The organism is Irregularibacter muris, assembly GCF_024622505.1.
In the GTDB taxonomy this organism is placed as follows: domain Bacteria; phylum Bacillota; class Clostridia; order Eubacteriales; family Garciellaceae; genus Irregularibacter; species Irregularibacter muris.
Window position 1 is genome coordinate 57,672 of the sequence record NZ_JANKAS010000002.1, and the last position, 57,671, is coordinate 115,342.

A 57,671-nucleotide genomic window follows, 5' to 3' on the forward strand; every position below is an offset into this window, starting at 1 on the left:
GGGAAAGAGTAAGGAGGAGAGAAAATGGAGCAAAAAGAATATACCACAATATACGTGGTATCAGACTCCCTTGGTGAAACAGCGGAGTTGGTGGCTAAAGCAGCTTCTGTTCAATTTAATTCCTATGTAGGAGAGATAAAAAAGTTTCCTTTTATTATAGATGAGGAACAAATTGACGAAATCATAGAAGAGGCTTTCAAACAAAAATGTGTTATAGCCTTTACCATTGTTACCCCTGAACTTAGAGACTATCTGGTTAAGACAGCTGAGAGATGGGATATACCTGTGGTAGATATTATGAGTCCCTTATTGGCAGCCATGGAAAAGACAACCCACAAACAACCAAGAGGAGAAGCTGGATTAAATAGAAAACTAGATGAAGATTATTTTAAAAAAGTAGAAGCTATAGAATTTGCTGTAAAATACGATGATGGGAAAGATCCTAGGGGAGTAAAAAAAGCTGACGTTGTATTAGTAGGCGTATCCAGAACCTCTAAAACTCCTCTCAGCATGTATCTCGCCAATCGAAATCTAAAAGTGGCCAATATCCCCATCGTACCAGAAGTAGAACCACCAAAAGAGCTTTATGAAGTGCCTACTAAAAAGTTAATTGGGTTAACCACTGATCCACTAAAACTAAATCAAATCCGACAAGAAAGATTAAGAGCCTTAGGATTAGATGAAAATGCCAACTATGCCAATATGGAAAGGATATTATCTGAATTAGATTATGCCGAAGCAATCATGAAAAAGTTGGGCTGTCCAGTTATTGATGTATCTTCTAGGGCAGTTGAAGAAACTGCAGCCATTATATTTGAAATCATAAGAGGAGGCAAATAGGCCAATGAAAAAGTATGTATATATGTTTCAAGAGGGTAATTCAAAGATGAAGGACTTATTAGGTGGGAAAGGTGCCAATCTGGCGGAAATGACTAGAATAGGTTTACCAGTGCCCCAAGGTTTCACCATATCTACTCAAGCATGTAATCTTTTTTACGAAAAAGGAGAAAAGCTTACTGAGGAGATAAAAGAAGAAATATATACTTACCTATCCCAACTAGAACAAGAAACAGGAAAGACATTTGGATCAAAGGAGAATCCTCTGTTGGTTTCGGTTAGATCCGGTGCAGCGATCTCTATGCCCGGCATGATGGATACTATCCTAAATCTAGGTTTAAATGACGATACTGTATTGGCTTTAGCAGAAAAAACCCAAAACGAAAGATTTGCCTATGATAGTTATAGAAGATTTATTCAAATGTTTTCTGATGTTGTTCTTAGCATTCCAAAATATAAATTTGACCATATCTTAGAAAGAGTCAAAGAAGAAAATAACTTTATGGAAGACACTCAGCTGACAGCAGAACATTTAAAAGAGATTGTAAAAGAATATAAAAAAATAGTAAAGAGCGAAGTGCGTAGAGCCTTTCCTCAAGAGCCAAGGGAACAGTTATTAATGGCCGTGGAAGCAGTATTTGCCTCATGGAATAACCCTAGAGCTATAGCCTATAGAAGATATAATGAAATTCCCCATGAGATAGGGACAGCAGTAAACGTTCAATCCATGGTTTTTGGAAATATGGGAAATGATTGTGGCACTGGAGTTGCCTTTACACGTAATCCTTCTACAGGAGAAAAGAAACTCTTTGGAGAATTCTTATTAAACGCTCAAGGAGAAGATGTTGTAGCGGGTATCAGAACGCCTAAAACCATAAGTCAATTACAACAATTGATGCCAGAAGTTTATGACCAATTTATAAAGACCACTGAAATTCTTGAAAAGCACTATAGAGATATGCAAGATATAGAGTTTACTATAGAAGAATCAAAATTATTTATTCTCCAAACCCGTTCTGGTAAAAGAACAGCTGAGGCAGCCATGCGTGTAGCCGTAGAACTTGTGGAAGAAGGACTGATTTCAAAGGAAGAGGCTATTTTGCGTATAGACGCAAAACAATTGGATCAACTACTACACCCTACCTTTGAACCAAGAGCATTAGAAGCTGCCCAAATGTTAGCCCAAGGTTTACCTGCATCACCAGGAGCAGCCAGAGGAAAAATTTATTTTACCGCTGAAAAAATTATAGAAGCAGCCAATAACGGTGAAAAAACTATCTTAGTTAGACAGGAAACCTCCCCTGAAGACATTGAAGGGATGTATGCTGCTCAAGGTATATTAACCGCCAGGGGAGGTATGACCTCTCATGCAGCAGTAGTTGCAAGAGGAATGGGCAAATGCTGTGTTGCTGGCTGTGAGACCATAAAAGTAAATGAACAAAAAAGAGAATTTGTAATAGAAGGTAGAGTATTTACAGAGGGGGATTTTATATCCTTAGATGGTAGCACAGGTAAGGTCTATAGGGGAGATATTGCTACTATAGAGCCTACACTATCAGGGTCCTTTGGTGAGCTTATGCAATGGGCTGATGAAATTAGGTCCCTATTGGTCAGAACAAACGCCGATACACCAGCGGATGCTAGAACCGCTGTTAAATTTGGAGCTCAAGGAATAGGACTATGTAGGACTGAGCACATGTTCTTTGACGAATCCAGAATTCTATCAGTACGTAAAATGATATTTGCCAAGACAACAGAGCAAAGAGAAAAGGCCTTGGAAGAATTACTCCCTGTGCAAAGAGAAGATTTTGAAGGGATCTATGAAGCTATGGGTGAAAGGCCAGTAACTATTCGTCTACTGGATCCACCACTACATGAATTCTTGCCCCATAGTGGAAAAGAAATGCAGGACTTGGCGAATAACCTAGAAATCTCCTTGGAGGAAGTAAAGGAAATTGCCGAATCCTTAAAAGAATTTAATCCAATGCTAGGGCATAGGGGATGCAGACTAGCCATAACCTATCCTGAAATTACAATCATGCAGACCAAAGCTATCATTCAAGCTGCGATTGCAGTTTCCAAGAAAAACAATATAACAATAAAGCCTGAGATCATGGTTCCCTTGATAGGGACAGTAAAAGAATTAAAATACCTAAAAGATGTAATTCATGAAACGGCTAGGGAAATCATCAAAGAGGCGGAAGTGGATCTAGACTATCTAGTAGGTACAATGATAGAAGTACCTAGAGCAACCTTGACAGCCGATGAGATTGCTCAAGAGGCTGACTTCTTCTCCTTTGGTACAAATGACTTAACCCAGATGACCTTTGGTTTCTCCAGAGATGATGCTGGAAAGTTTTTGAAGGAATATGTAGAAAAAGACATATTAGAACAAGACCCCTTCCAAAGTATTGATCAAGAGGGAGTAGGTAAACTTGTAGAAATGGCTGTAGAATTAGGTAGAAAAGTGAAACCCGATTTAAAAATTGGTATCTGTGGTGAGCATGGAGGAGACCCAGAATCTATAAAGTTCTTTCATAAAACAGGATTAAGCTACGTATCCTGTTCACCCTATAGAGTTCCCATTGCAAGACTTTCAGCTGCACAGGCACAAATTCTTAATAAAAGATAAAAGGGCTTAAGGCCCTTTTTTTCTGTGTAAAACATCCTCCTATCTTCCAATGAATGAACTTAATAAATGTAGGATATAATTCTAAAGAGTTTCATTCTCAAAAAAGAGGATTATGAATAAAGATAGGGTATATATATAAATAAGAAGAAAAATGGGAGGGGGATGCTATGAATATTAGAGAGAGAAGAGAACTATTGGAGAAAAAAACTTTATCACCCTTTGCTACCTTGAGCGTAAATAGCAAAGGAAGAACCCGGCCCTATGAACTATGCACCATAAGGACAATATTCCAACAGGACCGTGATAGAATTATACATTCTAAGGCTTTTAGAAGATTAAAACATAAAACTCAAGTATTTATAGCACCTGAGGGCGATCATTATCGTACACGCTTGACCCATACTTTAGAAGTGGCACAAATAGCTCGCACAATAGCCAGGGCCTTACTGCTAAATGAAGATTTGACAGAGGCCATTGCCCTGGGGCATGATTTGGGGCATACTCCTTTTGGTCATGCTGGGGAAGATACATTAAATGAAATATGCTCCTTTGGTTTTAACCACAATGAACAAAGCCTAAGAGTAGTAGATTATCTAGAAAAAAGTAACGGGCTTAATTTAAGCTGGGAGGTAAGAGACGGTATATTGCACCACTCTGGGGAAGGGCAACCAGAGACTTTAGAAGCAAGGGTTGTTCACTTATCTGACCGTATAGCTTATATTAATCATGATATTGACGATGCCCTAAGGGCAAAGGTATTAAAAAAGGAACAATTGCCCTTTGATGTATTGAGTCAATTGGGCTTTAGCCATGGAGACCGTATAAATCATATGATTCAAGACATTATCAACAATAGCATGGATTCTGGTGATGTTTATATGTCCCCAGTGGTAGAAAAGGCAACAAATCAATTAAGAGATTTTTTATTTGAAAATATATATATAGATTCCATAGCCAAAAAAGAGGAAAAAAAGGCGCAACATATTTTAAAAGAACTATATAATTATTTTCAAAAAAATGTAGAACATCTACCTGAAGAATTTACATCTAGATTGGATATAGATTCCAAAGAAAGAGTTATTATAGACTACATTGCAGGCATGACAGATCGCTATGCCATTAACAAATTTTATGAACTTTTTATTCCTGCCCCTTGGAAAGTTTAAAAAATATTTATAAAAAGAAGGAATTATGTATAGATATGTCGAATAATGAAAACTCATGGGCATTTATAGGGGGAAAAATGAAAATATTAATTGATGGAGATGCATGTCCTGTAAAAAAAGAAATTGCAGAGATTGGATTAAAATATAATATCCAAACTTTTTATTTTTGTAGCCTTAGTCATTACTCTGATTATAGTATATTCTCTAAATGGATTTTAGTAGATAATGAGGATCAAGCAGTAGACATGGCGATATTAAATAAAATATGCTCTGGAGATATATTAATTACCCAGGATTATGGGTTAGCTTCTTTGGCACTAAATAAAAAAGCCTATGTGTTATCCAATAGTGGGAAAAGATTTACTGAAAATAATATAGATCATTATTTGCTTCAAAGATACCTGTCTTTGCAACAAAGGAAAATGAAGGTAAAGACAACTAAACAAAGAAAAAGAACAAAAGAAGAGGATGTAGATTTTAAAAGATCCCTGGAAAAGCTTATTCACATAATAATAAAAGATCCTCAACAAAGAAAAAATTGAGGATTTTCTATTTTTGAAAAGTAAGAAGGAAAAACAACATCAATGGCGAAATAATATAATAAATCAGGATAAAAGGTGATATAGATGTCTATTGTATACCCAGAAGAATTAATAGAAGAGTTACGCTCTCGCAATGATATAGTAGATATTGTCTCTGGATATGTCTCCCTTAGAAAAAGTGGATCCAGCTTTAAAGGTAAATGTCCCTTTCATACTGAAAACACACCCTCTTTTACAGTATCAGGAGATAAACAGCTTTATCATTGTTTTGGTTGTGGAGTGGGTGGCAATGTTATAAACTTCATCATGGATATAGAAAATTTAAGTTTTGTAGATGCATTAAAATTTCTTGCCAATCGTGTAGGGATGATTTTACCAGAAAAAGATGGACATGCTGACAAAAAAAAGTATGAGGAAAAACAAATCCAATATAATCTTCACATTGATGCTGCAAGATATTTTCATAAAAATTTAATAAGCAATAAAGAAGCCCTAGTATATTTGAATAAGAGAAATATATCTACGAAAACAATCACGAAATTTGGCCTAGGATATGCCAAGGATGAATGGGAAGGTCTATATAAACACCTATTATCCAAAAAATATTCTGTAGAAGATATTGCCAAATCTGGTTTGGTTCTCCCCAAAAAAAACCAACAAAATCAATTCTATGATCGCTTCAGACACAGAATTATTTTCCCAGTATTTAATCTTACTAATAAAGTGATAGGGTTTGGTGGCAGAGTTCTGGATCAGCAGCTTCCGAAATATCTAAATTCTCCCGAAACCATAATATTTTCAAAAGGTCAACACCTATATGGCTTAAATAATGCCAAAAACCATGCAAAAGATGGACAACTCATTATTGTAGAGGGATATATGGACGTTATTTCATTATACCAATATGGATTGAAAAATGTTGTGGCCTCCTTAGGTACTGCTTTGACCACCGAGCAAGCAAAATTATTGAATCGCTATACCAATGAAGTCATTATTGCCTATGATGGAGATGAAGCCGGACAAAAAGCCACATTAAGAGCCTTAGAAGTTCTTGCCTCAGTGGGATGTAAAGTAAAAGTATTACAATTACCCAAGGGAATGGATCCAGATGAATATATTAAAAAACATAAAATGGAGGGATTTATTCATAAAATAAAAAAGGGTATTTCCCTAGTAGAATATAAAATTCTGTTATTAAGGGAAAAGTATAATATAAATACCACAGAGGGAAGAATAGATTTTACGAGGGATGTGGCAGAAATTTTAAAAAGTCTTCAAAGTGAGATTGAAATAGACGCCTATATCCAGAAAGTCTCAAAGGAAACAGGGATTAATGAAGCTGCCATTAAAGCAGAAGTATTTAGAAATAAGAAAATCCGTACTGATAGCCTTGAGAATAAAACTGGAAAAATTAGGAACACTATTCCATATAAAAAAGATCAACCCATAAAAAGGGAAAATAAAGCCATAGTCTTGGCAGAGGAAAATCTTTTAAATGCTCTTTCGCAAGATTTGGTTTTATTCCAAAAAATAAGCCAACATATTCAATGGGAAGACTTTACAGAAGAAATTCATAGGAAATTAGCAAGAATAATATTTGAAAAGATGGATAATAAAGAAACAGTTATACCCGGACAAATATTGGATATATTTAAAAGAGAAGAGGAAAGTAGAAGGGTAGCAGCAATATTTACAAAGGAATTAGATAGAGAGCTTATAGGGAAAAATATTATGGAGTATATTAATACTATACAAACATATAAAATTCAAAGCGAGATTGATGAACTAAATCAAAAACTAAAAAGTTTAAATGGAGAGAAAGACACTGAAACTTCTAATAAAATTTATATAGAGATTATTGGCCTGAAGAAAAGACTAGAAGACCTTAAAGGGAACTAGAAGGGAGGGAGTACATTTGGGTAAAGAAAATTTGGAACTGAAAAAGAAAAAAGTTAAAGAATTGATGGAAAAGGGTAAGAAGGATGGTTCCTTGACATATAAAGAAGTTATGGATTCTTTAGAAGAAGTAGATATGAGTCCTGAACAAATCGAAAAAGTATATGAATCATTAGAAGAGATAGGAATAGATGTATTGGAAGATACAACAGCTGAAGGCAGTAATGAGACAGAAAAAGAAGCATTGGACATTAGTGTACCGGAAGGAATTAATATCGATGACCCTGTACGTATGTACTTGAAGGAGATAGGTAAGGTGCCCCTGTTGTCAGCGGAAGAAGAAATTGAGTTAGCCCTAAAAATGGAAAATGGCGATGAGATGGCAAAAAGGAAATTAGCAGAAGCCAATCTTAGATTGGTGGTAAGTATAGCCAAACGATATGTGGGCAGAGGTATGCTATTCTTAGATCTTATCCAAGAAGGAAATCTAGGCTTAATTAAAGCAGTAGAGAAGTTTGATTATAGAAAAGGGTTTAAATTCAGCACCTATGCAACTTGGTGGATAAGGCAAGCCATCACTAGGGCTATTGCAGACCAAGCGAGAACCATTAGAATCCCGGTTCACATGGTAGAAACCATCAACAAATTAATCCGTGTATCACGACAATTATTACAGGAATTAGGTAGAGAGCCTACCCCTGAAGAAATTGCAGAGGAAATGGGACTTACTGAAGAAAAAGTAAGAGAGATACTAAAGATTGCTCAAGAACCAGTATCCTTAGAAACACCCATAGGAGAAGAAGAGGATAGTCATCTGGGGGATTTTATCCCTGATGAGGACGCTCCAGCGCCAGCTGAGGCAGCTGCCTTTACCCTTCTAAAGGAACAATTATTAGAGGTACTAGACACTTTGACACCTAGAGAAGAAAAAGTCTTAAGACTAAGATTTGGGCTAGATGATGGGAAGGCTAGAACCCTTGAAGAAGTAGGAAAGGAATTTAATGTTACTAGAGAAAGAATTCGACAAATTGAAGCCAAAGCCCTAAGAAAGCTAAGACACCCTAGCAGAAGTAAAAAATTAAAAGATTATTTAGATTAATAAGGCAGCCCAGGGCTGCTTTACCAATGCGTGTCCAAGGGCACGCATTTTTATTTTGATATAGAAAAGCCCGTCATATATTATGTTTCCTTGGTATAAATTTTGATAGAAATACACATAATAGAAAAGAACCCTATAACTTGTTGAGAAATATATAAGTTAATAGAAAAAAATAGAAATATATATTGACATATTTCTAAAAAGTAGTATAATAATCATTGTGATTATTGTTCCTCAGTAGCTCAACGGTGGAGCACTCGGCTGTTAACCGATAGGTTGCTGGTTCGAATCCAGCCTGGGGAGCCATTTTCTTTTTTGGGCCTTTAGCTCAGTTGGTTAGAGCAACCGGCTCATAACCGGTCGGTCCGGGGTTCGAGTCCCTGAAGGCCCACCATTCCCAAAAAAGTAAATCAATAGAATAAACCAATACAAAAGATAGTGATTCCACTATTTTTTTTATTCTTCTTTTATCTCATCCTTATTGATACTATCCACTAGCTCTTCCGCTTCCTCTTGCCATTGGGGAGTAGTACCACCCCAGGAAAATTCATTTTTTATAGGAGCAATATTTGTGGTATGCAAAACCTTTTTTCCATCTTTACTGTTTTTCTTCTTTTTCATAAGCCATCCTCCTTTATCAGTATTTTTCCCATTGAAAACATATATATTTCATAAACTTTTTCCAACTATGGTATAATTACCATAAAAGAGGTTATGAATAAAATACCAAGGAGTGTAAATATGATTAATACATTTTTATTTGACTTAGATGGGACACTATTACCACTAGATATGGATCACTTTATCAAAATTTATTTTGGAGAAATGGCAAAAAAATTATCTCAACATATTCCTTCTGATAAAATAGCCAATTATATATGGCAAGCCACTAATCATATGGTAAAAAATACTGATCCTAAGATGACCAACATGGAGGTTTTTGCCCATCATTTTACTCAATCTACAGGGAAAAATTTTGAAGAATTAAGTCCCATATTTGAAGAATTTTACCTCAATGAATTTATGAAAACCAAAATAGCCTGCACATCCCATCCCTTAGTGAAAGAAATTATAGAATTGCTAAAAGAAAAAGGCTATACCTTGGTGTTAGCTACAAATCCACTATTTCCTAAAAGAGCTGTACTTCATCGTCTAGAATGGGCGGGATTAAAGGAAGAAGATTTCACCCTAATTACGAGCTATGAAACAATGCATGCTTGCAAACCAAATATAGAATATTATCAAGAAATATTAGAAAAAACACATAAAACTTCCCAAGAGTGTATGATGATTGGTAATGATGTAGAAGAGGACTTAGTGGCTGAAAAATTAGGCATAACCACCTTTCTATTAGAAGATCAATTGATTCATCGGGGACCTAAAGAACCGGTTTTTGACTACAAAGGTTCTTATGGGGATTTAAAAGATTTAATTGAAAAAGAATTTTAATAAAGGAGACAAAATGAATCTTACACCTAGATTACAAGTTGTTGCAAAACACGTACCTAAAAATACCATCTGTGGAGATATAGGAACAGACCATGCTTATATTCCTTTATATCTAATAAAAAATGGAATCTGTCCTAAGGTTATTGCCACTGATGTAAATAAAGGACCCATAAACATAGCCCAGGAGCAAATAAATAGCGCTGGCTATAGTAAATACATAGAAACCAGATTAGGAGACGGACTACAGCCTATAAAGCCCAGGGAAATCAATAGTGTTGTCATAGCAGGTATGGGTGGTCTACTCATTAGAAACATATTGGAGGCTTCGCCGGAGGTAACTAGAGGCATTAAAACCTTCATATTACAACCCATGGTAGCACAAAGAGAACTAAAGGAATACTTATTAAAAAACAATTACACCATTATAGAAGAAGATTTAGCTCAGGAAGATAGGCGAATTTATGAAATCATTATTGCTACCCATGGCAAACAAGATTTAGAACATCCAATATTTTTAGATGTAGGGAAATCTTTGATAGATAAGAAACATCCCTTATTAAAACCCCTAATTCATCGGAAAAAAGCAAAATTACAAAAAATTGTTCATCAATGTGAAGGAAAAAGGACGATAAATGCCGAAGAAAGAATAAAGGAATGTTTAGATAAAATCCAAAGCTTAGAGGAGGTGGGAAAATGGCTGTAAAATGTCAGACCATTATAGAAGTAATGGAACAATTGGCACCGAAAAGTCTAGCAGAACAGTGGGACAATGTGGGATTGCAAATAGGTCATCCTCGAGCAGATATCCAAAAAGTTTTGGTATCTCTGGATTTGACAGAAGAAGTAATACAAGAGGCCATTGCCCATGGAGCCAACATGATTATTACCCATCACCCCTTCATTTTTCAACCTCTAAAACATATTCGATGGGATTTACCCACAGGAAGGCTGATAAAGGAGCTTATTCAGCATGAAATTGTACTATATGCAGCCCATACCAATCTAGATATCGCCCAGCAAGGGTTAAATGATATGTTAGCTCAAAAACTATCTCTACAAAATATAGAAATTCTTTCTCAAACAGGGCAAGAAAAATTATATAAAATCGTTGTTTTTGTACCCAAGGGCCATGAAGAACAAATAAGAGATGTTTTAAGTAACAAAGGGGCTGGATGGATTGGCAATTATAGTCATTGTACTTTTCAAACACCAGGTACCGGGACATTTAAGCCCCTAGAAGGAACCAATCCTTTTATAGGCAATATAGGAAAGATAGAGTATACACAAGAATATAGATTGGAAACCATAGTTCCTCAATCAGATCTGTCTAAGGTCATCAAAGCCATGATAAAGGCTCATCCCTATGAAGAAGTTGCCTATGACATTTATCCTTTGGAAAACCAGGGAAAAGTCTTTGGTATTGGAAGAATAGGAAATTTACAACAGCCTATTTCCTATGAGGATTTTTTGCAGAGTATAAAAAACATATTAAATATAAACAGGCTAAGATTATCAGGGCCTATCCCCTCATCTATTAAAAGAGTAGCTTTATGTACGGGAAGCGGAGCCCAATTTATGCATCAAGCTGCTAGACAAGGGGGAGATGTATATATTACAGGAGATGTGAAATATCACGAAGCACAACAGGCAAAGGACCTAGGGATCTGCCTTATTGACGCAGGGCATTTTGCCACTGAAGTTATTGTCATCGAGGGATTGAAAAACTATTTAGATGCAGCTTTTATTAGAGATAAAAGGGATGTACAAGTGATAAGTTCAAAAGTAAATAAAGATTTTTTTGAATGGAAATGAGAGTAGGTTATTTTTTGCCTATTCTCATTTTTGTTTTGATATAGGAAATTTCATCTTGCTAGCAAGAGACAAAACTTTTCTATATCACTGGATAGACGATAGCTGTTTTCTTGTGAAATAGTAAAAGAGATTTTGCTTACGATTAGATTGTAAAAATAAAACTTATTAGGGGAGTGATGATAATGGATCAAATGCTATTGCTATGGAAATTGCAAAGTTGTGAAACAAGCCTAGAGGAAGTAAATGAAAAAAAGAATCTAGCTACCATGGAAAGAAAAATAAAAAAAATGAAAATTGATCATTGTAATCTCAGAAATAATCTGAAGAAGCTAATCCGAGAATATAAAGACATAGAAAACATTCTCATGAAAAACAATCACCAATGCAAAAATCTCTATTTCCAATTAAAAGAAATAGAGAAGGAAATATACGACGGTAGCGTTAATGACTTAAAGATTTATCAAAAAAGAGAAAAGGAAATCAACCTATTAAAAGAAACAATTCAAAGTGTGGAAGATCAAAGTCTGGAAAAGATGATTAGGAAAGAAGAAATACAAAAGGAAATTCTAAAAAACAAAAAAGTCCTAAAAAGTGTAGAAAAAATATACAAAGAATCAAAAGAAATTTATGACGAAGAAATAAAAAACATAGAAAATCAACAAAAAGAATTGCAAGGGAACATTGAAAAGTTGCAAGAAAAAATAGAAAAACCTTTTTTAGATATTTATAAAAATCTTAAAAAAGATATAAAGCCTATATTAGTTAAAGTAGATCGGGAAACATGTACGGGTTGCAATATGGGAATATCCATCATTAGACTGAAGAATATCCAGCAAAATGAAACCATCTATACCTGTGAAAATTGTGGACGAATATTATATGTTGAAGATATCTCATAATAAGGAAGGAATTCCCTTTGACACCTATCATCATTCATGATAAAATAATATTCCGGTTGAATAAAATAATTTTGCGAGTAAGTCGAATGATCGCGTGCACAAAACCGCAAGGTTGTGTATGAGGAAAGTCCGAGCTCCATAGGGCAAGGTGCTGGGTAATACCCAGTGGAGGTGACTCCAAGGACAGTGCAACAGAGATATACCACCAGACCCCTTGTCCGGTAGAAATACTGGTACATGTGGTGAAAATAGCTTTTGAGCTATCTGGAAAGGGTGGAAAGGTGAGGTAAGAGCTCACCAGCAATTAGGTGACTAATTGGCTATGTAAACCCCATCTGGAGCAAGACCAAGTAGGGACATTAAATAAGCGGCTGCTCGTCGCTGTCCCGTGGTAGGTCGCATGAACCTATTGGTAACGATAGGTCTAGATAGATGATCATTTAACAACAGAACTCGGCTTATAGACTTAGTCGCATATCCTTTATAAACATCTGTGTTTTAAACAGGTGTTTTTTTATATCCAATTTCTACAATTCTATTATCTAAGTCTTGCTGTTTTCTATGGTATAATGTAGCTAATAAATCATTAAGATCAATAATAAATTTGCGTTTAAAGGATGAAGCAAGAGAATGAAAACAGCAAAATCCCAATAAGTGTAAGAATCATTTTTATTAGAAATCTTATTAACAATCCAGTATAAAAAAATAAGGAACTGTAATATTATCAAAAAACCAGTATTCTTTTCAGAAGAATACAATCAGGAGGTAACGATGATCGCCATTATATCACCAGCAAAAAATATGAGACAAGCTTCTTTACAAGGATTAAAAACTTCCACTCCAGACTACATAGAAAATACTAAACAATTGGTAGAAATCCTAAAGAAATATAATCCTTGGGAATTAGAAAGTTTGCTAAAAATAAACCCTGACCTTGCCCTAGAGGCTTTTGAAAATTTCCAGCAATGGGATGCAGATAAGAAAGGAGTAGCAGCCTTACTAGCATACCATGGACTTCAATATAAAAACATAAATCCAGAGGATTTTACCATAGAAGATTTTCGCTTTGCGGATGAGCATATAAGGATACTAAGCGGTCTTTATGGAAAAATAAAGCCTACTCATGGGATACTCCCTTATCGACTAGAAATGCAGACAAAGCTGATGATCCAGGGAGAAAATTTATATGGATTCTGGGGAGATAGATTATATAGAGATTTATTTAAACACAACTTACCCGTCATCAATTTAGCTTCTAAAGAATATTCAAAAGCCATTGAACGTTATCTAAAGCCCCATGACCAATTTATAACTATTGAATTCAAGGTTTATAGAAAAGAAAAATTAAGAACCATAGCAACCTCTGCAAAAATGGCCAGAGGACAAATGATAAGATATATTGTTAAAAATAGGTTGGAGTGTCTATCCCAATTAAAGAATTTTAATTGGAATGGGTATGAATTTATATCGGGACTATCTTATGAAAATAAATATGTATTTGTGCAAAAGTAAAGATTTCAGGAGAATAATATGAGAAAAATTATAGAGGATGAAAGAGGTTCCCTATTAGTTACGGTACTAATGATAGGTCTGATTTTAATTATACTTTCAACTGCTCTTGCTACCTTGAGTCTCTCAGAAATAAAGGATACTGCAGCTTCTCGAGATAAAACCCAAGCTTATTATGTAGCAAGATCGGGTGTTGAAGCTACAGTACAAAAGTTAATGAATATGACAAATGTTGAAAAGAAAAATATTAGATTTCCTACTTCATTTACAGGCAATATAGGTGCCCATGAATACTTGGTTGAACTAACAGGAAGTCTTGAAGAGATAAAGATTGAGTCAACCGGAAAAGTAAATGCCAGGGAGGAGACCGTTACCCATATTTTAAAGGGGGATATCAATTCATCTACAGAAATAGAATTAGATATGGCCGTTTTTGCCCAAGAAAACATTATCCTAGATGGATCGGCAAAAATACATGGAGATATTGTAATGAATGCGACCAAGCCTGGCAGTATTGATCTAGCAGGTGGTGGGACAGGGATTAACGGGGATATCTATATAGGCCCAGGCGGTGATAAAGAAAAATTCCTTAAGAAACCAGATTGGATGGATTTTGATGTAAAGAAAATTCATAACCTACCTTCCCAGAGGGTATATTCTTCCCCTACTATGCCGGACTTTCCTGAAAACTTATTTTCCTATGGAAATATAACATTAGGGGGAAATGACTCTTACACAATATCAGAAGATGGATATTTTAATGAGATTAAAATTATGAGCAATACAAGGTTAACGATTGATGTGGGATCAGAAGAACGCATCATTAGGGTCAAAAGATTGAATATTGAACAGGGATATATTGACATAAAAGGAACGGGTAAGCTAAAAATTTATGTTGACGAATATTTTTATGTAAAGGGCTTTATCAACCAAAAGGGGAATTCAGAACAGGTGACTATTTATTATAATGGGGATAATAAAGTCACTATTTCCAATGAAACAAAAATGGCAGCAAACTTTTATTCTGGTAACGCTAATTTAAGTATTACAGGAGGTGGTGGCCTCAAAGGAAATATTATATCGGCGGCAAGCAATATTGACATAAGTGGAGGAGCAATAGTTGAGGCAATTGTAGTATATGCACCCAATGCATATATTCATATAAGCGCGAATAAATTCACAGGAGCCATAATCAGTAAAGCATTAAGAGCCACGGGTAATGCCCAATTACACTATCCATCAAATGCATCTGATTTCATTCCCATAGAAACAGAGGGCTCTGGGGACATCCAATTTGAAAGAGGCATATGGAAATAAGAGTATACTTTATTTGTACTAGAGGAAAAGGCTGGTGGAGTAGCAATGAAGTTAAAAAAAAATGAGAAGGGTTTTACCCTAGTAGAGGTGATTGTTTCCATCGCTCTTATAGGAATGCTATTGCTTTTACTCAGTACCTTTATGGTGAACAGCCTTGGCATGATAAAAACCCAAGGGGAAAATACAAACCTCTTATATGCAGCCCAAAAGGAATTGGACAATGCCATGGAGAACCCTACTTATGAAGTTCAAGATGATAGACTTTCTATTATACGCAAGCCCACAACCATGAATGTGGAGGGGAGTTATATCGAGGGAGTGTTGATTGAAATTAAAGATGTAAAGGAGGCAAAAGTTATTCTATCTACCTTTATTACAAACTAAGAGAAAAAATTAGGAGGAAAAATGTTTAAAAAATTTTCTCAGCAAAAGGGTGTTACTTTAGTTGAATTGCTAATCGTATTGGCCTTAATATCTATGGTATTAGGACTGATCTTTACTATTTTTTCCATAAGCAATAAAGCTTTTTATGGGGGTACAGAACAAGGCTATATGCAAAAGGGTGCTCGGATAGCGGCACAATTGATCACAAAACAATTGAGAAATGCTAAAGAAGTAAGTATAGAGCCCATTACAAGTGAATCAAAATATTATACAATCAAATTGGAAAAGAATAGTGATAATGCTTTATATCATGTAGTATTAGAAACCATTCAAGAGGGGATTGCTGTAAAAAAGACCTCCTTTGGAGAAGAATATAAAAAAATATCTTTCATGGGGGATGATTCTCCGGGAGTTCTAAATTTTACATTAGAGTTTGAGGAATACACATTATCTTCCGCTATAAAATTAAATAACATTAATCAAAGGATTATTCCTAAGGGGACTTCGAAAAATACTATCTATTTTTCCAAATACGAATAAAATTTAGCTTTTTAGGTGTATTTTTCTAAAAAGACAATTGAATTATAATTAGGGGGAGTGGTTTGATGAAGAAGGATTTAAAACAAACTATTTTCAAAGCAATTGCATTGGCCATGGGTATTGCAACGCTTGTTTTAAATATTATGGATCAGTTAGAGGTGAAAACGGCCATAAGCTTATTATCCATTGGACTCATTTGTTTAGCAATCAGTCAATTAGAAAATAGTTAATACATAAGAAAAAAGGAGAAGAAAATGACAATAAGTGAAAAAGACAAAATGCTAGAGGGCGTTTTTTATGATGCTGGTGATGAAGAATTAGTAAAAGAAAGAGAATATGCAAGAAATCTGTTTTTTGAATTTAACCATACCAAGCCCAGTGAAAAAGAAAAAAGAAAGGAAATCCTTCAAAGACTTATTAGAACAAAAGGTTCTTTCCATATTGAAGCTCCCTTTTATTGCGACTACGGATATAATATTGAAGTAGGAGAAAATTTTTATGCCAACTTCAATTGTATTATACTAGATGTAAATAAGGTGAAGATTGGAGATAATGTTCTTTTAGCACCCAATGTTCAAATCTATACTGCTGCTCACCCTATTGATCCTACTGAACGTCTTTCGGGTAAGGAATTTTCTAAACCTATCACTATAGGAGATAATGTCTGGATTGGTGGAGGAACGATTCTATGTCCCGGAGTAAACATTGGAAATAATGTAACTATAGGGGCAGGAAGTGTTGTTACTAAGGATATTCCTAATAATGTAGTGGCCCTAGGTAACCCCTGTAGAATACTAAGGGAAATTTAAAAATGATATATTGAGATATTTGCCATTTACAGAGATATTGTAATGAACATAAAGGAGAGGAGTTTATGACTGAATGTCTTTCATTCTAAAAATGGATGTTGCTATTTTGCAGTTCATACAAACCGTCATAAAAAATCCCATACTAGATTTTCTAATGCCTTTGATAACACGCTTGGGAGATATGGGACTTGTATGGATTCTTATAGCAATTATTTTGATCGTGACTAAAAAGCATAGAAAAGTGGGATGGATGGTATTAGTAACATTAATTTTAGGAGCTATACTTGTGGATGTTATTATTAAGCCAATTGTAGCGAGACCTAGACCCTTTACAGATTTAAAAGACTTTATCCTCTTAATAAAGCAGCCCATTTCCTATTCATTTCCTTCTGGCCATACCACTTCTTCTTTTGGAGCAGCAACAACCATTGCTTTAAATAGGAGAAGATATAGGGTACCTGCTTATGCTTTGGCAGCCCTTATTGCATTTTCAAGAATGTACTTATATGTACATTATCCAACAGATATCGTAGTGGGGTGCCTAATAGGTGTGATCACTGGAGTTATAATTAAATACATTATGGAGAAAAGAAAAAAATAAGACTATACTTCGGAGTATAGTCTTATTTGGGGAATTTATTAAATCCTATAGAAAAAAGGGGAGTAATTTCTATAAGATTAAGGGGTTATATATGTGATGCTTTCATTATAGAACATAGAAAATATATATTCAATAGAAAGTTGTAAATAAGTCTGTGAAATGGTTTGCAGGTTTTGGTAAGGAAATTTGCTGAAAAATTATACTACATAATTTACCCTGAAAATTATTTTAAATACTTTTTCATTGCATCGAATATCCTGAAAATGATACACTAAGGACAAAATTAATTTTAATGTAAAAGTTCGTATGGAAGGAAGATTTTTATGAGTTCTCAATTTCTTGTGGTAGACTCTAAAGTATTACCTGATGTTTTTATTAAAGTAATAGAAGCGAAAGAGCTACTTAAAACTGGGGAAGTAAAAAATATTCAACAGGCCGTTAAAAAAGTGGATATCAGTAGAAGTACCTATTATAAGTATAAGGATTCAATTTTCCCCTTTTATGAAGCCAGTAAAACCAAAGTAGTTACTATAGCCCTTATGCTAAGTCATGAATCAGGAGTACTATCTAAGGTACTAGATGCTATTGCAAAGGCTAGGGGCAATATATTAACCATAAATCAAAATATCCCCACCCATGGTATTGCAAATGTGACCATATCCTTTGAGAGCAGAGAGATGTCCCTGAGTGGCGAAGAGATCATAAGGGATTTATATGCCATAAGGGGAGTAAATAAAATCCGAATTATAGGAAGAGAGTAACTACTTAAAATTATAAGTAAGAATAAATACAAAAGGAGAATTTATGATGAATCAATTTTTACTTGGGTTAGCTAGCCTTACCACAACATTGCAGCCCTTAGTTATATTTATAGCTTTGATGGCTTTAACTTTTTTTATTCTTTATTTAAAGAAACAAGTTGACTTATTTATGCAGTACCAAAAGAGCATGATGATCAGTCTTCAACAGATAGCAAATAAAAAAAATAAATTTCAAGACCCTGATATCTATTAGGGAAAATCCATTTTTCACAAGCGTGCATATTATGCATGCTTTTTTTAATTGAAGAAATGTTGATTCCATTATAAAAAATATAAATATTGTTAATAATAGATAAATGTACGAAAGGAGGAAGAAAAATGAAAATAGGAGTGCCAAGAGGCTTATTATATTACTATTATTTTCCCCTATGGAAAACCTTTTACGAGGAATTAGGACATGAAATTGTTCTTTCAGGGGAAACCAATAAAAATATATTAAATATGGGCATAAAAGTATGTGTTGACGAGGCCTGCCTACCGGTAAAAATATTTCATGGTCATGTAGAGGATATAAAAGAAAAGGTAGATTTCCTTTTCATACCTCGGTTGATGAGTGTAAGCTATGGGGAATTTATATGTCCAAAATTTTGTGGACTCCCTGAGATGATTATCCATAGCATACCTGAATTGCCACCAGTATTAAAACCAGATTTTAACTTTCATGGCAAAAAGGTAAATCTTAACAAAACCATAGAGGAAATGATTGGGCCCTTAGATATCGAATTTAATGCAGCTCAAAAAGCTTTTCATAGAGGTATGGAGCAAATAGAGATTTATAAAAAAAATTTATACAATGGTTTTTTGCCCCAAGAGGCATTGGGCTTTACAGAAGAAATGGAGCCTAAAGATCCAATAGTAAAATACAAGGGCAGAATTCTGGTGTTATCCCATCCCTATCACCTATATGATACCTTTACAAATATGAACTTACTAAAAAAGATGGAGACCATGGGCTACTCCACTATGACAGCAGATACCTTAAGCAGCGAAAGAATAAACTACTATGCGGCCACCTTGCCTAAAAGAATGTTTTGGACCTTTGGCAGAGAGATAATAGGAGCCGCCCTTTATACCCTAGAAGAAGGATTGCCTATTAAGGGAATAGTATACCTTACCTCCTTTGCCTGCGGAGTGGATTCTATTCTTGTAGATTATATTGAGAGACAATTTAAAAGGCGCAGCTCCATCCCCTTTATGCAACTCACCATAGATGAACATACTGGTGAGGCAGGCATAGATACCAGATTAGAAGCCTTTATAGAGATGATAGAAAGAAGGGATTTTGATGATCGTAACCTTTCCCCACATGGGAAATGTGTATATAGGGGGTAAAGCCCTTATGGATGATTTAGGAGTAGATGTGGTTGTTCCTCCTCTATCTACCGATTATGCTTTAGAAATAGGAACGACCCAATCTCCAGAATTTATTTGTTCTCCACTAAAAATCAATATAGGAAACTATGTACAAAGCATCCAAAAAGGGGCAGATACGGTTTTGATTACAGGAAGCTGTGGTCCTTGTCGTTTTGGATACTATGGAGTTATGGAAAAAGAAATACTGATGGATATGGGCTATGATGTAGATTTTATTATTTTTGAGGCCCCTGATGGAGACATTGGGGAATTAATAAGAAGAATGCAAAAAGCAACCAATACAAGAAACATAGCTAAGATGGCAAAAAGTATATGGGTTGCCCAGGGCATTATTAAAGAAGCCGATAGAATAGAGAGAAGAATGTTACATCTAGAAGCTGTTGAAGAAGATAAAGGAACAATTAAAAAAATAAGAAAACAATTCAAAAATCAAGCTAGACTTGCCAAGGGCAGTAAGGGGATGAGAGAGCTATTAAGGGATATAAACAGTAAACTAGATAAAGTACTTATAGACAATGAACAAAAACCCCTTAAAATTGGATTAATTGGAGAGATATACACATTAATTGAGCCCTACATCAATCTACATATAGAAGAAAAATTAGCAGCTCTAGGAGTAGAAGTAGATCGTTCTCTTTGTGTGGGAGAATGGGTGACGGAACACCTAGTATATAGACCTATGGGTTTAACCCGAGACAAAAAAATTCGCAAAGCAGCCCAACCCTATTTGGATCGTTGTATTGGGGGTCATGCATGGGAGACCATAGGATATGCTGCCCATTATAGCCAAAGCGGTTATGACGGTATTATTCAGCTATTACCCTTTGGATGTATGCCAGAGATTGTAGCAGAAAGTATACTTCCTACCATTCAAAAGGATTATAAGGTCCCCATTATGACTTTGGTATTGGATGAGTTGACAGGGGAGGCTGGATATATGACCAGACTAGAGGCTTTTGTAGACTTAATTCAAAGGAAAAAAGAAAGAAGGGAAAGACATGAGGCATAGAAATCTTTTTATGGGTATTGATTTAGGATCTGTAAGTACAAATATACTTTTAATAGATGAAAATGAAGAGGTAGTAGAGAAATTATATTTAAGAACTCAGGGTAAACCCATAAAAATATTACAAGAGGGCATTAAGGAAATACACAAAAGATTATCCCCAGAGGATACAATTTTAGGTGTGGGCACTACTGGTAGCGGAAGAAACCTTGCGAGCATGATTGTTGGAGCAGATGTGGTGAAAAATGAGATTACTGCCCATGGTGTTGCAGGTTTAAAGGAAAGGGAAGATGTACGAACCATTCTAGAAATAGGAGGGCAAGATTCTAAAATTATCATATTAAGGGATGGGATTATCCATGATTTTGCTATGAATACCGTTTGTGCTGCGGGGACAGGCTCCTTTCTGGATCGTCAAGCCGCAAGATTAGATATTCCCATTGAAAAATTTGGTCAAATGGCATTAAAATCCACCAATTCAGTGAGAATAGCAGGAAGATGTGCAGTTTTTGCAGAATCTGATATGATACATAAACAACAATTGGGACACAATAGTGAAGATATTATCAATGGTCTTTGTCAAGCTATGGTAAGAAACTACTTAAGTAATGTGGGTAAGGGAAAGGAAATAAAACCTCCTATATTGTTTCAAGGGGGCGTAGCCGCTAATGTAGGTATTAAAAAAGCTTTTGAGGAGGCATTAAAGGAAGAGGTGATTATCCCAGAACACTATGATGTTATGGGTTCCTTAGGCGTAGCTATACTGGCAAAGGAAAATTGGGAAAAATCCAATGCCACAGATTTTCATGGTTTTGATCTAGTAAACGTAAAATATGAGGTGAAAAGTTTCCAATGTGAAGATTGCCCTAACCAATGTGAAGTAGTGCAATTTCTTAATAATGGAGAAATACGGGGAAGATGGGGAGATCGCTGCGGAAAATGGAGTGAATTAAAAAATACAAGAGAAAACCTATTGGCATAAGCATAAAAGCTCTGCAATGAATACTTCAAAGCAGAGTTTTTTATAATTTGTTGCTATTCTTGTAAATAGTTTATAAAGGAATTACAAAATCTAAAGGAAATATATTCAAAAAGTGGATATGATAAAATATAATGGGTATTAGTAATCCTGTATCTAGAGAAAAAGAGGATGTGAAAATATGAAACAATATATAGTAAATGTATTATTTGATAAGTGGCAGGGCTATCATCCAATTTCATGGCAAGGAGAGACAGAGGATTATTTTGCACTATATAATGTACATCATTCCATATATCCGAAAAGATATTCTGGCTATCGTATTTTACAAAGATTGAATAGTCAGCATAATAAATGCACAGTAGAAAATGAATATTTCTATCAGGATGATTCATTAAGTCAAGAAGATTTTATTAAACATATTCCTATAAATCACTATATATGCAGTCCAAGCATTTTGGGGGAGGAATTTGTTTATCGTATTGTATTACCCATCACTCCCCCCAGTTCCTTTTTTGATGGTTTTCGTAGTGGCTATTATATTCGTAATGTGGAAGAATGCTATAATCCAAGGGTTTATCATGATCCCTTCACTTTTTCTACCTTAAAGGAATCATGCTTTATTTACATAAATGAGGGCCAAGCAATTTTAGAGACTATAGATTGGAAAATCTATCCTCATGTGGGACGAGATTTTTTAATAAAACAAGAGGATATAGAAGGATTTGTAAAAAATATGGAAAAATGGGGCTGGCATCTTCAATACCCACTTTTTTCTGAAAAAGATGTTTATGACCGTCTCAAAAGAAAAGAAAATCAAATCCAAGAACTAAAAAACCTTTTTAAAGATCAAAACATAAGAGAAAAATATATATATAGAATATTTCAATGTATCCATAAGCAGCAACTAGAGCAACTAAAGGGAGAAGTATATATTGAAATTGCTGATATTAGAAATTCCCTAGTTCTGATTTGGGATGAGGCCTTAGAATTGAAAAATATATATAGAAAATTTCGGCCCTTAGAAAAAGCTCCGGAGATCAATTTAGAGGATATTCAAGAATTATATGGAAGAGTTAGTGAAATAGCCCTTAAAGAAACTTCAGGAAAACATAGAATTTTAAGTGAAATGCTGGAAACTATACAATGGAAGAAAAAATACATTGAATACTTTTCAGATTTTAATCTATTGAAGGATTGGATATTTACAGCAATGGAACCTCTTCATGCATTTTCTGCTCAATTAGAAATAAAAGATAAAAATCAATATTTTAATACTGAAAACTTACACAAACAGCTTATATTTGGCAGTAATAAATACACAATTTCCTTTGATGAAAGAATAAAGGTAGAACCAAGGCTAAATAAGAAAGACAAAACTCCCCAAGAGCAATTAAAGATTTTGCTAAAGGATTATAAAAATATACCAGAACCCTATACCAAAAAAATGATAGAAAAACAAAAAGAAAATTTGGAAATCACCATGAAAATGATAAAAGAAATGAAATCCTTATATTTAGATAACTCTAAGGAGAGAACATAAAGATGAAAGAAATAATAAATATATTGGTTGAATCCCAAAGAGTGCTTAATGAAATGAAGAAAAATGATGACCAAGGAATTGAAAAAATAAAAGAAAATCACAAAAACTTAGAAAAATGTTTATCAGACAAAGAAAATCATACGGTATACCAGAAATACATAGATATTCATAATATTATTTTAAAAAGTGCCAAGGAATATTTAAATACCGACAATGACATTTATAAACTCCAGCCTTTATTTTTCTATTATGATCCATCCAATTATAATATAGAGGACAATACACTAGAATTAAGCCTAGGGGAAAATAAAGTAATATTTGATGTAGATAAAAGAAACATACAAGTCCATGATGAATTTTATATTGAAAATGATTCTATCTTTGAAAAAGCAAATATTCCCTTAATGATTCGAAATACAATAGCCTATAAAGACGTTGCATCCTTAGAAAAGTTGGAGACCTATATAGAAAATTTAATAAACTACGCCAATAGCATAATCTAAGACAAAATCATCAAAGATAAAAACTAGAGAGGAGTATGATGATGGAAAAAATAAATATGAAGAAAGAAAATTACTCTATAGAATCTATTTCACAAAAATTACTAAAGATACAAAGATGCATTAATGAGAAATACGTTGAGCTAGAAGATTATGTTTCGGCTATTCTAATGGCATTGGTTTCTAGATCCAACATTATTGCCCTAGGACCTCCAGGAACAGCAAAGTCGGCGGTCATAAGAGATCTAGTGGATTTAATAGACTTTGATACCAAAGAAAAAACTCCCTACTTTTGGTTTCAATTAGGGGAGGATATTCATCCTAATAATGTATTTGGGGCACCAGATTTAGAATATTACAAAAAGACCAGCATTACCAGAAGAAACTACAAGGGTTTCTTGCCGGACAGTCTTATTGTATACGGAGCAGAATTTTACAGGCTAAATGAACAGATCGCTAACTCAGGTCTCATCACCATCATGAATGAAGGAGAATTTAAAAACGGGACAGAAACAGTAAAAACCAATATAAGGCTTTTCATGGCGGACACCAACTTTTTTCCAAAATCTGCAAGGGACCTTGATGAAGATGATGATTTTGATCGTAAATTACAGGCTATTCATGATCGATTCCTGATTAGGGTTAAGGTAGAGGGAGTACAGGATTTTGACAATCAAGTAAAAATGCTTCTTATGAAAGATGAATTAAATTGTGATGTGAATTTAAATATACAGGAAATAATATATATTCAAGAGTACTTAGACAATATAGAATTGCCTATATTTATTGCAGAACAAATGGTAAAGATAGCCAGTGGGCTGAGGGATAAACACAATATTTTCATATCCCCCCGTAGACTGAAAAATGCAAGAAATGTTGTAAAGGCCAATGCACTTTTACATGGGAGAGAAACTGTTGAATTAATAGACCTACAACCTTTAAAATTTGTATTTTGGGAAAATGAGGAGGACATCCCCTATGTAGAAGATGCAGTGGATGATGCTCTGCATGTAGTGGAAAAAGAGGCGGCGGAGTATAGACAAGTGGTTGAAAGTATATTAGGAGGGTTGACTAGAAATATAAAGGGTGTCAATAGTGAAAAAACTGCAGAGGCATACTTTGAAGCCATAAAGGATGTAGATATCCTATTGGAGAGAATCCTAACCCAATATCCAGATGTAGATAAATATCAAGAGATTCAAGAGATATATGAATTTATTAAGGATAGAAAAATGGATTTGTATGGTAAATATTTAGAATTCCAAGCATAGAAGGTGAGAAATATGACTAACAATTCCTTTGAAAAATATCATCAAAGTCAATATTTGTATGAAAATAATGTCATTTTATGCAATCTACTGGACAAGGATTTCTTTTTTGAATTTTACAGAGAGTCCAAAATTCTTGCACAAATGAATGAAAAGGGAGAAAAAGTATTTCCCTTTTTTCATTATATGATAGAAGATATGTTCTATACCCTTTATAAAATGGTAATTACTCTAAAGGAAGAATTAGAAATTTCCCAAAAAGTGAAACCCCACCGTCTTTTAATCAATGAAGTTTTAAAGACAAAAAATGTAAGGCATTTAAGAAGACGTACCAAAGGAAATTTAATTAATAGTTATCATGCTTTACATTTTTATATAGAGTGGCTTTTAGAATTCATACAAAGAGAAGAGATTTTAAAATTATTAGAAGAAAGAAAGGATATAGCTGAGGAAATAAAAACCCTAGAAGAAGAATTAGAAAAACAACAACAAAAGAAGGAGACTATAGAGGAAGAAATAGAAGACTTCAATCAACCCTGTGAGCCTGATGCACAACAACAATCTGAGGAGCAGAAACAGAAGACAGAGGAAAAAGCAGAGAAACAAGAAAAGGATGACTTGGATATCCCCCAGGGGAATGATGAAAAAGATCCTCAAGGAGGACAAATTGATGAAGTAGAAGATGAAGGGCAAGCTTCAGATGATAGCATGCTCCAAGAGAATATGGAGGCAGAAAAATATCAAAAAGGGGATAGGGAAGACACAGGAGAATCCGTAGCTGGCCAGGGAGAACCATCCACAGATAATCATCTAGAACAAAATAAGGACAACTCGGCTGCACCTAAGGAATTAAGCGAAGAGCAACTACAGCTAGAATTACAGCTAATCAGCAAAAAAATAGAAGAATATGAGGAAAAATTACAAGAACTTCAACAAGAGGATCAGATTATTCTAGATGAATATGAAAGAAAACTATCGGAAGAAAATATGGAAGAGGTAGCAGATAAGGCTATTTTCATTCTAGAAGATGTAGAGGACAAAGTTCAGAGTTTTGGAGGACAGACTGAGGAGATGAAACAACTATCCTTTGATACTATTCTAAAGCTTTCACAAACCTTTAGAGATCCCAAAATGGAACAATTCCTAAAAAAAATCGGGAAAACTCGAGCTCTAGCCCGTAAGGGGCAACAAAAAAGAAAAAAGAAGTTTCAGGGTATTGAATCCCGAAGAGTCATGTCTGATGATTTAAATAGCATCACCGAAGATGAATATCTAAACCTTGGAATAGGAATTGAAGAAATTGAAATGGATTTTTATAATCGATATTTAAATGCTCAACTTTCTACATGGATGGGAGCCAAAGTGGAGAAAAAGAAAAAGGGGCCTATCATTGTATGCTATGATGGATCGGCTAGCATGGAGGGGCAAAGAATAGAGGCAACAAAAGCTCACCTATTGGCCTTTATGGATGTGGCCAGAAAACAAAAAAGAAAAATGTTAACTATCCAATTTAGTTCCGCTCAGGATGATTTATATATTGTAGAACTAGAACCTAGAAGGGGAAATCTAAAAGAGGTAGTGGAAATTATAGAAGGCTATATAGGCAAGGGAACAGATTTCAAAAAACCCCTTATAAAATCTCTGGAATATATAGGTGATTTGGGATATAAAGATGCGGATATCATTTTTATGACAGATGGGGAGAGTGTTATTGAAGAGAAATTTAAAAAAGAATTTTTAGAGCATAAGAAAAAATATAAATTCAATATGTATACTATACTTATTAATTATAAAAGAAGAGAATATAAAGACATACAATCCCTTTCTGACGAAGTATATTATGTCTACGGTGGCAATTGGAACGAAAAAATATCAGAAAAAATATTTTCAATATAAAACTAACCCGTGCTTATCTAATCATTGCCTAGGCAATAAACAACTTTCAACATCTTTTTCACCAGAAAGAAATATCTAGTCGAAAAAGATAATTTTTTAGCATATCAATAAATAAAAGCTATAGATAAAGCCTTCCAAATATGTTTTATTGAGTTATAATAGTAGTGTCATAAAATCCACGGGAATTTATTAAATAATGAATAGGAGTGGTTCAATGAATTTTGAAAAAGTACAGAAGGTAGATCCTCAAGTAGCAGAAGCCATGAAATTAGAACTAAACCGTCAAAGAAACAATATAGAACTAATCGCCTCAGAAAACTTTGTATCTCCAGCTGTTATGCAGGCCATGGGTAGTCCACTGACCAATAAATATGCAGAAGGATATCCAGGGAAAAGATATTATGGTGGATGTGAATACGTGGATATTGTAGAAGATCTTGCTAGAGATAGACTCAAAGAATTATTTGGAGCAGAACATGCCAATGTCCAACCCCATTCAGGTGCTCAGGCAAATATGGCCGTTTACTTTGCGTTTTTAAAGCCAGGAGATAAGGTCTTAGGAATGAATTTATCCCATGGAGGACACCTTACCCACGGAAGTCCTGTCAATATCTCTGGTACATATTTTGATTTTATTGATTATGGTGTAGATAAAGATAGGGAAACAATAAACTATGAGGAACTAGAAAAGAGTGCACTGGAAAATAAGCCCAAAATGATTGTGGCAGGAGCTAGTGCTTACCCTAGAATCATAGATTTTGAAAGAATCAGTAAAATTACAAATAAAATAAATGCTTATTTTATGGTGGATATGGCTCATATAGCAGGTCTAGTAGCTGCCGGTCTTCATCCTAATCCTGTTCCTTTTGCTGATTTTGTGACATCGACTACCCACAAAACTTTACGAGGGCCTAGAGGAGGCATCATACTCTGCAAAGAAAAATATGCCAAAGCTATTGATAAAGCAATATTCCCTGGTACTCAAGGGGGACCCTTAATGCACGTGATTGCTGCTAAAGCTGTAAGTTTTAAAGAAGCTTTAACTTCAGAGTTTAAAAAATACCAACAACAAATCCTGAATAATGCAAGAGCCTTAGCAGAAACCTTAAAAGAAAAAGGATTTAAGCTAGTATCTGACGGGACAGATAATCACTTAATTCTTATGGATTTAAGAAACCATAATATTACAGGTAAGGACGCAGAAAAGCGATTGGATGAAGTGGGTGTGACAGTCAATAAAAACACTATACCCTTTGATCCAGAAAGCCCCTTTATCACCAGTGGCATTAGAATTGGGACCCCCGCTGTAACCACTAGGGGCATGAAGGAAGAAGATATGAAAGAAATTGCAGAAATCATCCATCTTACCTTAACCCAATGGGATAATAGTCAAGATAAGATAAGGGAAATGGTTGCCAACCTCTGTAGACGTTATCCCCTATATTAAAATCCATGCAAATGCGGAGAACGATCTTAGGATCGTTCTTTTTCTGCAAAAAAGAAGGGGTTTTCTTGAGAAACTTAGAATACATCCAATAGAATAAAATTTAAGAAAAATAGGTGCAAAAATGATAAAAAGAAATAAGCCACTAATCAACTTTATTAAGAATATGGACCAAAATATTTATTCCATTCAGGGCCAACAAAAAGAATATGTGATGATAAAAGTAGCTTTACTCAAATGGCTAATAGACCATTATTACATTCAATGGGATTTAATAATAAGAGAAAGTTTAAATAGAGATTTTACCTTTCAAAACATTGTATATTGGTGGGGCAAAAAAAAGATAAATCTTATAGAAGAAAAGCATCATCCATTAAAGCCCCAGGAATGGAATTCCTTACAGGAAATATTATTGGATGTACCTATATTTTCAAAAGAAAGCTCTACTATTTTAGGTGAAGTATATCAGTACATCAATCATCTATCCAAAAGAAAAAAGGAAGGAATGTTTTATACTCCTTTTTTTGTTATTGAATTTATGTTAAAAGACAAAATGAAAAATTGGCAACTAGAGGATAAAATCATTGATCCAGCATGTGGATGTGGATTTTTTTTGGGAGTAGCCTATGATGAACTAACAAACTACTATATGGAGAATCCTCGACTTTTGGGAAAGGATAAAGATAAAATTCATCAGCATATCCTAAAACACCATTTATATGGAATAGAAAAAAATCCAATAGCCGTTGCGATTACAAAATTAGTATTGCTGTTAAAACATAAAAATCTTATCCCCATAGATATGCATATCCTTTGTGAAGATTCTCTTTTAGGAGATATAGAGTCAATTAAAGACAGAGATTTTAGGCTTGTCATAGGGAATCCACCCTATGTGGGACATAAAAAGTTTGATAAACAATACAGAGAGTTATTAAATGAAAAGTATGGACAGGTTTTCCAAGATAAGGGGGATCTTTCCTATTGCTTTTTTCAAAAGGGCATAGGCTTATTAAAAGAAGGAGGAGAATTATGCTATATCACCTCTCGATACTTTCTAGAAGCTCTAAATGGAGGTCTTTTGAGAGAATATATCCTTAATCACTGTAAAATAAGAGAAATTATTGATTTTTATGGGCAACGTATTTTAAAGGGAATACAGGTAGACCCTTTGATTATCACTTTAATGCCTAAAGACATCAAAGGGCCAGGAGAAAATATCATTGAAATATTTAAAATGAAAGTTGCCAAAGAGAATCTGCCTGGTGCGACTATCCTACAAGATATGATCAATAATGGAGAAAGTCGCTATTTTAATCATTTTAAAATCAATCAAAGAGAACTAGCAAAGGAAGGTTGGAGACTATTACACCCAAGGGCTAAAAGCATTATTGCTAAGATTGAGGAAAAAAGTTTTGTGAAGCTAGAAGATATTTGCGAAAGTAAACAAGGGATAATAACTGGTAGGGACAAAGCCTTTGTATCAGATCAAAGGATAGCCAAGGGAAAAAGTCTCCATAGAGATTTATTAAAGCCATGGATTAAGGGGAAAGATATTACCCCCTTCCATATAGCAAAAAGTGAAAAAGTACTTCTATATTCGAATGACATATTAGACATAAACCAATGGCCCCATGAGAATAAACATTTATTGTCCCATAAAAGTTACTTGGAAAAAAGGAGAGAATGTTTGAGGGGGACAAGAAAATGGTATGAACTACAGTGGGGAAGAGATAAAGACTTTTTTGAAGGGGAAAAAATAATTTTCCCCTATAAGGCCAGTAGCAACCGATTTGCCTTGGATAGCAGGGGATATTTTTACAGTGCTGATATTTATGGCCTTAGAGTAAAGAAAAAGGATGTCCAAGTCATATCCCACGAGGTCTTGACATTACTATTAAATACCAAAGTATATGAATTTTATTTTAAAGGCTTTGCCAAAAAGCTAGGAGAAAGCTTATATGAGTATTATCCTAATACCCTAATGCAGTTATCTATGCCCCAGTGGAGTGATGAAGAGCACAACTTTCTAAAAACCAATTACCAGTTATTAATGAAATATTCAAAAGAAGGAAATGAGAAAAAGGTAAAGAATATAATGAACAGAGTAGATCAATGGTTATTTGACTATTTTGGGTTTAACCATGAGGAAAGAAAACATATAACTAAACTATACTTATGATATAATATGGAAATAGATCATAGAAAGTCAACTTTATTCTAACTAAAAATACTAAGAGATTGTCTTTACATAAATTAAATATAAATTTATTATCTGTGTTAAAAAGGATGATAACCATGGAAAATATGAATTTTTTTGAACTCAATAAAAACACCCAATTAAAAAAGAAAGCCCCTCTTTCCACCCGCATGCGACCTAAAACTTTAGAGGATTTTGTAGGCCAGGACCATATCATTGGTAAGGAAAAGCTATTATATAGAGCCATAAAGGCCGATAAAATCACATCCCTTATCTTTTATGGCCCTCCGGGCACTGGAAAAACAACACTGGCAAAAATCATCGCCAATACAACCCAATCTTCCTTCGAACAACTCAACGCGGTGACATCAGGAGTAAGTGATATCCGAAGAGTGATTAAGGAGGCAGGGGATCGCCTAGGAATGTATAATAAAAAAACAATATTGTTTATAGACGAGATTCATCGCTTTAACAAAAGTCAACAGGATGCGCTATTACCCTCGGTGGAGGAAGGGACTGTGGTCCTCATTGGTGCCACCACGGAAAATCCCTATTTTGAAGTAAACTCACCCCTAGTATCCCGCTCAAGAGTTTTTCAGTTAAAATCCTTAGAAAAAGAAGATATTATAAAAATCTTACATAAGGCACTACAGGATAAAAGGGCAGGTCTGGGGAATTTAAACACCGATATAACATCAGAGGCCTTAGAGCACTTAGCAAATACCTGCAATGGTGATGCTAGGACCGCTCTAAATGCATTAGAACTAGCCGTACTTACAACAGCACCTAACCAAGAAAACAATAAAATTATTATTGATTTAGAAGTTGCCCAGGAGTGTATACAAAAAAGGGCCTTGGTTTATGAAAAAAATGGGGATAATCACTATGATACCGTATCAGCCTTTATAAAAAGTATGAGAGGCTCTGATCCTGATGCAGCCTTATATTGGCTTGCTAAAATGATCTATGCCGGAGAAGATCCAAAATTTATCGCTCGAAGGATTATTATATTTGCATCAGAGGACATTGGAAATGCCGATCCCCAAGCTTTGAGTCTGGCGGTATCTACCGCAAAAGCTGTAGAATTTGTGGGTTTTCCGGAGGCTAGAATTATTTTATCCCAGGCTGTGACATATCTGGCTACAGCTCCCAAGAGTAATGCTGCTTGTATAGCAATCCAAAACGCTTTAAAGGATGTAGAGCACAAAAAAACAGGATCAGTTCCTCTGCATTTAAGAGATGCTCACTATAAAGGAGCTTCCCAATTAGGTCATGGCAAAGGATATCAATATCCTCATGACTACCCAAAATCCTATGTTGACCAGCAATACTTACCGGAGGAACTTAAAGATACCGTGTATTATTGTCCCACTGGCCATGGTTATGAAAAGACTATCAAAGAGAGAATGGAAAACTTAAAAGGGACGAAAAAGAATGGTTAAAATAACTTCACACCCATATATCCATAGACTTGACTATTATTTCTTGGAAGGAATAGGAAAACAATAGATCCCAGAGACATTTTTATAAAGAAACATCTCCTTCTTGTCGATAAAGATTGACCAAGAGAAAAATATTATGTATAATCTACTGAGAAATAGAAGAATCAAAAATAATGTATGCTTTAATTTAAAAAGCAGATGGGCGGCTTACTACTACCCATTTGCTTTTTTCTATTGAAAAAAGGAGGATATGGATGAAGAAGATATTTACAGACAAAAAATTCTTTGCAATAATTCTCACCCTGCTCATACCCATTACCTTACAAAATTTAGTAACCTCTTCCCTAAATATGGTAGATAATCTAATGATAGGTAGATTGGGAGAAGGTGCTATTGCAGCGGTGGGATTGGTCAACCAATATTTTTTCATATTTAACCTATGTGTACTAGGAATTAATGCAGGGGCAAGTATATTTATGTCCCAATTTTGGGGGAAAAAGGATATTTTAAACATTCGTAAGATGTTAGGGTTAGATTTGGTATTTAGTATGCTGATATCCTTTATATTCTTTCTTTTAGCATTTTTATCTCCCCAATCCATTATAGGAATTTTCACAAAGGATAGTACGGTTACAAGCCTAGGAATACAATATATTCGCATTATTTCTATTACATTTTTATTAACCAGTATTACCCAGGCTTATTCTGCAGCTTTAAGATCTATAGGTATGGCAAGAGCCCCCATGTTTGGGAGTTTGATAGGATTAGCAATAAACGCTTCCTTAAACTGGGTATTTATTTTTGGCCATTTTGGATTTCCAGCTATGGGAGTAGCGGGGGCAGCTATTGCTACAAGTATAGCTAGACTGGTAGAGATGATATTTGTTGTAGTTGCTGCATATAAATCCAATGATGTGATCCCTTGTAAGCTGAAAGAACTCATAGGATTTAATTTTGATTTTATAAAAATGTATTTTAAAACATCTTATTCAGTTATCATAAATGAATTGGTATGGTCTTTAGGATTGACAACCTATTCCATCATATATGCCAAAATAGGTATTCGTGAAGTAGCCAGTATGCAAATAGCAAATACCATAAATAATTTATTCATGATTTTATGTGTGGGTATAGCCTCGGCAGCAGCGATTATGGTGGGAAATAAAATAGGAGCAGGGGAAGAAGAAGTGGCCATTGATTATGCTACAAAGCTGGGTGTTTTAGCTCCTATTACAGGCTTTTTCACCGGCATAGCCCTATGGATGGCATCTCCCTACGTTGTCAGTTTATTCAAGATAAATCCTGATACAATAAATACTACCATTACAGTTCTTAGAATGATGGCAGTTTTTGCTCCCCTGAGATTTTTCAATGTTCTAGTAATTGTAGGGGTTTTAAGAGGGGGAGGAGATACCACTTATTCTATGTTAGTCCAATTGGGAACCATTTGGTGTTTTGCTATTCCCGTAGGGTATATTGCGGCAGTATATTTCAAATTGCCCTTGGAACAAGTATTCTTTATTATTTGCTTAGAGGAAGTTGCCAAAATCGGATTTGAAGCAAAACGCCTAAAATCTAAAAAATGGATTAAAAATGTAGTTATGGACTTGGATTGTCAATCCATGGGCATAACAGCATAAAAGTTCTATATTTGTGTTGTTTGACAAAATGAACATAGTAAGAATCATTCTTACTATGTTCATTTTATTTTTTACTGCTCAGTCTATGGTGAACACCTTATATAGTTTCCATCATAAAACAATCTTTGTCCCCTACAATTTAATTGGTAAATTCATAATTTTCTAAAGGATTTTATTTTCAATCTATGTTAAAGGGGCATTCCTTGGATATAAAAGGCCAACTCACTGATTCATGAGGAATACAGACGGGTATATATAAATACACCCTTGATTTAGAAAACTTGAGAATACCATTAAAATGCTTTCACCAATATCAAATCTCACTTGCCAAGAGAAATCTTATACAAAATACAAACGTTTAACATAAAAATGATGACAACAAGTGCATTTGTCTCAAATAACATAAGGGGGGAATGTTATGGGGAATCGAGATAATCGCATAATCAAAAATATGTACTCAGATAGCAATGATATTTCAGAACAAATAAGAGAAAATTCGGTGAAGATAAAGCATTCCGTTTTTAGCGATGCTTTGACAGGTTTATATAATAAAGAAATATTTATCGAGAGACTAAATTATGAATTGAGCAAAGAGATATACAGTGCAGAACATATTGCGGTCATATTTATCACTATAGATCATTTTAGTATGATTAACAATCAGTTTGGATATAAATTTGGAGACGCTCTATTGAAAAATATGGCTGGTAAATTGAATGAAGTATTCTTGGAATGTGATACTATCGCTAGGTATGGAGGAGATGAATTTATTATCCTCCTTCCCCACATAAAAGATAAAAGTGATATTGTTCCTATTGTAGAAAATGTATTAAAAAAGATTGGGAAATATTGTGTAAATATTGAGGATTGGGAAATTGATTTTACGGTAAGCATGGGAGTAGAAATAGAACAAAAACAAAAAGCAATTCCAGATAAATTAATTAACAATGCCCATCTAGCAATGACTGAGGCAAAAAAAGACAAGAGGAGCAGCTATCGATTATTTAATACTATGATGAAAGAAAAGTTGAACCATACATATGTTTTTGAAAATGCTCTGTCTAAGGCATTGGTTTATAATCAATTCTTTTTACTCTATCAGCCTATATTCGAAGTAGAAACGGGAAAGTTATTCGGAGCAGAAGCCTTACTGAGATGGAGACACCCCGAATTGGGAATCCTCGCTCCCATAGAATTTTTACCGATCGCTGAGAAAAATGGTTTAATTATAAATATTGGAGAATGGGTACTAAGGAGAGCATGTTCCTTTATTAATAAATTAAAAGAAATAGAGCACTCTTCTATAACTATTGCTGTTAATGTATCTGCAGTACAACTCGAAGAAGATGACTTTGTATATAAGATAAAAAAAATACTAAAAGAAACCAAAATAGACCCTAGCTGCTTAGAATTAGAAATCACTGAAAGTACAGCTATGCACAACATAAAAAATATAGCTCAAAAGCTTAAAGACTTAAAAGGCTTAGGCATTAAAATTGCCATTGACGATTTTGGGACAGGCTATTCTTCATTAAGTCAATTGCATAATTTAAAGATTGATAAATTAAAAATTGACCGTAGTTTTATTAAAAATATAAATCAGGATGCAACAAGTAAAAGTATCACTGCCGCAATTATGAATATCGCAAATACTTTTAACTTAGTCACCGTTGCAGAAGGCGTTGAAGAGCTGGAACAATTACATGTATTACAGGAATTAAAAATAAATATGTTTCAAGGCTACCTATATGGTAAACCTCTTAAAGAGGATTATTTTATAAAATACATGGATAAGATTGGATGACATATAGAAGGAGAAGTTCTATTGCATATATTGAAGAGTATTCCTGCTATACAAAAAATATAAAGGGGGGATAGCCTATCACGATACAACAATCTGGGGATTCATAGGGAAGCTATGCAAAAGAGTTAATGATAGGTAGGGCTACAATATGGGGATGATGTATTAAAGCAGCTATTGCTGCTCTAATGAAATAGGAAAGTATGGTCTCTAACTAGCAAGACCAACTTTTCTATTCCATAAAAAAGAAGAAAAGATTTACTTCTCTTCTTCTTTCATTTCCCGTCTTAAAGCGAGTAAGGCCTCCATCATAGTGGGGAACCCTGCGCTGGGAGCTGTTAATAAAATTGCATGTTCAATTTCTTCCCGAGTACACCCTGCATCGGAAGCCTTCTTGATGTGGGTCACAACAGAATACTGATATTGACAAACTGTAGAGATGGCCACCTTGATAAGCCATCTTGTTTTTTCATCTAGAGGTCCCCCTTTAGTATGTATGAGCTTGCCATACTCCTTATAAGCCTGATAGATATCACTATGCTTGTCGTGAATATACTCTAGATTTCCCTCAATGATGTCTCGATTTTCAATATACCGATCCTTCATAAAAAATACCTCCTTTATCAATGTCACTAGTTATTATTATTGGTTAATTATTTTTGGATTATTCCATCAATGTAAAGTTAAATGGAAAACATTTTAGTAGGATAATTTTATTTTCTATTTCACCAATATCTTTTGATGGCAAAGGATAAAAAGAAGGAAAAAGCAGGAAAATGTAGAATAACTGAAAAGGTTGACTAAAAACTTTTGATAAATTTCTATCAGATATAAAGGTTACTCCAGAGAATATTTTGATGGAAGTTGAATGTAGAGGGGAGAGGACAATATGACAATAATGACTACTAAATCTACTACTAAACTGAATAAATTAAGTAAGGGAGATCACGCTTGCTTTTTATACAATGATTTAAAGGAATATAGGAAATTTTCCGTGGATTTTATTATAGAAGGATTACTTAATAATGAAATGGTTCACTGTACAATTGAAGAATATCCAAAGGAATTATTAATACAGGATTTAATAGATCAAAATATAGATATAGAATACTTTATAGATACAGGACAACTGGTTATTTCCAGTATAAAAGACATATACTATGGAAATCAAGGGTTTCATCCTGATGACACGATAAAATATTGTATAAATAATTTTGATAAGGTAAAAACAAAAAAATTCCATGGTATTAGAGGCCTAGGGGAAATGCTTTTTGCCCTTGATGGAAGACAAGAAAGTATTGATAAGCTCATTGAGTATGAAATAAATTATGGATTACAAGTAATGCCTATTTATACCAACCACCAGTATTTGTGCATTTACAATAAAAATCTTTTTCCTTCTTCAGTGTTAAAAGAGATCATCAAAGCCCATGACGTAGTGATTGATGGTACAAGACTGACGAAACCTAACCCATATTTCAAAGATCCTCATAAACATTTAAAAGAGTATCAAAATGAAAAATCCCTGAAAAAATATTTTTATTTAGACAAAGTCAACAATATTTCTCCAATTTCTCATGAGGATGAGAAGGCTATAAAAGATTTTAACATTTTAAAACATATCCTTAGCGCAACAGGAGATGGTGTTTGGGAGTGGGACGTCTTATCTAATCAAATATATTTTAATCAATGCTTTTATGACATTACAGGATATAAGAAAAAAGAGATTGAAGGGGATGCGCACAACATAAAAGAATTTATACATTCTGAGGACATAGCTGAATTTATAAAGAAAGTGAATAAATGCAAGAACAATGAAATTCAACATATTGAATATGAGATTCGAGTAGTGACAAAAGAAGGAGAAATTCTTTGGTTTATTGTAAAGGGGACGCCCATCACAAAGGATGAGAACGGACAAGTAGTGAAGATCGTGGGAATTTTTAATAATATCACAGAGAGTAAAAATACTAAGATTGAATTATCTACAGTATTAAGAGCTACGGCCGATGCCATTTTGGTCATAGATTCTAAGGAACAAGTCCTTCACTATAATGAAAAATTTTTAGCGATGTTTGAAATATCGGAAAGTCTACTGGAAAATAAGGAAGGTATATTGGTTACAGAATACATAAGGAATATGTTCGCTGACCCTACAATGATTATTGATATTAAGGAAAAAAACGTACAAAACAATAAGGAGATATTGGATATTATCCAGTTAAAGGATGGAAGAATCATTGAACGTTTTTATAAACCTTTTTATCTATATAGTAGGGAAAGATGTCATGCTTATGGTTTCAGGGATATCAGTGAACGCAAGAGGGCAGAGAAATTAGAACAAGAAATAATTTTAAAACAAAAGGAACTAAAGGAAGTAAGAAAATATGAACGGCTTAAGACAGAAATTTTTTCTACCATATCTCATGAACTAAAAACACCACTAAATATTATTTTGGGTACAACCCAATTATTGAGCTATAAAAGAAAACAAGGAGAATTAAATGAGGAATCCCAGCAAGATAGATATATACATATTATGAGACAAAATTGTTATAGACTGTTAAGATTAATAAATAATTTAATCGATATCAATAAGCTAGATTCTGGCTTTATGAAACTTGAGCTGAAAAATTATAACATAGTATCTATGATAGAGAATATCACCTTGTCTATAGTAGAATATGTGGAAAGCAAAAATATTACTTTAATATTTGACACAGATGTTGAAGAAAAGATTATGGCCTTTGATGGAGATAAAATAGAAAGGGTATTATTAAATTTACTATCGAATGCCGTTAAATTTACAGAAGAAAAGGGAGAAATATTTGTAAATATCTATGATAAAGGTGAGCATATTATCATCTCTGTAAAGGATACTGGGGTGGGCATTCCAGTGGAAATGCAAAAAAAAGTCTTTGAACGATTTAGTCAGGTAGAATCTCCTTTTTCAAGGATTGCAGAAGGCAGTGGAATAGGGCTATCATTGGTAAAATCTATAGTGGAGCTTCACGGAGGAAATATTATTCTAAAAAGTGAATATGGTAAGGGCAGTGAATTTATCATCAATCTACCGGTAACAAAGGTGAACAATGATAGGATTGTTAATAATAGAGACCCTATAAAGGGTGAGGAGAATATAGAAAGAATACATATTGAATTTTCAGATATCTATTCATAAGGTATGGGTACACTCTAGAAAATGAAATGAATATCTTGTATTATTGAGCTAGAAGATCATTTGTCTAGCTCATTTGCATTTAAGGAATGTGCCGTATATTAAGAAACTTGTAAGAATTTTATCAGATTGGTTGTAAGTTTACACGACTATAATAGAATCAAAGGTGAAAGGAATGAAGGAGACGTTATGGAAAAAGCAAAAATATTGGTGGTGGATGATGATAGAGAAATAGCAGGTGCTATAGAGAAGTTATTAACTCTTGAAGGGTATGAAGTAGTGAAAGCCTATAATGGGATGGAGGCTTTGGATGTTTTAGTATCCAATAATATTCAACTTATAATATTGGATGTGATGATGCCCAGGCTTGATGGACTTTCCACGACCATGAAAATTCGAGAGAGTAGGAATATTCCTATTATCATTTTATCTGCCAAGTCTGAGGATAGCGATAAAATATTGGGTCTTTCCATGGGGGCAGATGACTATGTGACAAAACCCTTTAATCCCCAAGAACTTCTCGCAAGAGTGAAAAGCCAGTTAAGGAGGTATATGCTTTTAGGGGATATGGGAAACATCAAGCAATCCTCTCAGATTTTAGTAGGAGGACTATGTCTAGATACCAATACCAAACAGTTTATAGTGGATGGGGAAGCGGTTAGGCTAACACCCACTGAATTTAAGATTATGGAATTATTAATGACCAATGCTGGCGTGGTATTTTCTGCTGAACAAATCTATGAACGGGTTTGGAGAGAACCAGCCTACTCTGTGGAAAATACAGTGATGGTGCACATAAGACGTATCCGTGAAAAAATCGAAGTCATTCCTAAAGAACCTAAATATTTAAAGGTGGTGTGGGGTATTGGGTACAAAATTGAGAAACATTAGTACACATACAATAACAAAGATCATAGCATTTATTTTGACAATAGTTCTGGTTACAGCCATGGTATTACAAGGGCAATACATGCTTTATTTAGGATTGAACCCTGAATCACTTTTAATAAAAGAATATAAGGCCAGCGAGAGTTTCCATCGTCAAGTGGATATAGCCATATCTCAAACCATTAGCCGATTGGAAAATCCAGAGGGAATTCCTGAAGAAGTGGACTATTATTACTACATTACCGATGGTAAAGAAAAAGGCAAGGAAATAACTTATACCAATGCTCCAGAACAGAACAGAAATTTTTTTGAAAAACATGAAAATGCCTTTTACGCTCTTGAAAAGGGTGAGTGGAGTGTGGGCAAAGGCACTAGCCCACAAAACAATACTCGCTACTATTATCCCATAGATGTTCAATCTACTCTCTATATTGCCTTTCCTGATGAATTTATGAATGAAGGACAAAGGGCGTGGCAGAATGAAAGAGAGACATTAATGCCCTTAGGAATAGGCATCATATTCTGTTTTGCATTAGCACTGTTACTCATTATCTATTTATTTGTAGTAACCGGCAGAAAGCCTCAAGACAAAGAATTATATTTAACTAGAGTGGATCATATCTACTCGGATATATTAATTGCAGCCCTTATCCCTGTAAGTTTCATATGGTTAGTTCTCATGGATCATATACAGTATTATAATTATATGTATCAAGGGCTTAATGCGCAGCAAATATATCTTATGATTGCAGTCGGGGCATTGACGGCCGCTGTGTCTACAATTTATGGCGTGGTCCTGCTGTCTTTGGGAAGAAAAATTAAGGCCAAGAAACTAATCAAGAATAGTTTTCTTTATCAACTGGGCTATGGAGTTTATGATTTTACCAGAAGCTTTTTTGATGGTAGAAAATTTGAGAAATATCCTCTGACAAAGTCTTTATTTTATAGGCAAGTGGTATTTATTGTAACTAGTGCAGCCTTGGTGTTTTTTACTTTTTTATTTGTACTTGCCGCCTATCCTTTGGCTATATTTCCACCTATTTTAGAAATAGCCATTATTTATTGGTATATTAAGGGAAATAATAAAACCTTTGAAGATATTAATAAAGGTTTTAATGAAAGCTTAGAGGAACAGATGAAGTCTGAGAGGATGAAGATCAATTTAGTCACCAATGTTTCCCATGATCTAAAAACTCCCTTAACCTCTATTATCAGTTATGTAGATTTACTATCCAAGGAAGAGGATTTGTCCCAATCAGCAAGGGATTATGTAAAAATCTTATCTGAAAAGTCCAATAGATTAAAGCAAATTGTAGCCGATCTCTTTGATCTTGCCAAAAGTACCAGTGGAGATATCCACCTTGATTTAGAAACCCTAGATATGAAGAAGCTAATAGAGCAAACCTTAGGGGATATGGAGGATGAAATAGAAAAATCAGGATTACAAATCAAAACCAAACTTCCAGATAAAGCTGTAAATGTTGTATCCGATGGCAAAAAATTGTATAGAGTTTTTCAAAATGTCTTAGATAATGCATTGAAATATTCCCATAAAGGCACCAGAGTCTATGTGGAACTGGAAGAAATAGCAGGAAAAGCCATAGCAACCATTAAAAATACAGCGGGATATGAGATGGACTTTACTCCAGAAGAAATTCTTCAAAGATTCAACCGGGGAGATAAATCTCGAAGTACTGAGGGTAGCGGATTAGGTCTATCCATAGCGGAAAGCTTCACCAATGTAAGCGGTGGGAACTTTGATGTGCAAATAGATGGAGATCTATTCAAAGTAATACTCAGCTATTCCTTAGTCTAATCACAAATCCTAGATGATAAACAAGGAGGTGGCAATTATCAATAAGATGAAAAAATACAAAAGTATTGCAATGGGCTGTCTATTGATAGTCGCTCTCCTTGTATTTCTATATACCATTCATCTCAATTCCTACAATCAAGTGATAATCGTTAACAGATAATATATTATGGAAACCTTAATGGTTTATTCTAGTCATAAAAAACTATCAATGAAAATATTGATAGTTTTTTATTGTATTTTAAAGGAATTTGTTTCATTGCATAGAAATTTTAACATAAGAGGATAAATTTTTAAGAGACATTATTGATGTAGTATAAAGCATCAAATGGAAAATATTATGGAGCTATCTGCCAATAGCCTGTTACATTCTTATAGAATAAACCATTGAAACAGAAAAGATTCATACCTTATATTCTATAATATTTTAACCTTATTCATCACCAATTCAAATTTTGCATCTAAAAAATCCGCCGCTTTTCTACACATCAACATTCGAGAAAGAAATATTTCAAAATAATCCAGTAAAGAACTAATGCTAGTATCAATACTTAAATCCAATAAAATTGATCTGGTTTTTTCATCTACCCGCACTTCAGAATGTTCCACAGCATAATTTACTCTATCATGAATGTCAAAGGTGGCAAAGTCAGTGTTTCTAACCCTACTTCTTCTTACATCGCATTTGTCCCCTAAAATAAGAGCAGCAGAAATTGTATTTATAGCGCAGCCAGTCCCCTCATCATGATTGCCAATAGCCGAAATTACTAGAGCAATTTCCTCAGGATCCATCCCTAATCTTTTTAAAAGATCAAAACATAAAACAGCTCCTGTTTGAGCGTGATCTATTCGGTTGACCATATTCCCTATATCATGGATATGGGCAGCGATCTTTGCGAGTTCTATTTCTCGTTCACTATAACCAAGGACCTTAAGAATATTAGAAGCTGTGTCCCCCACCGTAGTTACATGAATAATATCATGTTTAGTAATTCCCAATTCTATCAATAGTTGATCTGCTAGTCTTATATAAGTTTGAATTTCTTTATTATTTTTTATATCTTCATAAGTAAGTCTTCCCATACATGGCTCCTTCTTTCTAAGCTATTCATATTTTGCACAAATAGATTTTTTCACAAGAGGATCTATATTTTCAATAATCTCTATATAGTATAAACAATTTTATGGATTTTAATATTGGATATCAGAAGAGATGCTTCCTGTTTATCTTTGTACAAGAGTTTTGGAAACACATTATAAAAATAAAATCAATAGAATATAGGTCCATTTTGTTGAGAGAGAAGCTATTTATAAAGTACTCTTTTTTATGGATAAATGTATCCATTTATGATATATTAGTATATAATATATCATAAGCTGATATAGAAAGGAGGGACTTATGTGAAATCTAAAAATTCTTTTGAATCCGGTGAACTTACCGATAATATTTTTTATATTTTATTATCCCTTGTGCAGCCTAGACATGGTTATCGTATTATGCAGTTTATCAAAGAAAAAACAGAGGGTCAGTTTGTTATTGGCCCAGCAACTATGTACACAACTTTAAAAAAATTGCAGGAATATAATTTAATTAGAGAAATCCCAAATAAGGACAATAAAAAGGTCTATATAGCAACGGAAAAGGGATTTTTATTACTAGAAGAAAATATAAAAAGACGTAAAAAAATAATTGATTTAGCTGAAAAAATTATGTTGGAGGGGAGAAAATGAAATATAAAAGAAGAATAGGGAACGGGTTAGCATTTCAACCTGAAAAAGATATGGAACTTTTTAGGAAAATGGCCAAAGAGGGATATCATCTATGTGGGTTTAGTAAAATCTTTAGTTATAAATTTGAAAAAGGAGAGCCAAAGGATTATATTTTTAGTTATACAGCCATAAATAATCCTGATGATGACTATATCGCATATTTTACAGATGCTGGGTGGGAACCTGTTATGTGTTATCCTAACTTTCAAATATTTAGAGCATTACCAGGAACAGAGCCTGTATATACGGATACCGAGACCTTAGTTGATTTTTATAGGGAGGAATTAGGGCGATATTCTAAATATTCTATTGGAACGACAATCTTTTTTATAATAAGTTGTTATTTGGCCTTAAATTTCTTCAATAATACTTTAAGTTTTATTTTATATATCATAGGACTAATTCCTTTTGTATTTACTGTACTACCTCTTTTAGGATTTTTCTATTATTATAGAAAATATACAAGTCAATTAAAGTAAAACTTGAATTAATTAAATTTTTATTAGGATGGTTTCAATTAGTAAGGCTTTATAAGTAGAAAAGAAGGAAGGAGTGATAAAAAAGTGAGTGTAAAAGAAGAAGAGAGAATATGTCCCATTTGTGGGGGAGATAACAACTGTCAACACGGGCAAGGGGACTGTTGGTGTGACAAAGTTAAGTTTCCAAAAAAGATTTTTGATATTATCCCTGAGGACAAAAAGGGAAAGGCTTGTGTATGTAAGACTTGCTTAGAAAAGTTCCAAAAATAAAGGGGAAAACTGTATAATGTAGAAGTAAAGACAAAGAATATAATTTACAAAATTATCATATTCATGGAAGGAAATCTAAAAAACTTAGAGGATTAATAAAGGAATTGAAATCAATTTTGAAAAATAACATTAATTATAGGGTAATATTATAGAGCAATATTAAAATGATTTGAAACTGTCGCCACGCATTCTCGTGACTTCAGTCGTGAGTTAGTGGGGACATATGTTGATGAAAATTGAAAATTATAAAGTTAGGAGAAAAAGCTATGAATGAAATGAATATAGGAATTAGTTGGGTGACTATCATATTTCAAATAGCAAATACTTTGATCTTAATAGGATTTGTTGCACTATTTTTCTATTTGGTTTTTAAAGTTTTAAAGTCGATAAAGAAAACTGCAAAAATAGAGAATAAAGTAAATGATTTAGAAAAATCCATACAAAATCTAGAGAATCAAATCAATAAATAATCCCTAAAAATTATATAGAATTAATTATATTGAATGGTAAAGGGGTAATAGGATGAAAAAAAGATCATTTATCGGTGGGGCATTCATTTTAGCTGTCGCGGGAATACTGTCAAAATTCATAGGCTTTTTCTTTAGGGTTCCCTTAACCAACATGATTGGTGCTCAAGGATATGGTTTATATAATTATCCATATCATCTTTATTCTGCAATATTAGCAATTTCTGTTACTGGATTGCCTGTTGCTATATCTACATTAGTTTCAGCAAAGATCGCAATACATAGATATGATGAAGCCCATAGAGTTTTTAAGATTGCACTAGTCATTATGCTGTTCTTAGGAGTTATTACTTCCTTAGCACTTTACCTAGGATCAGGATTTTTAGTCAATACCATTTGGCCACAGGAAGCCTATTACCCCCTTATGGGCTTAGTAATTGCACCTTTCTTTGTTGCTTTAATGTCTGTATTTCGGGGATATTTTCAGGGAATGCAGATTATGACAGCTTCATCTATATCCCAGGTATTTGAATCTTTTGGAAGATTAATATTTGGATTGGGATTGGCCTATGCATTACTCGACAGAGGAATTGAATATGCGGCTGGAGGTGGTTCCTTTGGGGCCACTGCTGGGGCATTTGTCGGATTGATTGTCATTGTTTTATATTATTTAAAAGTAAAACCTCAAATAAAAGAAAGAATCCAAAGGCAGGTAAAAAGTGGTGAAAAGGAATCTACTCTAAAGATTATCAAGAATGTTTTATATCTATCCATACCCATATCCATTGGAGCCTTGGCGGGAACATTGATGCCTTTAATAGACTCATTGATGCTCAAATTAAGATTAAATGTAGCAGGATTTTCCGAGGAAATATCCACCATACTTTTTGGAAGACTGGGGGCAGCTACTACTCTTATTAATTTTCCCCTTACTATAGCCACAGCGATTGCCATTAGTTTAGTGCCAGCAATATCTGAAGCATATGCAAAAGGCTTGTTTTCAGAAATAAAAGAAAGACTTGAAACAGGAATGAAGATTGGTTTATACTTGATTTTTCCAGCCTCTATGGGGTTATTTATACTGGCTGACCCTATTCTTGACTTTATCTTTCCTGCAATCCAGAATGGAGGGAATCTTTTAAGATTTTTATCTATAGCACTTATCTTTATGACCCTCAATCAGATATTTACAGCATCTATCCAAGGTATCGGAAGACCAATCGTATCGGTGCGGAATTTATTTATAGGAGCAGGATTTAAAATTGTAATTAGTTACTATCTAGCGGCATTGCCCTCCATCAATATTTATGGAGCCACGATAGGAACAATTGTGGGATATGTGATTGCTTCATTATTAAACTACCACTATTTAAAAAGACAAACCCATTTTGTGATGGATAAAATAAATTTAATATTTAAACCTTTGTTAGCTTCTGTTGTTATGGGAGGAATGGTTTATTATACTTATCTGCTTATTATAGGATTTACAGCTAGAAATTCCATTAGTCTTTTAAGCAGCATTGCCTTAGGTGGAATAATATATGGATTGTTACTTTTTTTATTCGGGGTTATCCATCCGAAGGAAATGATAGTTTTCATAACCAGGAAGTTGAAAAATAAGAAATAGATTAGATGGATAATGAATTTTTAAGATATTGGAAGTACAAAGAATTTATTGAAAAATTATCAATAAAAATCAATTATCAGAATGATAATCTTGAACTTGAATAGAAATGGGATTTTAAATATTTTCTAGTAGGGATATCCGATATAATATTAGGTTTGATTTAGTGGGAATTTTTCATATATTGCGTTGTCACTAAAGAAGAGTAGAGAGCAAGTAAATATAGGAGGTCAATACATGATTGTAGGAAAAAACATCCTTATAAGACAATTGGAACTAGGGGATGAAGAGTATTTGTATAAATGGTGGAATGATGGAGATATAATGGCACATGCTGCCCTTCCATTTGGTACCCTCCAAAGTAAAGAGTCAATTCGCAGGAATATTTTAAAAGAAATTGAAAGCTCTAACATGTTTTTAGAGAGAAAAAGATTTATAATTTGCACTAAGGAAGATATGAAGCCCATTGGTGAAATAAATTATTTAGACTGGTCTGCAAGAAATCAAAAATGTGAGTTGGGTATAAAAATTTGTGAAACCATAGAACAAGGCAAGGGCTATGGAAAAGATGCACTGTATCATTTTATTGATTATTTATTTAGATTTTTAAATCTTAATAAAATTGAATTAACGACGATGGTGGATAATAAAAGAGCACAGAGTTTATATAAAAAGTTGGGGTTTAAGGAAATAGGAATTAGTAGGCAAGGATATTTTGACAGTAGGATTGGTGATTTTCAAGATGTCATGTATATGGATTTGTTGAAAGCTGATTGGTTAATTGAGAAAAATAAATTATAAATAGATTAAAGATTACATGTCAAAGGAAAATTGACAAAAATTATAAATCCCTTTATTTTACCTCTATAAGGGGGAGAGAAATGTGGAATATATTCAGCAATAAAACCTTCTAAATATTAAAAAATAATTCAATCAGTAGAGACCTTCACAGCAATAAAAGGTTACTCTACTTTTTTATTTTGCTTATGAAATATAAACATTATCTAGAGGATTTTAAAGTATTTATGTAGAATAGAAAAAGAAATCAATAATTTCCAAATATTTAAAAATTTACATTGAGTTGTGGAGGAAGACACAGAAAAGCGGGAGACATCTTATTCTAAGTGGTACTATACATCCTTTATATTTTGTATATTAGTAGAAAAAGGTAATATTAAAAATTGTGAGAGTATAAGGGGATAAGTAAATTGAACAATAAGAAATATAAAAAAACTTATAAACCATTGATAGCTTGGCTAATTGGATATCCGGTTATAGCAATTATCATTATCGAAAGATTGTCTATTTTATCTACAAAAGTATCTACATTAGTTTCATTGATTATTATGGTTATTAGTTTATATATATTAATGTTTATAATATATAAGGGTGAATATGTATATTGGATCAATGGTGGTCCTAATTATGAGGAAGCAAAGTCAGCAGGTAGTGAAAAAAGAAAAGAATATGCAAAAGCATATTTAAATATATTTCTTAAAATGATGTTGATATCATTTTTATATGGAATCATAAGTTTATTCTTTAATTTTTCAATATGGATGGATATTTTGCTTATTTCCCTACTAATTATCATAATAGCATTTTCAACAATCCTAATAAAATTTAATAAATAAAATATTTATGATAGGAGTGATTTACCTAGTGCACCCACTACGGCACATTCTTTATAGGCTATGTTGCAACTGTTAAATTAAATAAAGCAGGGTAAAAATAAAGAGGAGGATTTTTAATGTCCAAAGACAAAAGATTTATTACTATTCATAAAGAAGGAACTTTATCAGGATGTAAGATAATGGTAGATAGTGAAACGGGTGTAAATTATTTATATTCTTGGAATGGCTATTCTGGAGGTATGACAGTATTATTAAATAAAGATGGTGAGCCAGTAGTTACCCCTCTAGATGTAGATTAGTCTAATATTATGTTTCATTAATAGAATATCGTTCTATAGAGAGGAAGATGAAAATGAATTTATCTCAAATACAAGGAATGGTGAAAGAGTTTACAAGGAGTAAAAATATGGACTCAGGTATTAGTATGAGAATAATTGATTTGGCATCTGAAGTTGGTGAGCTATCAAAAGAAGTTTTAAAAGGGACAGACTATGGTAGTAAAAACTTTAAAAAAACTGAAGAATGGCAAAGTGAAATTGGAGATGTATTATTTTCTTTAATTTGCATTGCAAATCAAACCGATACTAATTTAGAAGATTCCTTGAATTATGTACTTGATAAATATGAAAAGAGATTTGCAAATAAAGGAGATTTAGGCTCTGGAAGATAGAATTTAATTGCATATTTTCTAACAAAGAAGGAAAAAATTCTTGACTTATTGGGTTTATCGTAATAAACTAATAACAAATAGGTCTACTTTAATAAACCCAATAAGGAGGATGAATATGGAAAAATTTAAACTATTTGATGCTGAACAAAAATTTATGGACATCGTTTGGGAGCTAGAACCTATTAATTCAACTCAATTAACAAAGATTTGCTCAAAAAGGTTAGGATGGAAGAAATCTACTACCTATACAATTATTCGGAAACTATCTGAACGGGGTATTGTAAAAAATGAAGAGGCTACAGTAACAGCACTAGTAAAGCAAGAACAGGTCCAAAAATATGAAAGTGAAGTATTATTAGAAAAATCTTTTGATGGATCACTTCCAACCTTCATTGCGACATTTTTAAAAGATAAAAAACTATCGAAAAGAGAAGCAGAGGAGATAAAGAAAATGATAGAGGAGGCTATCCATGAATGATCTTTTTCTTTCTCTCCTAAATATGAGCTTAACGGCTAGCTATGTGGCTATAATTATTATAGGGGTGAGATGGGTTCTAAAAAAGATTCATGCACCAAATATACTTTGCTATGCTCTTTGGATAATTATGCTCTTTCGGCTCGTTAGCCCCATATCCTTTGAAAGTGACATAAGCTTTATCCCGAAAAAAGTAGAAATAGGATCACAAATTACACACATCCAACAACTAGAAAAGCAAGAAAAGATAGATACTTCTGCAAATAAATTAACCAAAACTTCTCCTAACCCTACAGAAACACCAGCTATTTCAAATAATATAAAAAAGGAAATGAATCTTAAAGAATGGTTTTTAAACGTCATACCTATTATTTGGTTATTTGGTGTTATTTGCCTATTATTATATCTGATGATTTCTTATATTCGATTGAGGAAAAAAATATCTATAGCTACTATTGTCAAAGACAACATCTTTCAAACCGATCGCATACAAACTCCTTTTGTTTTTGGATTAATGAAACCAAGAATCTATATTCCTATAAATTTCTCACAACAAGAAGCTGATTACGTTATTGAACATGAAAAGGTTCATATTAGACGCAAAGACCATTTGGTTAAGTTAATAGGGTTTCTTGCCCTTACTCTTCACTGGTTTAATCCACTTATTTGGCTTTCCTATATGCTTATGGTCAAAGATATGGAAATGTCCTGTGACGAAAGAGTAATAAAAAAATATAATCGGGCCATCTGTGTTAATTATTCAAAGTCTTTACTTTCTCTTTCAGAAAGGCAAAGCGGATTATTTACTTCTATTCCTTTCAAGAGAAATAATGTAAAATCCCGAGTGAAAAATATTTTACATTATAAAAGACCTGCTTCTTGGGTTGTGATAATTATTTGTATGGTGTTATTATTGTTGTCAATCAATTTATTAACTAATCCAAGAGGAACAAATATGTCTTTACAATATAAAGCAATGATAAACACGATTAAAAATATAGAAATTAGTGAAAACAAACTCATTACTCTAAACACGACCTTTGATGAATATAAACAAGCTTTTGAAGGGAAATTCATTACAGAGAATTTGGAGAAACATTTTATAGGGGAAGATCAAGGAGCAGCGTTTCCCTATGGATTAGTTTTAAAAGGAGACATAGATCAAGAATTTTTAGATGATCCGATGAAGCACGTTGATCAAAATAGTGAAGTAAATGTTGTTAGTCTAGTTATAACACAAAAGCTCACAAAAATAGATTTCTCTAGGTTATATTTAAATGATGCAAAGGATAAAGCAACGATTTATGCTAAAAAGTTATATGAATATCATGAAAATGATAACTTTAGTGATATAAAAGATCTTGATATTATAAAGAGTCAGGTATTGATAGAAAAATATATATTCAAAAAAGTGGATAACCAATGGAAGATCATGTCTACAGACGAGAAATTTATAGAGTATATTGGTGAAAATCAAGAAACTGGTGAAGAGGAGTTAGTTGTTTTCTGTGAGATTATGCATCAGAATGAAGAGATTGAGTATATTAAGACAATTGAGGTTGATGAAAATTAAAATTGAAACTGTCGCTACGCATTCTCGAGACTTCAGTCGTGAGTTAGTGAGGACATATGTTGAAAAAAAATGAGTTAAAAAAGCATATGCAGTATAGAATGGTATAAATCCATATGCTATGATGTTTCTAAAGGTTGGTGACATATGGGAAAGGTTACTTATGGAAGAGGATATATTTATACTATATAGAAGCAAGATGAGAGTCAAGGTAGCAAGGCTTCACGAAAAGATATCAGACACCCGAAAAGATTTTTTACATAAACGATCTTCACAGATTATTAATGAAAACCAAATTGTAGTCAGTGAAGATTTAAATGTGAGTGGAATGATTAAGAATCGCAAATTAGCAAAGGCAATATCCGATGTATCTTGGTCTGAATTTACTAGACAGCTAGAATATAAAGCAAACTGGTATGGTAGAGATTATATCAAAATTGATAAATTCTTTCCATCAAGTCAATTATGTTCGGAGTGTGGATATAAGAACATAGAAACCAAGGATCTTTTGGTTAGAGAATGGGTTTGCACGAATTGCAGGAGCCATCACGATAGAGATATAAATGCTAGCAGGAATATACTACAAGAAGGACTTAGAATATTAGCATCAGCATAACAAATGATAAACCTAGGGTAGGAACTATCCGAATTAACGCTTGTGGAGAATGCGATGCAGTAAGGTCGGTCCAAGAAGCAGGAAACTCTAGTAGTGATGCTAGAAGCTCGCGACTTTAGTCGTGGGAGGTTCACAGTCTTTAAGAAAGATTAAATCAAATGCCTAATATATGTAGGCTAGTGAAGGAGGGGAAAAAATGTATTGGTCACCAATAACAGTTCTCTTAGGGATTTTTGTAGTCGGTTTAGTCTTATATGATATCCAACAGCTTTGGAGGTTGATTATGAAAAAACCTTCTAAGAGTGATTTTGAGGAAGAGGTTTATGAATTTCAATCAAATCTTAACTATAGCAAATATAAAAAAGATAATCCCGAGTATGATAAATATAAAGGGGATTTGCGTTAAAGCTAAAAGCTGAAGTCCGCCAATGGGTGGACTTTTCTGTATTATCCTTTGATGACAACAAAATAAGGGGATTTTTCTATGAAGAGACAGAGAGATATAAGGTGACAGCACTGTTGATTAACAACAAACAACGGCTGCTGAATAATATGCTTGATAAAGAATAAATACCAGGACATGTTCCTATATGAAGAAAAAGGGTTTTAATATATAAATTTGTGCAAAATTCAAATAAAAACAGAATAAATCAGAATTTAGGAGTGTGAGAAAAGTGGCCAAGCATGAATTTGGTATTATGCAAAGAAAACCATTTTTTCATGACCGTTTCGATACTTATAATCCCCCAAAATACAACTGCATTGAGATTCATGACGTTTTTATCGAGGAAGTCATGATGGATTTACTAGATATGGATTGTTATTGGCATACATTGCAAAGGCCAGAAAAAGGTCTTGCCTATTATGGAATTACCCTTATACCCCCAAAATCCATGGAAGACTTTATCAGTATTTTGCTATCTAAAAATAAAGAAGAATATACAGCCTTGATTGCATTAGCTAATCAAGCAAAGGAAAAGAGAAAATATATCATTCATTATGGAATCTAGATTCCAAGGGAAGCTGATTTATTAAATGGGAGAGAATATAAGAATGACCCATTCATTACCCATCATCGATAGTATGGCTGCAGCAAGAGATTGCCAAAGAAAAAAGATTTATCACTATATACAAAGGAGAAAGTCTGCTAGGGTATAAATTATTTATTTACTTGGGACAGATATGGGGGAGGTATGGTGATATTATTAAGTAAAGATGGCAAACCAGTAATTATTCCTTTGAATGTAGACCAGTATGAGATCACAATTTGAGGATGAACTTATATTTTATGAGGAGAATAAGGATGAAAAAATTATTATTCGTATTAATACTTATTATGGCTTTATCATTTGTATCTTGTACCAAAAGTCCAGATGTTTCAAAATCTACAGATTCCACATCGGAAAACTCAACGGTCAATAATAGTCCAAAGTTTAATAATCAAGTTTCTAATAATCTTATGAGTGATACTGCTGAAAAACTAGGAATTACTCATGAAAATTACCCCAAAATTAATGGTTCTACATCAACACTTGCAATGGCAAGGGCCATTAATAAGGCTATATATAAATATGATGAAAACGATCATTTCCCTAAGATAGCATCAAAAACAGTGCCATCTTATAAATTGTTAATAGAGGGTGAAGTGGATATGATCCTTGTACCCTATGCTTCCTCTGATGTTCTAGCTCTTGCAGAAGACGCTGGTGTAGAACTTGAGTTTTACCCAATAGCCGCAGAGGCACTTGTATTTATTACCCCTAAAGAAAACAAGACAGAAAATATAACCATGGAGCAAGTACGTAAGATATATCTTGACTATGGGATCACCAATTGGTCAAACCTCGGTGGTCCTAACCGTGAACTCGTGCCGATTTGTCGGAATTCAGATAGCGGCAGTCAATCCCAGATGGATAATCTTATTTTAAAGGATAAAAAAATGCACTCAAATATAGAGAAAAACTATGTAGAGCTAACCATGGAGGGGATGTTAGAACAAGTAGCTTTTTATCATAATGGTGGATTGGATGGTGAACCAACAAATAGTTATGCACTTGGATATACTTTATATACCTTTTTAAAAAGCATGGGAGAAGTTACAGGGATAGATGAACAGTTAAAGATGCTGGCCTTTGAAGGTGTACTCCCCACTGAAGAAAGCATAGGAGATGGATCATATTCTCTTACCGATAGTTATTATGCTGTGGTGCGAAGTGATCTACCTAAAGAGCATAGTGCTAGAAGTATCATTGATTGGTTGCAGTCTGAGGATGGTAAAGCAAGCATAAAGGAATTAGATTTTATTCCCAAGCGATAGAAATCATGTAAAAATGAACATAAAACAAACTAATTTACTGAGAAGTAGGATGAACAATAGTATTTTAGGCATGTCAATGTTACAATTGTAAAACGGTACTCATCAATATAGGTAGAATTAATAAAATTTACTGGAATAGAGTGTTTAAAGGGCGGGATTTAATTGATTCACATTAGGATTAGAAGACCAACTGAAGATGACAAAGACCAATTAGTTGAATTTTTTAAAACTGTAGTTGTCGATACCTTTATCAAGGAAGGTATAGAAGAGATGGTAGATGACTTAGAGGAAGAAATTGAATCTAAGAAGCAGTATTTAGAAAATGATCTAAAGAGCAATGGAAAACTTAGATATTTCCTAATAGCAGAAGATAGAGGCTGTATAGTCGGTACAATAGAATATGGACTGGCCAGTGACCTAATTAATAGTTGTACAAATGGAAAATATAAGAATCTTTATGAAGTAGGTACAGTTTTTGTAAGACCAGATTACCAAGGACAGGGTATGGGTAATTTACTATTGAATGCTATGATTCAAGAATTACAATATCAAGGAATCAGAGAGTTTTGTATAGATAGTGGGTATTCCAATGCACAGAAAATATGGAGGAAAAAATTTGGTGAACCTGAGTATTTTCTAGAAAATTATTGGGAAGAAGGTCAACATCATCTAATCTGGAAAATTAAGCTTTGAATATATCATGTAAAGATGATGATTTCTATTATAGTTATCATAAAAATTTGTGATTCAATACATTTTTAGAAGATATAATTATTAATACATTGAATTAGGAGGGGTTATTATGAAACTTTCTATTCCAGTTTTAGTTTCGGTTATTCCAGTTCCAATTTTAATGATTGTATTTGGGGTTCTATGGAAAAGATATCCCCCTAAGAGTATAAATTGGATATATGGATATAGGTCAATAAGAGCTATGAGAAATGATAATACATGGAAATATGCACAGCAATATCAAGCAAAAGTATGGAGATGGAGTGGAGTTATCCTTCTAGTATTTTCCCTAATCTTTGTCTTGTTATTTAAAAAAAGTTATACAGAAATACCTGGTTGGGTTTTTTATACCGAATTAATTGTTATGATCCTATCGATAATACCCACTAAAATAGCATTACGGAAAAAATTTGACAGGGAAGGTAATCTGAACGAATGAATATAATTTATCCAATGCGAATCAAGTGATAATGGAAGACGGTTTATGCTAAAGAAGAAAGCCTTTTTTAGAAGTAATTATCTATTATATGGGCTAAAAAGAAAAATGAATAAGCCTTAGAATATATAGTTTTTTAAAAGATAATATTTAAAATAAAAAACTTGTTTAAAAAACTAAATATCAGTCTTAAAGCCCTATATACCTCCATATAATTAGTAAAGAGTGGAGGTGTGAAAATGAAAAAGTGGTTTTTTATCGTCATACTTGTGGCATTATTTACGGCAATCTTTTATAATATACATCATTCCCAGGTAGAAGCCCGTAGTTACTCACAGTACTATGCTTGGGAGCGAAGTATGATCATGGACTTAAAAGAGGATGAAACAGGAATTCTCATAGAGATAAATGAAAAAAGACTATATTTGATAAAAGGAAATACAATCCTTAAAACTTATCCCATAGCCACTGGCAAACCAGGTTCACCAACACCTATAGGAGAATGGACAATCATACATAAGGCCTCATGGGGAGGAGGATTTGGCGCAAGATGGATGGGCTTAGATGTCCCCTGGGGGAAATATGGTATACATGGGACTAACAAGCCTGGGAGCATTGGTGCCAACGCTTCAGCTGGATGTGTCAGAATGAATAATAAGGATGTAAAGGAATTATTTGAATTGGTTTCTAATGGAACGAGGGTAGTCATTAGGGGAGGTCCTTATGGATCTTTTGGAAATGGTTTTAGAACATTACTTCCCGGAGATAGGGGAAAGGATGTTATGATCGTGCAAAGACGCCTAGAGCAGTTGGGATATTATCAAGGAACCATTGATGGGGTTTATGGTTTAGGAATGGAAAGAGCTCTTAACCAATGGCAGAAGGAGAAGGGATTACCTATTACCAATAAGATTACCCAAGATATTTATGAAAAATTAGAAATAGAATTATTTGATTAGGAGTTCATATTTGATATGAACTCTTTATTATGCAATAGGAAAGTTGGCTATGTTCTTTCGAAACTAGACTTTTCTATTATTTTATTAAAGAAAACATTAAATATTGACTTTAATAAAGTTAAACATTATAATTAATTTTATTAAAGGAGGTTTTGCGATGACCATACAAGTTATTCCTGAATGGATGACAAATCTTGATGACGAAGATTTATCATTTATCAAAAAATTCATACTAGCATCTGGGTCCTTAAAGGAAATAGCCAAGCAATATGGTGTTACCTATCCAACGGTTAGACTTAGGCTTGATAAGTTGATACAAAAAATCCATATGAATGAAAATACAGCAAATGAGCCTTATATTTCTTTAATTAAGCGGCTTGCAATAAATGAAAAAATTGACTTTGATACTGCAAAAGTTTTAATTAGTGAATATAAAAAAACAAAATTGGAGGAAAAATAAATGGCTATTATAGCAAATCTTACCATCTCATTATTAATTCTTGTAGGTATTATATGGTTACAAGTCTTCTTATCAAAAAATAGAAATAAATGGTTGGGCTTAATTTTTCCTGCAATAGGTTTCTTTTATTCTTTGCTTATGATCTTTTCTATTGTAATTTTTAAAAATATGAGCGCATGGGATATTTTTGGATTGATAGCATCTACCTTTCTTCTATCTAATATCCCTACAATCATTTTATTAGCAATCTATTTTGCTTGTCGCGGAAAAATAAAAAGAAACGATGAACTAGATAAGATGAATATACAAGATTTGGAGTAATTTATAAAAGATTATTAAAATAAAAGTTTAGAGGTGAGAATTTTTCTTGCCTCTTTTCTTATTTCACTAGAGAGGTGTTAACTCACTTGGTGCTATGGCAATTATACGTTTGTAATAAAGACATCTCTTAGGATGATCTATAGTTCTATGGAAGGATTTAATATATTAATGTGAAATATAAAATAGCAATAAATAGGATGTATTATTTTAAAAATAAAAGATTAATTTAATGAACAAAATGGTAACTTAGACGTCTAATATAGATGACAGGGAAAGGAAGTGATAATACTGAAAGAGGATAAGTGTTTAATTGAAAAATATATAAAAGGTGAGTCCCAGGCCATAGAAGAGCTTGTTAAAAGATATATCAACTCTCTTTACCATCTCTCCTATAGCTTAACTCATGAAAAAAATTCCGCTGAGGAACTTTTTCAAGAGACCTGGATAAAGGTTATTGAAAATATTGAAACATACAATCATAGAAATCATTTTAAACCATGGCTTTACACAATATGTATCAATACCTATCGTGATAAATATCGAAAAGAAAAAAGATGGTTAGGAAGAGTGAAAGATTATTTTACAAATCAAGAGAAGGAATATGTAATAAACAATTATACCCTATCCATTCCAATGGAGGATATTGTTGAGAAAAAGGAACAGGAAAAAATAATAAAAAACTATATAAAAATCCTTGAGGATAAATACAGGCTCCCCATAATCTTATTTTATTTTCAGGAGATGACCTATCAAGAGATTGCAGAACTCCTAAAATTGCCCATGGGAACTGTAAAATCCCGTTTGAACACAGCTAAGAAAAAATTGCGAAAAATGATGGAGGTGAATGATGATGAAGGAAAAAGAACTAGAAAAGGCACTTGGTGAGATGAAATCAGAGAAAATAACTCCTCCAGCAGCTTTATTTGATGAAACTATGAAAAAAATTAAAGTAGCCGAAACCTATCAAAAAGATACCTTTAATAATTACTTAGGGATAAAATCTCCTTGGAAGCAGAAAAAACTAATTCTGACTATAGCGAGCATCATGATTTTTGTTTTCCTTGGAATGATTAGAATTTCTCCCGTCTTTGCAGATTTTGTGAGTCATGTACTAAAAATGGAAGTCATTGTTGAACTGATCCATCATGACAAAGGAATAAAGGACGCCATTGATCACAATAATCTTCAGGGTATAAACGCTACAGATATCCATGAGGGGCTAGCCTTTACAGTAAATGATATTTTAGTGGATCAATCAAGGATGCTAATCTTTTATACAGTAGAAGATTTAGAAGATCATAGCTTTATTCAAATAGCGGATATAAAATTTTATAATGAGGAGGGAAAGGAAATTAACATCATTTCTTATCCTAATATTATAGAAAGGGAAAAATTTTATGTTGAGAATAAAATAAGTGATATTATCCATACCTCAATTCCCACAGATGTTAAAACACCTAAAAAGTTATATATAAAATTATCCATGATGGAATATGACGGGATAAATAATGATAATTCCTATAAAAATAAAAGAATAATGAATTCCACTTGGACAGTTGCCATGGAAATTAACCAAGAAAAAGTAGGAG

General features: G+C 33.6%; 63 protein-coding genes, 2 tRNA genes and 1 other RNA gene (2 of these 66 cut by a window edge). 63 read left to right on the forward strand and 3 right to left on the reverse strand.

Translation table 11 applies throughout. The features are described from left to right. The 9 genes from ccpN to NSA47_RS02590 form a co-directional block, all read left to right on the forward strand. Positions 1-12, forward strand: the end of a protein-coding gene (ccpN, locus tag NSA47_RS02550) for a transcriptional regulator CcpN (protein WP_257529323.1). 624 nt of this gene lie to the left of the window's left edge; 12 of the gene's 636 nt are visible here — the last part of the coding sequence; its start codon lies off the left edge, out of view; the stop codon is at positions 10-12. Between the two features lie 12 nt (positions 13-24). After that, positions 25-840 (forward strand): pyruvate, water dikinase regulatory protein, encoded by an 816-nt coding sequence (locus tag NSA47_RS02555; RefSeq protein ID WP_257529324.1) that lies wholly within the window; start codon positions 25-27, stop codon positions 838-840. 4 nt (positions 841-844) lie between these two features. Beyond that, a complete protein-coding gene (gene ppdK, locus NSA47_RS02560) occupies positions 845-3,469 on the forward strand; it encodes a pyruvate, phosphate dikinase (RefSeq protein ID WP_257529328.1) in 2,625 nt (874 codons plus the stop codon). A 167-nt stretch (positions 3,470-3,636) separates the two neighbouring features. Next, complete coding sequence (locus NSA47_RS02565; protein WP_257529329.1) at positions 3,637-4,635, forward strand: deoxyguanosinetriphosphate triphosphohydrolase; 999 nt, start codon at positions 3,637-3,639, stop codon at positions 4,633-4,635. Positions 4,636-4,712: 77 nt separating this feature from the next. Beyond that, entirely contained in the window at positions 4,713-5,177 is a 465-nt protein-coding gene (locus NSA47_RS02570; RefSeq protein WP_257529330.1) for a YaiI/YqxD family protein, read from the forward strand. Positions 5,178-5,261: 84 nt separating this feature from the next. Further along, complete coding sequence (dnaG, locus tag NSA47_RS02575; protein ID WP_257529331.1) at positions 5,262-7,076, forward strand: DNA primase; 1,815 nt, start codon at positions 5,262-5,264, stop codon at positions 7,074-7,076. Between the two features lie 16 nt (positions 7,077-7,092). After that, positions 7,093-8,172: an RNA polymerase sigma factor RpoD gene (rpoD, locus tag NSA47_RS02580; RefSeq protein WP_257529332.1), complete on the forward strand. Its 1,080-nt coding sequence runs from the start codon at positions 7,093-7,095 to the stop codon at positions 8,170-8,172. 231 nt (positions 8,173-8,403) lie between these two features. After that, a tRNA-Asn gene (locus tag NSA47_RS02585) sits at positions 8,404-8,478 on the forward strand. 11 nt (positions 8,479-8,489) lie between these two features. Next, positions 8,490-8,566 (forward strand) — tRNA-Ile (locus NSA47_RS02590). Between the two features lie 62 nt (positions 8,567-8,628). Here the strand turns inward: NSA47_RS02590 and NSA47_RS02595 are convergent. Then, on the reverse strand, positions 8,629-8,793 hold the full coding sequence (locus NSA47_RS02595; protein ID WP_257529333.1) for a hypothetical protein: 165 nt from the start codon (positions 8,791-8,793) through the stop codon (positions 8,629-8,631). Between the two features lie 120 nt (positions 8,794-8,913). Here NSA47_RS02595 and NSA47_RS02600 point away from each other — a divergent pair, with 120 nt between their 5' ends. The 26 genes from NSA47_RS02600 to NSA47_RS02725 all read left to right on the forward strand — a co-directional run bounded on the left by NSA47_RS02600 (position 8,914) and on the right by NSA47_RS02725 (position 35,406). Then, complete coding sequence (locus NSA47_RS02600) at positions 8,914-9,621, forward strand: HAD family hydrolase (RefSeq protein WP_257529334.1); 708 nt, start codon at positions 8,914-8,916, stop codon at positions 9,619-9,621. A gap of 13 nt (positions 9,622-9,634) precedes the next feature. Beyond that, positions 9,635-10,324, forward strand: coding sequence for a tRNA (adenine(22)-N(1))-methyltransferase (locus NSA47_RS02605; protein WP_257529335.1), 690 nt, complete (start codon positions 9,635-9,637; stop codon positions 10,322-10,324). After that, entirely contained in the window at positions 10,315-11,433 is a 1,119-nt protein-coding gene (locus tag NSA47_RS02610) for a Nif3-like dinuclear metal center hexameric protein (protein ID WP_257529336.1), read from the forward strand. Before NSA47_RS02605 ends, NSA47_RS02610 begins: the two co-directional genes overlap by 10 nt. A 182-nt stretch (positions 11,434-11,615) precedes the next feature. After that, positions 11,616-12,332, forward strand: a complete 717-nt coding sequence (locus NSA47_RS02615; RefSeq protein WP_257529337.1) for a zinc ribbon domain-containing protein — start codon at positions 11,616-11,618, stop codon at positions 12,330-12,332. 74 nt (positions 12,333-12,406) lie between these two features. Further along, an RNA gene (gene rnpB / locus NSA47_RS02620) (RNase P RNA component class A) lies at positions 12,407-12,809 on the forward strand. Positions 12,810-13,103: 294 nt separating this feature from the next. Next, complete coding sequence (gene yaaA, locus NSA47_RS02625) at positions 13,104-13,844, forward strand: peroxide stress protein YaaA (RefSeq protein WP_257529338.1); 741 nt, start codon at positions 13,104-13,106, stop codon at positions 13,842-13,844. 18 nt (positions 13,845-13,862) lie between these two features. Further along, complete coding sequence (locus tag NSA47_RS02630) at positions 13,863-15,158, forward strand: DUF7305 domain-containing protein (protein WP_257529339.1); 1,296 nt, start codon at positions 13,863-13,865, stop codon at positions 15,156-15,158. Between the two features lie 45 nt (positions 15,159-15,203). Further along, positions 15,204-15,542, forward strand: a complete 339-nt coding sequence (locus NSA47_RS02635) for a type II secretion system protein (RefSeq protein ID WP_257529341.1) — start codon at positions 15,204-15,206, stop codon at positions 15,540-15,542. Positions 15,543-15,563: 21 nt separating this feature from the next. After that, the gene (locus tag NSA47_RS02640) at positions 15,564-16,082 is read left to right on the forward strand and encodes a PilW family protein (RefSeq protein WP_257529347.1); all 519 of its coding nucleotides are present in this window, start codon (positions 15,564-15,566) and stop codon (positions 16,080-16,082) included. Between the two features lie 65 nt (positions 16,083-16,147). Further along, on the forward strand, positions 16,148-16,312 hold the full coding sequence (locus NSA47_RS02645) for a hypothetical protein (RefSeq protein ID WP_257529349.1): 165 nt from the start codon (positions 16,148-16,150) through the stop codon (positions 16,310-16,312). Between the two features lie 24 nt (positions 16,313-16,336). Continuing rightward, the gene (locus tag NSA47_RS02650) at positions 16,337-16,891 is read left to right on the forward strand and encodes a sugar O-acetyltransferase (protein ID WP_257529350.1); all 555 of its coding nucleotides are present in this window, start codon (positions 16,337-16,339) and stop codon (positions 16,889-16,891) included. A 73-nt stretch (positions 16,892-16,964) separates the two neighbouring features. After that, on the forward strand, positions 16,965-17,492 hold the full coding sequence (locus NSA47_RS02655; RefSeq protein ID WP_257529353.1) for a phosphatase PAP2 family protein: 528 nt from the start codon (positions 16,965-16,967) through the stop codon (positions 17,490-17,492). A 323-nt stretch (positions 17,493-17,815) separates the two neighbouring features. Then, positions 17,816-18,253 (forward strand): ACT domain-containing protein, encoded by a 438-nt coding sequence (locus NSA47_RS02660; RefSeq protein WP_257529354.1) that lies wholly within the window; start codon positions 17,816-17,818, stop codon positions 18,251-18,253. A 46-nt stretch (positions 18,254-18,299) separates the two neighbouring features. Further along, positions 18,300-18,506 carry a hypothetical protein gene (locus NSA47_RS02665; protein ID WP_257529355.1) on the forward strand — a complete coding sequence of 69 codons (207 nt, stop codon included), beginning with the start codon at positions 18,300-18,302 and terminating at the stop codon, positions 18,504-18,506. Positions 18,507-18,631: 125 nt separating this feature from the next. After that, positions 18,632-19,645, forward strand: a complete 1,014-nt coding sequence (locus NSA47_RS02670; RefSeq protein WP_257529356.1) for an acyl-CoA dehydratase activase-related protein — start codon at positions 18,632-18,634, stop codon at positions 19,643-19,645. Then, the gene (locus NSA47_RS02675; protein ID WP_257529357.1) at positions 19,599-20,696 is read left to right on the forward strand and encodes a CoA protein activase; all 1,098 of its coding nucleotides are present in this window, start codon (positions 19,599-19,601) and stop codon (positions 20,694-20,696) included. The genes NSA47_RS02670 and NSA47_RS02675 overlap by 47 nt, the downstream gene beginning before the upstream one ends. Continuing rightward, complete coding sequence (locus tag NSA47_RS02680) at positions 20,686-21,675, forward strand: acyl-CoA dehydratase activase (RefSeq protein ID WP_257529358.1); 990 nt, start codon at positions 20,686-20,688, stop codon at positions 21,673-21,675. The genes NSA47_RS02675 and NSA47_RS02680 overlap by 11 nt, the downstream gene beginning before the upstream one ends. A 178-nt stretch (positions 21,676-21,853) precedes the next feature. Continuing rightward, positions 21,854-23,215: a hypothetical protein gene (locus tag NSA47_RS02685; protein WP_257529359.1), complete on the forward strand. Its 1,362-nt coding sequence runs from the start codon at positions 21,854-21,856 to the stop codon at positions 23,213-23,215. Positions 23,216-23,217: 2 nt separating this feature from the next. Next, the gene (locus NSA47_RS02690) at positions 23,218-23,718 is read left to right on the forward strand and encodes a hypothetical protein (RefSeq protein ID WP_257529360.1); all 501 of its coding nucleotides are present in this window, start codon (positions 23,218-23,220) and stop codon (positions 23,716-23,718) included. 41 nt (positions 23,719-23,759) lie between these two features. After that, positions 23,760-24,986 (forward strand): AAA family ATPase, encoded by a 1,227-nt coding sequence (locus NSA47_RS02695; protein WP_257529361.1) that lies wholly within the window; start codon positions 23,760-23,762, stop codon positions 24,984-24,986. Between the two features lie 12 nt (positions 24,987-24,998). Next, positions 24,999-26,879, forward strand: coding sequence for a vWA domain-containing protein (locus NSA47_RS02700; RefSeq protein WP_257529362.1), 1,881 nt, complete (start codon positions 24,999-25,001; stop codon positions 26,877-26,879). Between the two features lie 214 nt (positions 26,880-27,093). Further along, positions 27,094-28,326, forward strand: a complete 1,233-nt coding sequence (glyA, locus tag NSA47_RS02705) for a serine hydroxymethyltransferase (RefSeq protein ID WP_257529363.1) — start codon at positions 27,094-27,096, stop codon at positions 28,324-28,326. 121 nt (positions 28,327-28,447) lie between these two features. Continuing rightward, the gene (locus NSA47_RS02710) at positions 28,448-30,502 is read left to right on the forward strand and encodes an Eco57I restriction-modification methylase domain-containing protein (RefSeq protein WP_257529364.1); all 2,055 of its coding nucleotides are present in this window, start codon (positions 28,448-28,450) and stop codon (positions 30,500-30,502) included. A gap of 125 nt (positions 30,503-30,627) precedes the next feature. Then, a complete protein-coding gene (locus NSA47_RS02715) occupies positions 30,628-31,962 on the forward strand; it encodes an AAA family ATPase (RefSeq protein WP_257529683.1) in 1,335 nt (444 codons plus the stop codon). A 254-nt stretch (positions 31,963-32,216) separates the two neighbouring features. After that, positions 32,217-33,602 (forward strand): MATE family efflux transporter, encoded by a 1,386-nt coding sequence (locus NSA47_RS02720; RefSeq protein WP_257529365.1) that lies wholly within the window; start codon positions 32,217-32,219, stop codon positions 33,600-33,602. A gap of 418 nt (positions 33,603-34,020) precedes the next feature. Continuing rightward, on the forward strand, positions 34,021-35,406 hold the full coding sequence (locus NSA47_RS02725; RefSeq protein ID WP_257529366.1) for a putative bifunctional diguanylate cyclase/phosphodiesterase: 1,386 nt from the start codon (positions 34,021-34,023) through the stop codon (positions 35,404-35,406). A 255-nt stretch (positions 35,407-35,661) separates the two neighbouring features. Here NSA47_RS02725 and NSA47_RS02730 read toward each other — a convergent pair whose 3' ends face one another. Then, positions 35,662-36,009, reverse strand: a complete 348-nt coding sequence (locus NSA47_RS02730) for a carboxymuconolactone decarboxylase family protein (protein ID WP_257529367.1) — start codon at positions 36,007-36,009, stop codon at positions 35,662-35,664. A gap of 292 nt (positions 36,010-36,301) precedes the next feature. Between NSA47_RS02730 and NSA47_RS02735 the strand changes: the two genes are divergently transcribed. From NSA47_RS02735 to NSA47_RS02745, 3 genes are all read left to right on the forward strand, one after another. Further along, complete coding sequence (locus tag NSA47_RS02735; protein ID WP_257529368.1) at positions 36,302-38,584, forward strand: ATP-binding protein; 2,283 nt, start codon at positions 36,302-36,304, stop codon at positions 38,582-38,584. 186 nt (positions 38,585-38,770) lie between these two features. Then, entirely contained in the window at positions 38,771-39,472 is a 702-nt protein-coding gene (locus tag NSA47_RS02740; RefSeq protein ID WP_257529369.1) for a response regulator transcription factor, read from the forward strand. Next, a complete protein-coding gene (locus NSA47_RS02745; protein ID WP_257529370.1) occupies positions 39,447-41,285 on the forward strand; it encodes a sensor histidine kinase in 1,839 nt (612 codons plus the stop codon). The genes NSA47_RS02740 and NSA47_RS02745 overlap by 26 nt, the downstream gene beginning before the upstream one ends. 414 nt (positions 41,286-41,699) lie before the next feature. Here the strand turns inward: NSA47_RS02745 and NSA47_RS02750 are convergent, their stop codons facing one another. Then, complete coding sequence (locus NSA47_RS02750) at positions 41,700-42,365, reverse strand: HD domain-containing protein (RefSeq protein ID WP_257529371.1); 666 nt, start codon at positions 42,363-42,365, stop codon at positions 41,700-41,702. Between the two features lie 318 nt (positions 42,366-42,683). On the opposite strand from NSA47_RS02750, the gene NSA47_RS02755 reads away from it, so the two are divergent. The 25 genes from NSA47_RS02755 to NSA47_RS02875 all read left to right on the forward strand — a co-directional run. Further along, complete coding sequence (locus tag NSA47_RS02755) at positions 42,684-43,013, forward strand: PadR family transcriptional regulator (protein ID WP_257529372.1); 330 nt, start codon at positions 42,684-42,686, stop codon at positions 43,011-43,013. Beyond that, positions 43,010-43,531 carry a DUF2812 domain-containing protein gene (locus tag NSA47_RS02760; RefSeq protein WP_257529373.1) on the forward strand — a complete coding sequence of 174 codons (522 nt, stop codon included), beginning with the start codon at positions 43,010-43,012 and terminating at the stop codon, positions 43,529-43,531. The genes NSA47_RS02755 and NSA47_RS02760 overlap by 4 nt, the downstream gene beginning before the upstream one ends. Positions 43,532-43,615: 84 nt before the next feature. Then, on the forward strand, positions 43,616-43,801 hold the full coding sequence (locus tag NSA47_RS02765; protein ID WP_257529374.1) for a cysteine-rich CWC family protein: 186 nt from the start codon (positions 43,616-43,618) through the stop codon (positions 43,799-43,801). A gap of 266 nt (positions 43,802-44,067) precedes the next feature. Further along, the gene (locus tag NSA47_RS02770) at positions 44,068-44,271 is read left to right on the forward strand and encodes a hypothetical protein (protein ID WP_257529375.1); all 204 of its coding nucleotides are present in this window, start codon (positions 44,068-44,070) and stop codon (positions 44,269-44,271) included. Between the two features lie 52 nt (positions 44,272-44,323). Beyond that, positions 44,324-45,895, forward strand: coding sequence for a putative polysaccharide biosynthesis protein (locus NSA47_RS02775; RefSeq protein WP_257529376.1), 1,572 nt, complete (start codon positions 44,324-44,326; stop codon positions 45,893-45,895). A gap of 234 nt (positions 45,896-46,129) precedes the next feature. Further along, positions 46,130-46,693, forward strand: coding sequence for a GNAT family N-acetyltransferase (locus tag NSA47_RS02780; RefSeq protein ID WP_257529377.1), 564 nt, complete (start codon positions 46,130-46,132; stop codon positions 46,691-46,693). 407 nt (positions 46,694-47,100) lie between these two features. Then, on the forward strand, positions 47,101-47,526 hold the full coding sequence (locus NSA47_RS02785) for a hypothetical protein (protein WP_257529378.1): 426 nt from the start codon (positions 47,101-47,103) through the stop codon (positions 47,524-47,526). Positions 47,527-47,642: 116 nt separating this feature from the next. Beyond that, positions 47,643-47,825: a DUF6440 family protein gene (locus NSA47_RS02790; protein WP_257529379.1), complete on the forward strand. Its 183-nt coding sequence runs from the start codon at positions 47,643-47,645 to the stop codon at positions 47,823-47,825. Between the two features lie 53 nt (positions 47,826-47,878). Next, positions 47,879-48,196, forward strand: a complete 318-nt coding sequence (locus NSA47_RS02795; RefSeq protein ID WP_257529380.1) for a MazG nucleotide pyrophosphohydrolase domain-containing protein — start codon at positions 47,879-47,881, stop codon at positions 48,194-48,196. A gap of 115 nt (positions 48,197-48,311) precedes the next feature. Beyond that, positions 48,312-48,674: a BlaI/MecI/CopY family transcriptional regulator gene (locus NSA47_RS02800; protein ID WP_257529381.1), complete on the forward strand. Its 363-nt coding sequence runs from the start codon at positions 48,312-48,314 to the stop codon at positions 48,672-48,674. Next, the gene (locus NSA47_RS02805) at positions 48,667-50,244 is read left to right on the forward strand and encodes a M56 family metallopeptidase (RefSeq protein WP_257529382.1); all 1,578 of its coding nucleotides are present in this window, start codon (positions 48,667-48,669) and stop codon (positions 50,242-50,244) included. The genes NSA47_RS02800 and NSA47_RS02805 overlap by 8 nt, the downstream gene beginning before the upstream one ends. Before the next feature lie 196 nt (positions 50,245-50,440). After that, positions 50,441-50,857, forward strand: coding sequence for an RNA-guided endonuclease TnpB family protein (locus tag NSA47_RS02810; protein ID WP_373370298.1), 417 nt, complete (start codon positions 50,441-50,443; stop codon positions 50,855-50,857). Between the two features lie 196 nt (positions 50,858-51,053). Next, the gene (locus tag NSA47_RS02815; RefSeq protein WP_257529383.1) at positions 51,054-51,263 is read left to right on the forward strand and encodes a hypothetical protein; all 210 of its coding nucleotides are present in this window, start codon (positions 51,054-51,056) and stop codon (positions 51,261-51,263) included. Between the two features lie 26 nt (positions 51,264-51,289). Then, on the forward strand, positions 51,290-51,427 hold the full coding sequence (locus NSA47_RS02820) for a hypothetical protein (protein WP_257529384.1): 138 nt from the start codon (positions 51,290-51,292) through the stop codon (positions 51,425-51,427). A 104-nt stretch (positions 51,428-51,531) separates the two neighbouring features. After that, positions 51,532-51,867: a hypothetical protein gene (locus NSA47_RS02825; protein ID WP_257529386.1), complete on the forward strand. Its 336-nt coding sequence runs from the start codon at positions 51,532-51,534 to the stop codon at positions 51,865-51,867. Positions 51,868-51,892: 25 nt separating this feature from the next. Then, positions 51,893-52,015, forward strand: a complete 123-nt coding sequence (locus NSA47_RS02830; RefSeq protein WP_257529387.1) for a hypothetical protein — start codon at positions 51,893-51,895, stop codon at positions 52,013-52,015. Next, on the forward strand, positions 52,012-52,128 hold the full coding sequence (locus tag NSA47_RS02835; RefSeq protein ID WP_257529684.1) for a DUF6440 family protein: 117 nt from the start codon (positions 52,012-52,014) through the stop codon (positions 52,126-52,128). Before NSA47_RS02830 ends, NSA47_RS02835 begins: the two co-directional genes overlap by 4 nt. 32 nt (positions 52,129-52,160) lie before the next feature. Continuing rightward, complete coding sequence (locus tag NSA47_RS02840) at positions 52,161-53,174, forward strand: PstS family phosphate ABC transporter substrate-binding protein (RefSeq protein ID WP_257529388.1); 1,014 nt, start codon at positions 52,161-52,163, stop codon at positions 53,172-53,174. A gap of 162 nt (positions 53,175-53,336) precedes the next feature. After that, on the forward strand, positions 53,337-53,867 hold the full coding sequence (locus tag NSA47_RS02845) for a GNAT family N-acetyltransferase (RefSeq protein ID WP_257529389.1): 531 nt from the start codon (positions 53,337-53,339) through the stop codon (positions 53,865-53,867). A gap of 109 nt (positions 53,868-53,976) precedes the next feature. Beyond that, on the forward strand, positions 53,977-54,345 hold the full coding sequence (locus NSA47_RS02850; RefSeq protein WP_257529390.1) for an SdpI family protein: 369 nt from the start codon (positions 53,977-53,979) through the stop codon (positions 54,343-54,345). A 236-nt stretch (positions 54,346-54,581) separates the two neighbouring features. Next, complete coding sequence (locus NSA47_RS02855) at positions 54,582-55,301, forward strand: L,D-transpeptidase family protein (RefSeq protein WP_257529391.1); 720 nt, start codon at positions 54,582-54,584, stop codon at positions 55,299-55,301. Positions 55,302-55,458: 157 nt separating this feature from the next. Next, entirely contained in the window at positions 55,459-55,761 is a 303-nt protein-coding gene (locus NSA47_RS02860; RefSeq protein WP_373370299.1) for a DUF2089 family protein, read from the forward strand. Next, positions 55,762-56,082: a hypothetical protein gene (locus NSA47_RS02865; RefSeq protein ID WP_257529392.1), complete on the forward strand. Its 321-nt coding sequence runs from the start codon at positions 55,762-55,764 to the stop codon at positions 56,080-56,082. A gap of 279 nt (positions 56,083-56,361) precedes the next feature. After that, on the forward strand, positions 56,362-56,967 hold the full coding sequence (locus NSA47_RS02870; protein WP_257529393.1) for an RNA polymerase sigma factor: 606 nt from the start codon (positions 56,362-56,364) through the stop codon (positions 56,965-56,967). After that, positions 56,930-57,671 carry the 5' portion of a DUF4179 domain-containing protein gene (locus NSA47_RS02875; protein WP_257529394.1) on the forward strand. The gene runs 695 nt beyond the window's last position, so 742 of the gene's 1,437 nt are visible here — the first part of the coding sequence; it begins with the start codon at positions 56,930-56,932; its stop codon lies beyond the right edge, outside the window. Before NSA47_RS02870 ends, NSA47_RS02875 begins: the two co-directional genes overlap by 38 nt.

What these genes read in the sequence shown, in the direction of transcription:
- NSA47_RS02690 (WP_257529360.1), top strand. Translation starts at nt 23,218, where the DNA reads ATGAAAGAAATAATAAATATATTGGTTGAATCCCAAAGAGTGCTTAAT.
- NSA47_RS02775 (WP_257529376.1), top strand. Translation starts at nt 44,324, where the DNA reads ATGAAAAAAAGATCATTTATCGGTGGGGCATTCATTTTAGCTGTCGCG.
- NSA47_RS02840 (WP_257529388.1), top strand. Translation starts at nt 52,161, where the DNA reads ATGAAAAAATTATTATTCGTATTAATACTTATTATGGCTTTATCATTT.
- NSA47_RS02555 (WP_257529324.1), top strand. Translation starts at nt 25, where the DNA reads ATGGAGCAAAAAGAATATACCACAATATACGTGGTATCAGACTCCCTT.
- NSA47_RS02855 (WP_257529391.1), top strand. Translation starts at nt 54,582, where the DNA reads ATGAAAAAGTGGTTTTTTATCGTCATACTTGTGGCATTATTTACGGCA.
- NSA47_RS02760 (WP_257529373.1), top strand. Translation starts at nt 43,010, where the DNA reads ATGAAATATAAAAGAAGAATAGGGAACGGGTTAGCATTTCAACCTGAA.
- NSA47_RS02725 (WP_257529366.1), top strand. Translation starts at nt 34,021, where the DNA reads ATGGGGAATCGAGATAATCGCATAATCAAAAATATGTACTCAGATAGC.
- glyA (WP_257529363.1), top strand. Translation starts at nt 27,094, where the DNA reads ATGAATTTTGAAAAAGTACAGAAGGTAGATCCTCAAGTAGCAGAAGCC.
- NSA47_RS02700 (WP_257529362.1), top strand. Translation starts at nt 24,999, where the DNA reads ATGACTAACAATTCCTTTGAAAAATATCATCAAAGTCAATATTTGTAT.
- NSA47_RS02860 (WP_373370299.1), top strand. Translation starts at nt 55,459, where the DNA reads ATGACCATACAAGTTATTCCTGAATGGATGACAAATCTTGATGACGAA.
- NSA47_RS02710 (WP_257529364.1), top strand. Translation starts at nt 28,448, where the DNA reads ATGATAAAAAGAAATAAGCCACTAATCAACTTTATTAAGAATATGGAC.
- NSA47_RS02780 (WP_257529377.1), top strand. Translation starts at nt 46,130, where the DNA reads ATGATTGTAGGAAAAAACATCCTTATAAGACAATTGGAACTAGGGGAT.
- NSA47_RS02665 (WP_257529355.1), top strand. Translation starts at nt 18,300, where the DNA reads ATGAATCAATTTTTACTTGGGTTAGCTAGCCTTACCACAACATTGCAG.
- NSA47_RS02680 (WP_257529358.1), top strand. Translation starts at nt 20,686, where the DNA reads ATGAGGCATAGAAATCTTTTTATGGGTATTGATTTAGGATCTGTAAGT.
- NSA47_RS02615 (WP_257529337.1), top strand. Translation starts at nt 11,616, where the DNA reads ATGGATCAAATGCTATTGCTATGGAAATTGCAAAGTTGTGAAACAAGC.
- yaaA (WP_257529338.1), top strand. Translation starts at nt 13,104, where the DNA reads ATGATCGCCATTATATCACCAGCAAAAAATATGAGACAAGCTTCTTTA.
- NSA47_RS02695 (WP_257529361.1), top strand. Translation starts at nt 23,760, where the DNA reads ATGGAAAAAATAAATATGAAGAAAGAAAATTACTCTATAGAATCTATT.
- NSA47_RS02830 (WP_257529387.1), top strand. Translation starts at nt 51,893, where the DNA reads ATGGGAGAGAATATAAGAATGACCCATTCATTACCCATCATCGATAGT.
- NSA47_RS02805 (WP_257529382.1), top strand. Translation starts at nt 48,667, where the DNA reads ATGAATGATCTTTTTCTTTCTCTCCTAAATATGAGCTTAACGGCTAGC.
- NSA47_RS02770 (WP_257529375.1), top strand. Translation starts at nt 44,068, where the DNA reads ATGAATGAAATGAATATAGGAATTAGTTGGGTGACTATCATATTTCAA.
- NSA47_RS02650 (WP_257529350.1), top strand. Translation starts at nt 16,337, where the DNA reads ATGACAATAAGTGAAAAAGACAAAATGCTAGAGGGCGTTTTTTATGAT.
- NSA47_RS02750 (WP_257529371.1), bottom strand. Translation starts at nt 42,365, where the DNA reads ATGGGAAGACTTACTTATGAAGATATAAAAAATAATAAAGAAATTCAA.
- NSA47_RS02850 (WP_257529390.1), top strand. Translation starts at nt 53,977, where the DNA reads ATGAAACTTTCTATTCCAGTTTTAGTTTCGGTTATTCCAGTTCCAATT.
- ppdK (WP_257529328.1), top strand. Translation starts at nt 845, where the DNA reads ATGAAAAAGTATGTATATATGTTTCAAGAGGGTAATTCAAAGATGAAG.
- NSA47_RS02795 (WP_257529380.1), top strand. Translation starts at nt 47,879, where the DNA reads ATGAATTTATCTCAAATACAAGGAATGGTGAAAGAGTTTACAAGGAGT.
- NSA47_RS02565 (WP_257529329.1), top strand. Translation starts at nt 3,637, where the DNA reads ATGAATATTAGAGAGAGAAGAGAACTATTGGAGAAAAAAACTTTATCA.
- NSA47_RS02670 (WP_257529356.1), top strand. Translation starts at nt 18,632, where the DNA reads ATGAAAATAGGAGTGCCAAGAGGCTTATTATATTACTATTATTTTCCC.
- NSA47_RS02630 (WP_257529339.1), top strand. Translation starts at nt 13,863, where the DNA reads ATGAGAAAAATTATAGAGGATGAAAGAGGTTCCCTATTAGTTACGGTA.
- NSA47_RS02600 (WP_257529334.1), top strand. Translation starts at nt 8,914, where the DNA reads ATGATTAATACATTTTTATTTGACTTAGATGGGACACTATTACCACTA.
- NSA47_RS02720 (WP_257529365.1), top strand. Translation starts at nt 32,217, where the DNA reads ATGAAGAAGATATTTACAGACAAAAAATTCTTTGCAATAATTCTCACC.
- NSA47_RS02610 (WP_257529336.1), top strand. Translation starts at nt 10,315, where the DNA reads ATGGCTGTAAAATGTCAGACCATTATAGAAGTAATGGAACAATTGGCA.
- NSA47_RS02640 (WP_257529347.1), top strand. Translation starts at nt 15,564, where the DNA reads ATGTTTAAAAAATTTTCTCAGCAAAAGGGTGTTACTTTAGTTGAATTG.
- NSA47_RS02730 (WP_257529367.1), bottom strand. Translation starts at nt 36,009, where the DNA reads ATGAAGGATCGGTATATTGAAAATCGAGACATCATTGAGGGAAATCTA.
- NSA47_RS02810 (WP_373370298.1), top strand. Translation starts at nt 50,441, where the DNA reads ATGAGAGTCAAGGTAGCAAGGCTTCACGAAAAGATATCAGACACCCGA.
- NSA47_RS02645 (WP_257529349.1), top strand. Translation starts at nt 16,148, where the DNA reads ATGAAGAAGGATTTAAAACAAACTATTTTCAAAGCAATTGCATTGGCC.
- NSA47_RS02685 (WP_257529359.1), top strand. Translation starts at nt 21,854, where the DNA reads ATGAAACAATATATAGTAAATGTATTATTTGATAAGTGGCAGGGCTAT.
- NSA47_RS02635 (WP_257529341.1), top strand. Translation starts at nt 15,204, where the DNA reads ATGAAGTTAAAAAAAAATGAGAAGGGTTTTACCCTAGTAGAGGTGATT.
- dnaG (WP_257529331.1), top strand. Translation starts at nt 5,262, where the DNA reads ATGTCTATTGTATACCCAGAAGAATTAATAGAAGAGTTACGCTCTCGC.
- NSA47_RS02800 (WP_257529381.1), top strand. Translation starts at nt 48,312, where the DNA reads ATGGAAAAATTTAAACTATTTGATGCTGAACAAAAATTTATGGACATC.
- NSA47_RS02815 (WP_257529383.1), top strand. Translation starts at nt 51,054, where the DNA reads ATGTATTGGTCACCAATAACAGTTCTCTTAGGGATTTTTGTAGTCGGT.
- NSA47_RS02570 (WP_257529330.1), top strand. Translation starts at nt 4,713, where the DNA reads ATGAAAATATTAATTGATGGAGATGCATGTCCTGTAAAAAAAGAAATT.
- NSA47_RS02605 (WP_257529335.1), top strand. Translation starts at nt 9,635, where the DNA reads ATGAATCTTACACCTAGATTACAAGTTGTTGCAAAACACGTACCTAAA.
- NSA47_RS02740 (WP_257529369.1), top strand. Translation starts at nt 38,771, where the DNA reads ATGGAAAAAGCAAAAATATTGGTGGTGGATGATGATAGAGAAATAGCA.
- NSA47_RS02660 (WP_257529354.1), top strand. Translation starts at nt 17,816, where the DNA reads ATGAGTTCTCAATTTCTTGTGGTAGACTCTAAAGTATTACCTGATGTT.
- NSA47_RS02735 (WP_257529368.1), top strand. Translation starts at nt 36,302, where the DNA reads ATGACTACTAAATCTACTACTAAACTGAATAAATTAAGTAAGGGAGAT.
- NSA47_RS02595 (WP_257529333.1), bottom strand. Translation starts at nt 8,793, where the DNA reads ATGAAAAAGAAGAAAAACAGTAAAGATGGAAAAAAGGTTTTGCATACC.
- NSA47_RS02715 (WP_257529683.1), top strand. Translation starts at nt 30,628, where the DNA reads ATGAATTTTTTTGAACTCAATAAAAACACCCAATTAAAAAAGAAAGCC.
- NSA47_RS02675 (WP_257529357.1), top strand. Translation starts at nt 19,599, where the DNA reads ATGATCGTAACCTTTCCCCACATGGGAAATGTGTATATAGGGGGTAAA.
- NSA47_RS02790 (WP_257529379.1), top strand. Translation starts at nt 47,643, where the DNA reads ATGTCCAAAGACAAAAGATTTATTACTATTCATAAAGAAGGAACTTTA.
- NSA47_RS02655 (WP_257529353.1), top strand. Translation starts at nt 16,965, where the DNA reads ATGTCTTTCATTCTAAAAATGGATGTTGCTATTTTGCAGTTCATACAA.
- NSA47_RS02865 (WP_257529392.1), top strand. Translation starts at nt 55,762, where the DNA reads ATGGCTATTATAGCAAATCTTACCATCTCATTATTAATTCTTGTAGGT.